Here is a 44,923-nt window from a genome sequence, read left to right on the forward strand (position 1 = left end):
GTGGCTGCGGTCATGGCGGCGGCACAGCGTCTTGGTGTCACCAAGATCGGTATGGTCGGGAATGAGCAGTTCTTGAAATGATAAATACGCATTTCATGACGTTTTCGGCGTATCAATGCTGAGTTATTAAGGTATGATAGAAAATTGGCAGGGTTACCCCTGCCATTTTTCATATTCGCGGGTTGGGCTTTGCGTATTTCTAAGCTGCAATCCCAAAGTTTATTAAATTTATTGATTGAGAGATCAACATATGAAGCAACTTCGCTTGTCTCGTATTGCTGTATTGTTTGCAGCTATTGGCTTTGCAGCCGCTCCGGAATTAACAAATATTGCAGCAAATCAAGCTTATGCCCAAGAGTCCATGCGCCCTGAGATTGGCCGCATCGTACAAGCTGCTGGTGAGTTGTACAAAGCGAAGAAATTCAGAGAGGCGCTGTCAAAGATTCATGAAGCCGACAGTGTTGGCGGCAAGACAGTCAATGAAAACTTCACCATTGAGCGCATGCGCTTGTCCATCGCTTCTGCCGCTGGCGACAATGATACTGTGATCCGTTCAGCTGAAACCATTGTTTCTGCGAATAAACTGGGTGGTAAAGAGCAGTTGCAAATGATACAGGTCCTGGCGAATGCCTATTTCAAGGCAGGTAACTACGGCAAAGCTGCACAATGGTATAACCGCTACTATGCTGACGGTGGTACAGATCCTTCGCTGCGCCCTTACCTCACACAAGCCATGTTGCAGAGTGGTGACAGTGCAAAGGCAATGAAGGAAATCAATGCAGAATTGGCCGCCGATGAAAAAGCTGGTCGTACACCAAGCCTGACCAATCTCGAATATCAGTCCAATGACGCTCTGAAGCGCAAGGATCTGGCTACTTACTCCAGTGCTCTGGAAAAGATGGTGGCTTACCACGGTAAGAAAGAATACTGGGTTAATCTGTTGAATAACATCGAAAGAAAACCAGGTTATTCTGATCGTTTGAAACTGGACTTGATGCGCTTGAAGCTGGCCTTGGGTCAAATCACCAAGAGTGCTGATTACATGGACATGTCTTTGTTTGCGATTCAGGCTGGCTATCCGGCTGAAGCAACCAAGATCATTGACGCTGGCTACAAGGCTGGCGCATTAGGCGAGGGTAAAGATGCTGACCGTCACAAGCGCTTGCGCGACATGGCAAATAAAACCCAAGCTGAAACTACCAAAGGTCTGGCTGCAAGTGAGGCGGAAGCCAAGGCTGCCAAGGATGGTAACGGTCTGGTCAATATCGGCTATGGTTATGTGACTGCTGGCAACTTCGACAAAGGCATCACCATGATAGAAGAGGGCATCGCCAAAGGTGGCCTCAAGCAAGAAGATGATGCCAAATTGCACCTTGGTATTGCTCAACTGCAGGCAGGCAAGAAAGCCAATGCGATCAAGACCTTGAAAACAGTGCGCGGCACAGATGGCTCAGCTGATCTGGCACGTTACTGGGTCATTTACGCAAATCAGTCTGGCAAGTAAAGAAGTAATTTGATGTAAACAACAAAGGCGCCATACTACACATATGGTGCCTTTGTTTTGTCTGTCTTGCCTGATTTAACTTGCGACTTGATTGCGCCCGTTATCTTTGGCGCGATACAAGGCGAGGTCTGCGCAGCTGATGAGCTCATTGCTATCCTGGCCTGTCACTAAAGTGGCGACTCCAAATGAGCCCGTAATATGGGGGAGAGGTTTTTGGCGGTCAACAAATACCTTGGTTTTGCCCAGCCTGCTGCACAGCCTTTGCGCTACCCCCATAGCAGATTTATGATTGGCCCCAGGCAGTATGACCATCATCTCTTCACCGCCATAGCGCGCTGCAAAGTCGCTGGGACGCAAACCTGCATTTAATACTTTTGCGGCAGTCTGCAAGGCGTCGTCTCCCAGCAAATGACCATGTTCGTCATTAAAGCGCTTGAAGTGGTCCAGATCTACCATAATGATGCTCAGGGCTGCGCCGGTAGCATGGGCATGCTGAACCATGCCAGGTAGTTGTGCGTTCAGCCAGGCGCGGTTATGCAAGCCTGTCAGACCATCTACCATTGATAGCTGGCGATAAAATTCACCTACTTTTTGGCGGCTACGGATTTTTGCATTAGCAGCGCGTATGCGGAAGGATAAAAGCTGCAAGAGGTTGCGGGCTACGCCATTTGATTCGTCGATCAGACGCCACAAGGTTTCTGCTTCTATCAACAATAATTCGCTTTCGCTGATGGCGGAGATGGTCGCAGAATGAATTTCTTCATCAAGAACCGAGATTTCTCCCACGCACTCACCGGGCAGATACTGCGTGATGGTATTTTCCAGCTGATTGCTTTCTTCGGTCAGGCGGCTGACACCCAGAGCACCTTTCAAGACGATGTACAGTTTCGCACCCGAACTATTGGCATCCAGAACAATCTGTCCTGTGTATGCCTTGACTACCAGGCAATCCTTGATGATATCGGCAATGAGTTTTCTATTGTCCTCAGTAATATCGCGGAAAAGATGGATATCTTCGATACGATAATCCGTTTCCCTGAAAAGCATGAGTCGTTCCAAAATCGTTTTATCCAGATACATGAGGCAAAATTAAGAATGTCAAAGTACGATCTGATCCATGGCATCGAAACGCATTTCAGTTTCACGGAAAATGCTCAGGTAGTCAGCTTCACCAAGCCCTAGCGTATCCCAAGCCGCTTGCGACAGCAAGGGCAGCATATTGTTTTCATCATGTGCGAGGTCAAGTGCGTGCACAATTGCATTTGCTACATGTACGACTGAGGCAAGGACGTTCAGATTTTCTTGCTCAGGATGATGATGTCCGCGTATGGCGTCACAGACAGCTTCAGAAAAATTCCAGTGCGTTGCCAGCGCCACACCAGCGTCTACATGGTCAATGTGCAGGATGCTGCGTTCAGCCTCAATTAAAAGACAGTCGGCATTCTTTTGATGGCGCAAAACCTGATCATAATTTGCTGGATAAGCAGTAACCAGCACCAGCTTGCCTATGTCATGCAATAAACCCGCAGTGAATGCAAAATCATGCTTCATGTGCAGTGCACGTGAAATCAGCTCGGCACAGATTGCCGTTGCGACGCTGTGACGCCAGAATGCCTTGAAATCAAATGCAGGACAACTCGCTGTTGGGAATTTGTTCGACAAGGCCGTCATGCGTATGAGGTTTTTCACATTCTTGACGCCCAACATGGCAGTTGCCTGCTGCAAGGTGACTACCTTGGAATTATTGCCGTAGTAGGAGGAGTTGGCGAGCCTTAACAGTTTCGCGGTGACGGAATGATCCAGGGCGATTTTTTCAGTCACCATATCCAGACTGCTTTCCTCATCGTCAAGATTCTGCAGCATTTCCATGGCGACTTCTGGCAAGGTAGGCAGGTCCTTGATTCTTTTAACCATGTCTTCCAACTGCACTTTGAATTCGTTGGTATCAGTCATTTTGCTTCACCCTGACGGTAATGAATGACATAGGATTTCAAGGTGCTCGCAGGTTCAGCATCAGCTACGTGGCGGAAAATTTTCTCCATCCGGCTTAATTTTGTTGCAAGATCCTCAATTTGTTCTTGTTCAGTGCCAGTTTCACCTTCAACCGACAACTGATGTATGTCATGTTGGGCAATCGCTAGTAGCATGCGCTCAGTCAAGGTGGTACCGGCTGGCAGTAATACATGGCCAACCTTATCAAGCAAATCATCGGCCAACACTGTTCCCGGAGTGACCTTGGAAAGTGGCAAGTAGTGGTAATGTCTGTTCATGGTGCTGGCCTCGCAGAATCAGCGTGCTGGTCAATAATCAGAACTCATTTCATCAATAGGGTGAGATGTGCCTTATCTATAGCCTCAGTGTAATTAAAAATTACCTAAAGGAAAGTTGATTTTTATTAAGACGCACAAATCAGATATGCTTGGTGATGAATATGACAAAATATCAATTGATATTGAATATACTACACCTGTCGCAGAGTCTAGTTTGATTCTGTAATTTACTTCAATTAACTATGTGATATCGTCATATTAGAACGTATATCAATACTCATCTTTATTCTCAAACAGGATCCATCATTAAACAAATCATCCAACGTCGCCCACGTCTTTTGCTCACTTTGGGCTTCGGCAGCCTGGCGGCGATTTTGCTACCTGGGTCGGTTTCCTGGATTACCCGTGCGCTTTGTGGCTGGAATGTCGCTGTGTGGACATATCTTTTCCTGATGGCCTGGCTAATGATGTGCGCAGATAAACATGCGGTACGCAAGATGGCTCAGCAAGAAGATGAAAGTGCAGTGGCGGTACTGGTGTTGCTGTCCCTGGCAGCAGCCATCAGTTTGCTGGCCATCATCCATGAGTTGTCTGGCATGGCAGGTGCCAGTAGTGAAGCCAGAGTCATCAAATACTTGTTTGCCATCAGCACGGTGCTGGGCTCATGGTTGCTGCTGGGCGTAATTTTTTGTTTTCACTACGCCTTGCTGTTTTATAGTGCACCGCAAGACAAGCCAGCCTTGCACTTTCCTGAAGATGAGGACATGCCTGATTTCTGGGACTTTTTGTATTTTTCTTTCACCATTGCCGTTGCAGCACAAACTTCAGATGTGATGGTGATGAACCAGCAGACACGCAAGACTGTGCTTGCGCAATCCGTGCTTAGTTTTTTCTTTAACGTGGCAGTCGTCGGTTTTTCCGTCAATATTGCTGCTGGCCTGGTGGGGAACTAGGCAAAGTAAGGAGCAGCCGTCGTAGTCGCAACTGCCCTCACTCTTAATATACCCTAGCGCCAGTGGTGATCATGGTGGCGTTCACGTCTTTCTTCGCGCCATTCACGCCATTCACGTCCGTAATGCCTGTCGTGGTGCCAGCCATGACGGTCACGCCATGGACGACCATAGTTTTGCTCTACATAAACGTGTTCTACATAAGGTCTGGGAGAGCTTAAAACGATGGGGACGCCACCAAGATTGACATTCAGGTTGACACCGTAGGGCAGGCGACTACCGCTTTGCCAGACGCCGCCATTCGTCCAGTACCAGTTACCTTGCGCTGGCGCGTAGTACACCTGATGCGACGGGTAATAGACGTAATTGTAGCTGCGCACTACCTGATGTACTGGTGGCACCGGGTGCCAGCGATGATCCCTGACATATGCATCATGGGCAAACACTGTATTTGCGCTTGCAGCACAAATCAGCAGGGTCGATAACAGGCCTTTGATGAGTTGACTGGTTTTCATGGCATATCTTCCTTCGTTTGGATGTTCATATAACGCTGCCAAGAACAATGAGGCTGACAGGAATTTGTATATAGCCATGTAAAACTGCAAGCAGATGTTACAGCCATGGAGTGCATCCATACCAGGCGCTTATGGCGCGCAGTGAAATTTTCATACTACAGCGCAAGCTTTTCATGATAAAAAGCCTGCACACTTATCCCATATTGAACACTATGCTGCTTACCTACATCTGGACAGGTTTTTTTCTGATCGGCTTTATTGCGGCCCTGGCGCAATGGCTGATACTGGGTGATGTGGAAGTATTCAAGCGCATCATGGATGGGACTTTTGAATCTGCACGCATAGGCGTCATGGATATTGCCTTGCCACTGGCCGGTGTCATGACTCTCTGGCTGGGTATCATGAATATAGGTGAAAAAGCCGGGGCAATTGATTTTATCGCTAAAATAATCGCGCCCTTTTTTGCCAGGATATTTCCTGGTGTGCCGAAAAATCATCCTGCCAATGGCCACATGGTCATGAATTTTTCAGCGAATCTACTGGGACTGGATAATGCAGCCACTCCCTTTGGTCTGAAGGCCATGGAGAGCCTGCAAAGCCTGAACCCCAGCAAGGACGAAGCCAGTGATGCGCAAATCATGTTCCTGGTGCTGCATACTTCGGGCCTTACACTGATCCCTCTGGCTATCATGGCACAGCGTGCAGTGCTGGGGGCGAAAGATCCCTCTGACATTTTTATACCCTGCATGATTGCTACTTACGTGGCTACCGTGGTTGGCCTGATTGCTGTTGCCATCCGGCAGCGCATTAATTTATTTGACCGCGTGGTGATTGCCTGGCTGGGTGGTCTGACGAGTTTTATCGTTGCCCTGGTCTGGTATATGAGTCAGCACATGAGTCGTACCGATATTGAAGTATTTTCCAAAGTCAGTGCCAATCTCTTGCTGTTCAGCATTATCATCAGCTTTATGCTGGGGGCGATGCGCAAGAAAGTGAATGTGTATGAAGCCTTCATTGAAGGTGCCAAAGGCGGCATTCAGACTTCGCTGACGATTATTCCTTACCTGGTTGGCATGCTCGTCGCAATTGGTGTTTTGCGCAATTCTGGCGTGTTGGGTTTTGTTGTTTCTGGTTTTACCTGGTTGTTTACGCAAATGGGTTTGAATACTGACTTTACTTCAGCCTTGCCGACAGCCTTGATGAAGCCGCTTAGCGGCTCAGGCTCACGGGCAATGATGGTGGATGCCATGAAGACGTATGGCGTGGATTCTTTTGTTGGCCGCCTCGCCTGCATCTTCCAGGGTTCGGCTGATACTACCTTTTATATCGTCGCCCTGTATTTCGGTTCGGTGGGCATACGCAAAACCCGGTATGCGATTTCCATGGGCTTGCTGGCTGACTTTGCCGGCGTGGTCGCAGCGATTTTTGTCGCTTACCTGTTCTTTCATTAAAATTTCGCCACATGCAACTGAGCTTGCATGTGGCAGACCACGCTGTTTTATTGGGGCACAAAATCCAGTCGCAGCACAGGATAAACCTGATAGCGCTTGTCCCATGACGAATGGCGCTGTGCAAAGAACTCCAGGCGGGCAGTGGCGCTCTTGGCAAATTCAGGATCTTCTGCAATTCGCTTGTCGAACGCTGCTTTCAATTGCGTATCGCTCGCGAGTTGTTCGCGAGCTACATCTTCGGCCACATAGGCTTCCATATATTCTTTGCGTTCAAACGCACCATTGAACCAGCCCCAGTTGACCAGCGCATCCGGTGCTTGCGGCTCAAACAGGCCTGCAACGAGACGTGCTTTTGCCTGCGCAATGGGAATGAATAAAGCACCTTTGCGCACGCTTTGTGTCTGGTTTCTCCATAAACCTTGCAGCTTCATGGTTTGCCGTCCTTCAAATGACTGTGGCTGCAAGCTGGCCTTGCTGGTAGCGAACTGATCAGCAGAAATGACATTCAAATCGGTATTGATCGTGCGGAATTCTATACCGTGCTGTTGCAGTTTTTCTGCGACAGCTTTGCTATAAGCGACAGGGACGATGTAGCCCCCCTTGGGTAAGGTGATTTGTGCATCTGGCACAATCTCATCGCGCAGTTTTACTTTCCAGATTTGTGGCTTGCTTTCATCATAGCGCGTCATCAAGGCCCCAGAAATATCGGACATGGTGCGCGTATAGGCATAACCACGGAAATCTATGTCCCTGGCCTTTTCCGTGGTCTTGTAAGTGACAGACAAACTCTGGCCTGCCAATTGCACGGCACGCTGGTCTGCTGCCCTGGTAGCTGTCAACCATTGCGCTCCATTAGCTGCAACTTGCTCCAGCACTGAAACTACAGTGTTGCGGGTGATGCGTACACGGGTAGCGTAGTCTTTCCATGAATGGGTTTCTACCAGCATGCCAAAGCGATTGCGCAATACTGGGTAACCACTGGAAAAACGTGGCGGAGGAACACTGTCGATAAAGCCAGACATGGGGTCATCTTCACGCACGAATGACATATAAAATGACTGGGGCAGAGAGCCCTGCCTGGTCAGGTCTGCGATAACATTGTCACGCAAGGCTTTGCCAGCCTCACGTAATGCCATATCGCCGGAATTAACTGGCTCTACCTGTATTGAAATATCATGTTCAAATTTGGCACCGTCGGTCACATGCAAATCAATCACTGCCAGCGGATCCCAGGTATTAATCAGCTTTAGCATGGCCTGCATTTCAGGCGCATCTGCTTTCACATAATCCCGGTTCAGATTGAAGTTTTGCGCCGTAGTACGCCAGCCCATTTCTTCCGGGCCACGCTGATTTGGCCGGTTCCATGCACCAAAGCGTTCATGTCCGTCTATATTGAAGACCGGGACAAATAATAAGACTTGCTTGTCCAGCAGATGCTCTGCCGTCTTGTTGCCTGTCTTGTTGTCCAAAATCTTGCGCAGCGCCAGAAAACCGGCATCCTTACCGTCTATCTCACCAGCATGTATGCCACCCTGTATCAGCGTTACCGGTAAAGCTTTCTTTGCCACCTGGGCGGGTGTGAATGCACCACTGCGCGTGATCAGCAGAGCCAGCATGGGGCGATTTTCTGGTGTCCTGCCAAATTCCAGACAGCGCACTTCTTTGGGGTAGGTTTTCTGGAAAACCTGACACAGCTTTTCCACTTCTTCATAACGCCCGGTTTTTTTGAAGCCGCTTTGTTCGGCGATCGTTGTCAAAGGCGTCGCCGCCTGAGCCACTGCCAGAGGCAGGCCAGAGCCTGCAATCAAGCCGCTGATAATGCTCAGTTTAAAAATTGAATATGCTGGTTTCATATGGAGATCAATATTTATATGTTGAAATTGAAAACCTAAGCTGTGGCAACTTTATGTTGCCACCATCTTGCCTTGTCCTTGAGCTGGTCTTCATCTACAGTCTGCAGTTTGCGATCAGCCATCAGACAGCGTCCGTTAACCCAGACATGGCTGACCTGTTCGCGTCCGGCGGCATAGACAATTTGTGAGGCAGGATCAAACAGCGGCAGGGTTTCAATGGCAGACAGGTCAATCGCAATCACGTCAGCGAGTTTGCCTGCTACCAGGCTACCAATTTGTTGGTCTATGCCCAATGCTTTGGCACCGGCCAGTGTCGCCATTTCCAGCGCATTGCCAGCGTTTAATGCAGTCGGGTTACTGGATACTGCTTTCGCCAGCAATGCTGCCATGCGAAGATCACCGAGTAAATCCAGCTTGTTATTGCTGGCAGCTCCATCCGTGCCTATACCCACATTGACACCGGCAGTTTGCATTGCATGGACAGGTGCAAAGCCGGAAGCCAGTTTCAAATTGCTGGCCGGATTATGAGCGATATGTACGCCTTGCTGTGCCAGCAGTTTGATTTCATCTTCATTCGCATGCACCATGTGGGCGGCAATCAGGCGTGGTGACAGCAGTCCCAGATTATGCAGGCGCTGCAAAGGGCGTATGCCATGATCCCTGATACTGTCATTGACCTCATCCATGGTTTCATGGATGTGGCAGTGTATGCCCATGTCATGCTTGTCCGCCAGCGCGACTATTTTTTTGAAAGTTGCGTCTGACACTGTATAAGGCGCATGCGGGGCGAGGCGGAAAGACACCCCGCTTTGCCCCTTGAATGCCTGATGCGATGCCAGTGCTTTTTCCAGATAGCCGTCGGCGTCCGCCGCATAGCCAGTAGGGAATTCCAGCACACTGCAACCGACCACAGTGCGCATGCCGGTATGCAGGCCTGCGCGCGCTACATCGTCATTGTAGAAATACATGTCATTGATGGTGGTTGTGCCACCGCGCAGCATTTCTCCCATGGCATACACGCTGCCATCGAAGACGAATTCTTCTGATACATGTTTTTTCTCGGCTGGCCAGATATGATTGTGCAACCAGTCCATCAGGCTCAGATCATCTGCCAGTCCACGCAAAAGTGTCATGGCAGAATGCCCGTGCAGATTGACCATGCCGGGCATGACCGCATGCTCCGGCAGTTCTACATGCTGCGCATCAGGGTGCTGCAGGCGAGCGTCGGTACTGCTGAGTATGTCCAGGATTTTTTCGCCTTGCATGACCAATGCATGTCCATGAAGGACAGTGGCACGTGGCTCTATAGGGATCAGGTATTTTGGGTGTAAGCAGGTTTTCATTTTATTTGGCTCCACAATTGATCATGCATTATAACCAGTGTCATTAAATCTTGATTTTGATGAGCCTGATCACATAAGTGCGAAGTAAGTGCAAATGAGTGAGCCATGTGACAGACCTTAATTGAAAATGCCATAATAGGGTCTGGCATCAGAAATCAGGAGCAGATATGGATTACCTATTCCCCCCAATACAGCAAGCAGCCGTACCCATAGCTGGTGGTACTGCCTATTTCCCCGTACACAGGATTTACTGCGTAGGGCGTAATTATGTAGAGCATGCAAAAGAAATGGGTTGGACAGGCCGTGAGCCACCATTTTTCTTCATGAAGCCAGCTGATGCTGTCCTACCCGTAAAGCAGGGTACGGTTGGTGAAATGCCCTATCCACCGATGACAGTCAATTTGCATCATGAAGTCGAGCTGGTGGTAGCAATAGGCAAGGGTGGCAAGAGTATCCGCACCGAAGATGCACTTAGCCACATCTGGGGATATGCGGTCGGGCTGGACATGACGCGCCGTGATTTGCAGGCTGAGGCCAAAGATCAGGGCAGACCCTGGTGTACTTCCAAAGGCTTTGATTTTTCGGCACCGATAGGACAGATCCACAGGGCAGATACGGTGCAAGGCATAGAGCAAGCCAGCATACACCTGGATGTGAACGGACAGGCCCGGCAAAATAGCGATACTGGTAAATTGATCTGGAACCTGGCTGAAATCATCGCCTGTTTATCTGAACTCTACACCCTGCAACCTGGTGACCTGATTTTTACTGGAACGCCAGAAGGCGTAGCCGCGGTGCAGCGTGGTGATTTGCTGGAAGCCTCGATCACGGGTTTGAGTGATTTGAAAATCAAATTGGTGTAAGCACAGTCATGAAACTATACGGTTATTTTCGTAGTTCGGCCTCCTACCGCGTCAGGATCGCTCTGAATCTCAAAGGGCTCGATTATGAGCAGGTTGCCATTCATCTGGTCAAAAACGGTGGAGAGCAATTAGCACCTGCTTACAAGGCACTGAATCCAGATGGACTTGTACCTGCCTTGCAGGATGAGCTGGATGGTGAAACTGCCACGCTGACACAGTCAATGGCAATCATTGAATACCTTGATGAAGTTTATCCAGACATTGCCATGCTGCCGTCCAAACCTCTGGACCGTGCTTACGTAAGGTCTTTGGCTCTGTCCATTGCCTGTGAAATTCATCCGGTCAATAATTTGCGAGTGCTCAAATACCTGTCAGGTACCCTGCAAGTCAGTGATGAGCAAAAAAATGCCTGGTACCGGCATTGGTGTGAAACGGGTCTGGCTGTGCTGGAGCAAAAACTGGCTGCCGATAAGCGTACCGGCCGTTTTTGTTTTGGTGACGTGCCGGGATTTGCAGACTGCTTCCTGATACCGCAGATTGCTAATGCCCAGCGCTTTAACTGCGATTTGAGCAGCATGCCTACAATCATGCGTATACACCAGGCTTGCAATGAACACCCTGCATTTATCAAGGCAGCTCCAGCAAATCAGCCAGATGCAGAATAACAGAGTCAGCTCATTTCCACGGGCAGCTCCATAGCTTGAATTTACTTTTTAAAATAAAAAGGGCCAGAAAACTGGCCCTAGTCATTTCCGCCGCTTAAGCTGTTTTGATGAGCAATCTTAATAAGCAAAATTGATAAAACTCTAATTGGGTATTTCTGGATTATCGTGGCTGTTTGCCAGCGTATCGTTGAGTACTGAAATCAGCAGTGAGCGTGTCAATTTCGATTTGGTCGTGTAACCATCGATGGCAAAGGCTTCACTGACTTGTTGTTCCGGGGCATAACCTGGCTGCCCTGTCCTCAATACAATCCGCAGATTGGGCAATGACATTTCATTGCGTATGATATTGACCAATTTTAAACCTGCATCGACAGTTTCCATCACCACGTCCAGCAATACCAAAGCGATATCAGGATTAGCGCTGATAATGCCATATGCTTCTTTGGCAGAATAGGCATGTATGAATTCTAATGGTTTGCCATGAATTTTTACGCCACTTAATGCCAGTAATGTCGTGTCATGCACATTGCTGTCATCGTCTGCGATCAGGATTTTCCAGGGATGAAGTTCCAGTTTGGGTTGTAAAGACTCTTCGTCTTCTTCAATAAAATCAATGACATCATCATCCTGGTTCGCACCCAGTACGCCATCAGAGACTAAATCACTACCCAGATATGAATACATGCCAAGAGCCGGCGATCTTTCATTCTTTGCCAAAATGTCACAATTCATTTGTGCCAGAAAAAGATCATTTTGTAACAAGCCGGGTGTTCTACTGTGTTGATTCTTCATCAGTTTGCTCCCTGTTGCTTGAATAAGTTCCAATTCAATCTTATGTGAAGCAGACTGCATAATCAAGACCAAAGAAATGGAAAATGTTAAATAATGATTATTACAACACTAGCCTGTAACATAAATTGATATTCGTCGCCAACTGTGCTGATTTTCAGTGCTACTATTTAATTCATAAAATTAAATTCGCTGATATCAGAGTCAAATATAGCGCAACATCAGGCAAATTCAGCTTGATTGTATAGATTTAATTCATTATTCAAATCGTCAAAAAGCAGCACACCTGAATCGAGAATGGCTATGGGGTTCGAAGTGTTTTTGCAAAGGCTGTCTGGATAGTCTACTTATGCCTTCCATTTATCTCCCCGTAGCCATCTTAACGTCACTGGTCACTTCATTTCTGACCATGCTGATACTGTTTTATGTCCAGCATTTACATGTGCATGCCAGGGCAACCAGATGTTGGGCTCTGGCCTATGCATGCCTGGTCGTGCAGCAGTTGTGCTATTTCCTGGGCAATGCGCAGATGCCGGTTTTCAATCTGGTTGCTGATGTATTTTTGTCTGGCTATATCTGTTACTTGTGGGCGGGAACGCGCATTTTCCACGGCGTCACGGTTTTCGTCATGCCTGTCATGCTGAGCTTTGCAGTTGCCGTTCTGTGGTTACTGATGGCCTTCCTGACAGCAGTTATTCCTCTTTGGCGCATGCTGCCGGTTTACCTGGCCTCTGGCCTGGTCATGCTGGCAGCCGCCATGACTTTTTGGCGCGCACGCAGCGAAAAACATATATTTGGTTTTATTCTGCTGGGCGTACTGATTTTCATCAAAGGCCTGTACCTGATTGTCTCATCAATTTTGCATCAGCACCCTGAGTATGCAGCGCTTGGACTGGAAGCAGCCGCCTTGCTGGATCTGGCTATCGGCATGCTTTTTTTGGTGGCTGCCTTATTGCGTCAGCAAGACGATGTCGAACGCATCAATGACAATTTGAAGCAAGAGATGGAGGAGCGCAAAAACATAGAGCGTCTTTCCAAAGACCGAGAGACCCTGTTTGAAAAAGTTTTCCAGATGGTGCCTGATGTGCTGGCTATCTGCCGCGAAAAAGATGGTCGTTACCTGGACGTGAATCGTCATTGGGAAACAATCACTGGGTACTCCAGAGATGAAACTTTAGGACGCTATTCACTAGAATTAAATCTATGGATGGATGTCAGCCGCCGAGCTGAGATGCTGGCCGCTTTAAGGCGTGACGGCGAAATCAACAATTTTGAAGGCATGTACCGACATAAACTGGGGCATCCTTATCATGTGCTGATCTCGGGTACGCGTTTTGATGTTGGCGGTGAACCTTATATTGCCTACGCCTTGCAAGATATTTCAGCCCTGCGCAAGGTGGAACAATTGCAGGAGCAGGCAGAGCGCGAATTGCAGGAGCGAGAGAAATTGCTATCGACTGTATTTCAACTGGTGCCCGATACTCTGACGATCACCCGGATGGCGACAGGTGAATATGTCGATGTCAACCGCAACTGGGAACCCATGTCTGGTTACACCCGCGAAGAAGTTCTTGGGCATACGTCGAATGAAATACATCTGTGGGACCAACCGGGGCAAAGAGATGAACTGATCAATCAAATACGCTTGCATGGCGAAGTCAGGAATATGCAGATCGCATTTCGCCACAAGCAGGGTTTCATCAGCAATTGCCGTGTGTCAGGCTCGAAATTTGAGGCCGGGAATGAGACTTATCTGCTACTCTCATCGCGCAATATCGATCAGGAGCTGAGCGCAGAGGCTGCACGCCTCCAGGTCGAATCTCTGCTGCGCGAGAATGAGCAAAAATATTCTACGCTCTTTCAGTTATCGCCGATTCCCCTGGGTTTGGTGGATGTGCAAACCGATTGTATAGTCGAAGTCAATGATGTCTGGCTCAAGGAGTTAGGCTACCAAAGGCAGGACATCGTGGGCCGCACTACTTTGGAAATGGGCTTTATCCAGCAAGCTGAAGTACGGTCAAAATTTAATGAAGACCTGGGACGCGACAAGAAAGTAGATCAGCTCGAAGTCCACATCAAGGATCAGGCAAGGCAGGAGATGATTTTCCTGTTGTCGGCCAGGTTGATCAAGATGCATGGCAAGTCCATGTGTATTTTCTCTTTGCTTAACGTGACCAGGCAGGTGCAGATAGAGCAGGAAATTCGTGAAATGACGACGCAGCTTGAAGAACGTGTGAGATTGCGTACGCTTAATTTGCAGCAGGCCAATGCCGAGCTTGCTGCTGCAATGGAGTCATTGCGACACACTCAGGATGAATTGGTGCGTTCAGAAAAAATGGCTGCCCTGGGTTCGCTGGTGGCAGGCGTGGCACATGAGCTGAATACCCCCATAGGCAATAGCGTGACCGTTGCCAGTACATTGCAGGACAAGACCAGAGACCTGGTGCGCGATATCAGTGAAGGGCGGCTAAGGCGTTCAGTACTTGATCAATATCTGGACAATGCGACGACGGGAACCGCCTTGCTCATGCGTACACTGGGCATGGCGCGTGAACTGATACGCAGCTTCAAGCAAGTTGCTGTCGATCAGTCCAGCAGCCAAAGGCGGCAATTTGATTTGCAGGTGGCACTGGATGAACTCATCGTCACTTTGGCGCCCATGTATAAGAACACGCCTTACCACCTGGCGACCATGCTGGAATCAGGTATTGTCATGGACAGTTACCCTGGACCTCTTGGGCAAATTATCACCAATTTCATGACCAATGCGCTGACGCATGCATTTGAACATCGTGACACCGGCAATATGCACCTAACTACCCAACTGCTGCCCGGTCAACAGGTGAAAATCATTTTTGCCGACAATGGCATAGGCATGACAGAGCAAATACAAAAACGCGTATTTGATCCCTTTTTTACGACCAAATTGGGGCAGGGCGGATCAGGCCTGGGTATGAATATCGCCTATAACCTGGTGACCGGTGTGTTGGGTGGTGAAATACAACTGGAGAGCAAGCCAAATGAAGGGACGCGTTTCATTTTGATCATCCCTCTGGTTGCCCCGCAATTGAGTGCTGAGAACGCAAAAAAGGTGCTGTGACCAGATTGCCGCCTGGTTTGGCCATTACTTCAGTTTCCAATAGCATGCACCAAATTGTCAGCTTGAATGTCTTTTCTATAAGTTAAGCCTGATAAAAGATGATTTTATGGCAATATTGGTTCTTTATTTGACGAACTGATATGGTAACGTCTGCCAATTATTTTTCCGGTATCTGCAATATTCGCCATTATTGTGCGTCTACACAGGTATGGAGACGACACATAACCCACCTGAGCTGATGGCTGATCAGAACAATGACATCACTGAAACGGTCAGGCGCGAACGCGGGCGGCTGGGTAGTTTCATACGCAAGCGCGTCGCAGATGCCAGCGAGGCTGAGGACATCTTGCAAGATGTGTTCTATGAACTGGTCGAAGCCTATCGTCTGCCTGAACCTATAGAGCAGGTTGGCGCATGGCTGTTCAGAGTGGCGCGTAACCGTATCATTGACCGCTTCCGCAAGAAAAAGGAAGTTGCCCTGCCTGATCTGGAGGAGGGCAGTGAAGACGAAGCATGGCTGGATCAAGTTTTGCCGTCCGGCGATGAGGGGCCAGAAGCCGCCTATGCACGCAATGTCATGCTGGCAGAGTTATATGAAGCACTGGATGAATTGCCGGAAGAGCAGCGCGATGCCTTCATAGGCCATGAAATCGAAGGCCTGAGTTTTAAAGAAATGTCCGCCGCTACTGGTTTGGGCATAAACACTTTGCTGGCGCGCAAGCGCTACGCTGTCTTGCACCTGCGCATGCGCTTGCAAGACGTATTGGAAGAATTTAATTAAGACAGGAGTTTGATATGTTAATGAGATTTAGAGTATTGAAAATCATGGTTGTGGTGGTGGCTGGTATCAGCGCCCTGAGCTGGGTAGTCATGATGCTGTGGAACTGGCTCATGCCAGCTTTGTTTGCAGGTGCACGCAGCATAGATTTTTTACAGGCACTGGGTTTGCTGGTGCTCAGTAAAATCCTGTTTGGCGGCATGCGTGGACATGGTGGCTGGCATAAACATGGCGAACACCACTGGCATCGTCGCTGGGAAAAACTGACACCTGAAGAAAGGGAGAAATTCCAGCATGGCATGTTTGGCCGCAGAAGGCACAGGGATGAAGCCTATGCTCAGGCTTGCAGGAATAAGCAAGACCACAAGCAAGACCACAAGCAAGACAATAAGCAAGACCACAACGAATACCATAGACCAGAAAATGCACACGACAACAAGCCGGAGCAAGTCTGAAATGCGGGCGGTGAATGAAGCTGCCTGCAAACAGGAGCCCGGCGTAATCATCCCCATTGTCAATTTCAGCAAATGTGAAGGCAAGGCTGATTGCGTGCCAGTTTGTCCGGAAAACGTTTTTGAAATTCGCCGCATTGCCAGCGAAGACTATAAACAGCTGGGTTTTCTGGCACAACTCAAGCAAAAGGTGCATGGCATGAAGGTAGCTTATACACCAAATGCCGATGCCTGCCGCGCCTGCGGTTTATGCGTGACGGCTTGCCCTGAAAAGGCAATCACTTTGCGGCGTTCAACCTAGTGGTAGGTACATACTTAAGTGAGGCCCACACAGATGTTTTAAAATAGTCATTTGAGCAGGCATGGTAAAAGCCTGCATCCCATAACTCCGCATTATTAGGGAGCAGTATTGATGACTATCGTAATTCGTGAAGCAGGGCCTGATGATCTTGACGGAGTCTTGCAACTGCGCATGCGTCTGTTTGACAAACTGGTTGATTTCAATAATGGCAAAGGTGTTGATGAGGATCTGCTGCAGTCAACGCGCACCTACTTCAGCGATGCTTTGCAAAGCGGGGCTTGCAAAACCTGGGTAGCCGAGGCAGATGGGCATCTCGTCGCCTGCGGCTCACTCGCCATCTTCATCCGCCCACCTTATCCGGGTAACGCGGCAGGCAAGGATGCTTATCTGCTCAATATGTACACCATGGCTGAGTATCGCAAGCAAGGCCTGGCCAGAAAGATTTTGCAGCAGGCCATGCAGTACGCCCGTGAACAGGGCTTTGCAACAATCTGGCTGCACGCCACTGAAGATGGCCAGGCTTTATATGCTTCTGAAGGTTTTGAACCATCGGCCAAATATATGGAATGGGAAGTCGGGGCGGGAGTATAAACTTGAGCCAGCTTCCGTCGGGGAAAAATGCACAGGCATCCCAGCATCAGTCACATTACCAGGCGCGCATGCACAGGGTGCTGGAACATATAGACCGCCATCTCGATCAGCCACTTGATCTCGAGGTGCTGGCCGGGGTTGCGTATTTTTCACCCTATCACTTTCATCGATTGTTTGCCGCCTGGATGGGGGAGCGTCTGGGTGATTACGTGCGTCGCCGACGCCTGGAAGTCGCGGCATTTCGCCTGTTTGCACAAGCTGGTACACCAGTGCTGGAGATTGCCTTGTCGGTAGGCTTTGGTTCAGCCGAAGCATTTACTCGTGCCTTTAAAGATCGTTTTGCTTATACGCCAGCCGCGTGGCGTCAATATCAAATTGACTTGCAGCGCGCAAATAGCAAGAATAATCAAGCGGTAAGCAATAATGATCAGGTCCAGTCTTATGCGTCCTTTCATAATGGAGTCTCTTCCAGTTTAAAACAGGTGGCCAGCATGGACGTCAAATTAATACACAGAGAACCAGTTAACATCGCTTACCTGCGCCACATAGGGCCTTACGGTGCAGAGGTAGGCCGGTTCTGGGCAGAGGTTGTGTCACCGTGGATGGCAACACATAATCTGTTCACACGGGCGCACTATGGCATCAGCCATGATGACCCCAGCATTACTGATCCGGCACTTTGCCGTTATGACGCAGCAGTTGAGCTGCCAGAAAATGCCCCCGTACCCGGAAATGCCTTGCTGACCAGCATACCCGGTGGAGAATATGCCTCACTGCACTTTGAAGGCAGAAGCACTGAAATCGGTGAAACCTGGGCTGCCATCCTGCGTGACTGGTTACCCGCCAGTGGCTATCAGATCGACGCCAGACCCTGCTTTGAATATTATTCACCCGATGCCTGTTTTGACCCGGAAACCGGTATCTTTGACTGTGATATCTGCATTCCGGTTATTCCCCTTTGACATGCCTCTCTGAGGCAGCCTTATGACCTGAGTCAGGTCGCGACAATTCTTTGTATGCTCAACGGCACATTGTTGCCGCTGCATTTCTGCATCCATTTTTTGGAGTTCACGTATATGATGTCACTTCTTCCCTACAGCATAACATCCTTGATTTTACTTGCTGCAAGCAGCCTCTCTGTCATGGCCACCGGGGCCGGGCACAAACCCTATCCTGTAGGCCTGAAGCTGGTGCAATATGAAGATGTCAGCCGCCTGGCCTGGACTGGCAACAAAGCACGCCCACTGGCAACTGCAATCTGGTATCCGGCCCAGGCAGGTACGGTAGAAAAAAACTGGGACGTTGCCATCTTCAAGGCAGGCAGCAATTCGATCGATGCACCCATGCTGAATGCGCCTAAAAAATTACCGTTGATCCTGCTCTCGCATGGTACTGGCGGCTCGGCAGCTTCCATCGCCTGGTTTGCCGAGAGCCTGGCCGCGCATGGTTATATAGTCGCCGCCGTCAATCACCACGGCAACACCGGCTATGAAGACAATACCCGGCTGGAAGGCTTTGTCGTCTGGTGGGACAGGCCGCATGATGTGTCGGTGCTCATAGACAAGTTGCTGGCAGACCCCGCTATTGGCCCAGGTATTGATACCCAGCGCATTGCCGTGGCAGGTTTTTCGATTGGTGGTTATACCGCATTGGCTAGCGTCGGAGGCCGGATCAGTTATGCGCAATGGGAAGAGTTTTGCGGCAAATTTGCAAGTAACCCAAATTGCACACTGCCACCAGAAGCCAAATTCAGCCAGGAGGATTTACAGACACTGCTTAAAGAAAACCAACGCGTCAAGGCTGAGATTGCCGTTTCTGGTGCATCCTATAGCGACAGCAGGATCAAGGCTGCCTATGCCGTGGCACCTGTCATGGGCAGGGTCGTGACAAAAGATAGTATGGCAGCCATTAAAGTACCTGTAAGGATTGTGGTTGGGGCTGCTGATGACCAGGCTATTCCCGAATTTAACGCCCAGGTCTATGCAGCAAATATTGCTGGCAGCAGTCTGCTGACGCTACCTGCGGTAACTCACTATGCTTTTTTGTCTGAGTGCACTATGCTCGGTAAAATGGCTGCACGCCAGGTTTGTGTAGATCCCGCAGGGTTAGACCGTGCAGCCGTGCATCAGCAAGTGGCTGCAGATGCCTGGAAATTTTTTGAGGATAAGTTGCGTTAATTTCTTGAACCTGGGCTCATCGCAGATACTTGGCCAAGCTGGTTTCAAAAGGCCAGGCATCGTACAATCTGTTGAAATGAATTTCACCATATGACCCCTGCATTCCATTTCAGCTTTGCGGCACACTGGTATAGTGCACCTCTGGCTTATTGGGTACACATACCCGTAGCAAACCAGCCAGATAGCTGGCAGCCAGCCGCGCCGCCTTGCATACCGCACCGTGGCTATCTCATCCTGCACGTCGAGTTTGAGCAATTTGATCTGGTCTTCAGTTCACCTGCGCAACTGGATCATTTCATTTCCGTGCTGTCGACCAAACCCCTGCCTACGTCCAGGCAACTATCTGCATTGCGCAATGCACCAGTCGGGCCCAATGGGCACTGGTTGAGCCGCCTGCCCGCTACTTTAAAGACGCCTCGCAAACGAGCCAGGCTCGTGCAACTCATGCAAGAGGTGCGTGCCCTGGTCGTGCCTGCGGACAAGCAAGACCAGTTTAATTGGGCAGGGCATAGCATTGTTCATGCGTAGTCTATAGCTCATCACTCAGCTATTTATGCGTGCGCAATTGTTTGATCGGCATCGCCAGGTTTAAAACGATTTGATATGTGCAGGGCCATGCCCTTGGCCAATTCTTCTTCGCCATAGAATACGTCGCCTATTTCTTCTTTGCGCAGCATGATTGATTCATCTTCACTATGCGTGCGCAACAGAACTTCTATGCCCGGGTTCAGGGTGCGGGCAGTTTTTGCCATCTGCCGCACATGCAGCGTATCCGGTGTAGCCACCACCAGCATCGCGGCATTGGTGATGTGCGCTTGTATCAGCACTGCTGGGTCAGCGGCATTGCCAGAGACGGCAGCAATACCTTTCTTGCGCAAGTCTTCAACTATTTCACGATTTTGTTCTGCCACCACGTACGGGATGCCGCGTTCATCCATGGCCAAGGCAATACGACGACCAACCCTGCCATAACCCACCAAAACCACCTGGCCTTCGAGATATTTACGCTCGGTAGTCATGGGTAGTTCTGCGTAAGGGTCTTGCCTTTGATCGAGTTCCCGTGCCAGATCAGAGTGCGACAAAGCCCATTTCCTGAGTGGGCCTATCAGTGTGAACAGGAAAGAATTTAATCCTATCGAAATCAGCACACCCGCCAGTATCAAACTCATGCCCTCTTGCGGCAGCAAGCCCAGCGATAAACCCAAGCCAGCCAGAATGATGGAGAATTCACCAATCTGCCCCAGGCTTGCACCTATCGCCAGCGCCGTATTGAGCGGGTAGCGCAACAAGATCACCAGCGCTGACGAAGTAAAGAAATTACCCAGTATGACGATCGCCACTACGCAAAGTACACGCAATGGTTGAGCCATTAAAATCGCAGGGTCAAATACCATGCCCACAGACACAAAAAACAAAACTGAAAACGCATCTCGCAAAGGCAATGATTCTTCCGCTGCGCGATGACTAAACTCTGATTCACGCATCACCGTACCAGCAAAGAAGGCACCCAGTGCAAATGACACGCTAAATACAACAGAGGCACCATAAGCAATACCAATCGCAGATGCCACCACCGACAGCGTGAATAATTCACGCGAACCCGTACGCGCCACCTGCCACAACAACCACGGCAAAGCACGACGACCAACTACTAGCATCAATGCAATAAATGCGGATACCTGCAGCAGTGTTTTACCTATCGTGATCCATAGCGGCGCAGCATTCTCGACCACCGCAGTCGTACTCCCCAACACACCCGCCAGTGGTGGCAGCAAAACCAGTACCAGCACAGTCACCAAATCCTGCACCACCAGCCAGCCAACTGCAATGCGGCCATTCATGGTGTTAAGCAGATTACGTGCTTCCAGTGACTTCAACAGCACCACCGTGCTGGCGCAGGCCAGCGACAAACCAAAAATCAATGAACCACCCACACTCCAGGTCCACCATGACGCAATCGCCATGCCCACAGCCGTGGTGATGCCCATCTGCAATACCGCACCAGGAATAGCAATTCGTCGCACTGCCAGCAGATCCGCAGGCGAGAAATGCAAGCCTACCCCAAACATCAGCAACATCACACCTATCTCTGACAGCTGCGACGCAATATGCACATCCGCCACAAAGCCAGGCGTGGTAGGGCCAATCACGATACCCGCGAGCAAATAGCCGACCAGGGCAGGCACCTTGATCTTCTCAGCAATAAAACCAAGAACAAGTGCCCCCGCAAAAGCGGCAGCGACAGTGGTGATTAAAGAAATGCTGTGGTCCATTCGGCTCCTTGAATTAAATCACCCGCTTCATAGCATGTGATAGTAGTTGAAGTGATTTGAGTATTCGGACGCCACCATTTGTGTGTGGCTTGCGGCGGGTATTGCTGTATTTCAGGTAGCCTGGTATCAAACACTTCAAGCTATTTGAAGTAGAGCATACTTGGCTTTGTTGGTGCAGTGGGAAATACTAGAGCTAATATTGCTGATGGTCAAGAATATGTGTCAGCAGCTAGGGCCTGAAAAATAGCCAGCAGCGGGCTTGAACCAGATCATGCATTAACTTATTTGCTGCTTGCATTCACAGGGTCATCCTCGGCACGTATACTCAAATTGACCATTCGCGATAGTCAGAACATAAGTAAATTTTCCGGTCAGGTGCTAGTGGGATTGTAGCTGAGTCATAAAGGCTTCGTACTATGTTTGGGTGGCTAAGGAATCAGCGATGCCCTTCAAACCCCAGCAATACGTTGACCACATTGACGCCGATGTCATCCACCATATAGCCACCTTCCATCACAAACAAAGTGGGCTTGCCGATGCTAGCAATGGCTTCACCCATGCGCAGGTAGTCGTGGTTTTCCAGCTTGAACTGGCTGATCGGGTCGTCTTTGAAAGTATCGACACCGAGCGAGACCACGATTGCATCTGGCGCATAGGCAGCGAGCTTGCTGCAGGCATCAGCCAGCGCAATACTATAGGTGCTCCAGGCGGTGCCGTGCGGTAGCGGATAGTTGTGATTAAAGCCCATGCCAGCGCCCCGGCCCTGTTCGTCACGATGCCCCAGAAAATAAGGGTAAGAATTTTTCGGATCACCATGCAGCGAAATAAACAGTACGTCGTCACGGTCATAAAAGATACTTTGAGTACCATTGCCGTGGTGGTAATCCACATCAAGCACAGCGACCCGTTTAGCGCCTTTGGCGATAAATCCCTGTGCAGCGATGGCGGCATTATTCAGATAACAATAGCCACCCATATATTCCGTTGCAGCGTGGTGTCCAGGAGGACGACACAAGGCAAAAGCGCTGGACGCACCAACGGCGATCGCCTCCATTCCCGTCAAGGCGAGATTGGCGCTGGTGCGCACCGCTTCCCATGTGCCCGCAGTGATAGGCACGCCAGCATCCATCGCATAAAAACCCAGTTTGCCGTCTATGTGATCAGGCTCGATATCGCTGCGCAAATCGCGCACTGGCCAGATCAGCGGCAAAGCATCGTGCGAGCGCCCAGCGGCTACCCATCTGGACCACGCATTTTCAAGAAAGCTGACATAGCGCTCGCTGTGCACTGTGCTATATGAGGACGATGCATAGTCGTGCGGCGCCATGATCTCACCCAGACCAACACTACGCACGCGTGCCAGCACAGTGTCGGCACGGTCAGGCATTTCCACACAAGGCTTTAAAACCCCATCTTTCAGTTCGGTGCCATGGTGCAATCGGTGTTTATCGCTATAAATAGTGAGCATTTTGGTTTGCCTGAGCGTTGAAAGTAGTAATTATTATCGCGCTCAGCAGATGGAATTGCTGTGCTTTATTAGCATGTGGAATGACGCATAATTAGAATAACAGACTAAAAGTGAATAGTATAAAGAAATAATAGACTCAATTTATCCCTGTTTAAGCAAATTAGCTTTGTCGGCCACGTGAGCGGGAAGTATGATTTAAGTAGTAGAAATTGAGGAGTCATTAGAAATGAACGGGAAAAAACAGTATCTGGACCTGGACGATACAGACCGAACCATCCTGAGTCTTTTGCAGCAAGACGGTACCTTGTCCAATCCCAAACTGGCTGAACATGTTTCACTAAGCGTGACACCCTGCTGGCGCAGGCTGAAGCGGCTGGAACAGGAAGGTTTTATCACCAGCTACCAGGCCAATCTGGATCGCCGCAAACTGGGCCTCGATGTCCTGGCTTTTGTCCAAGTGAGCTTTGTGATCGTCACTGATTTATCGATCAAGCATTTCGAAGAAGTAATCCTGACACACCCACAAGTCTTGTCCTGCCATAAGGTCACGGGCGAGGCGGATTATCTGCTACAAGTAGTGGCAGAGAACCTGGATGCTTACAGCGATTTTGTAGAAAATGTCCTGCGCGTCATCCCTGGGATCAGCATGATCCACTCAAGCCTGGCAATGCGCGAAATAAAATCTTCGAGTCGGCTTCCAATAAATGGGACAGATTAAATATGAGTTGGGGCTGTTCAAATACTTTAGGTTTCTTACATGAGTTTTTGGTGATTCATCTAATGCCAATACGCTCTCATTGCAGGTCGTATTGCTAAAGGAAATCTGCATCGACTTTTTTGGGCACGCCTCATGTACGATGATTACCTTAAAAATGTATGGATGAAAGAGTTGATCCTGCTCCTAGAATTTGATCTGACAATCGCCGTCTTCAAATCGGCTAGGGAAATATTAAAAACAACAGACATGAATGTTGAAATGCAAATAAAGTTATTTTAAATAAGGAAGAAAGAATGAATAAAATATATGGCTCTCTCGCAGGAGCCTTTTTTATTTCCACTGCATTTCTTACGGGATGCGGAAAATCAGAAGCACAAAAAAATTGGACCTTCAGAAGGTTGAATCTGCAGTTAAGGAAAAGGAAGAAAAAGCGGCTATTGATAACTTGTCTTCGGTGCTGAAGGGTAAGTTAAAAGACCCAGACTCAGCACAAATCAAATTAAAGATGTGAAAATAGTCAAAGCAACTTACGATGAGGAAAAAATCAAAGAAGCATACCAAATCTTTGGGCAAGTGAATTCTAAAAATTCAGTTGGCGGATATGTTGGCTTTCATGGATTCGCAGTTGCAAACAACATTCACGGACAGCCCACCGTTTACATGCAAGAGGAAAGTTTTCTTGGACTGACTTGGCAGAAAATTGCTAAAGAAACCGGGTGCATCGGATAAGTGCAAAAAATATTTTGATTGAAGCTTCATTGAGTTGTTAAAAATATATTTTATTGGGCTTATTTAAGCTGTTTGTTGTATAAAGGATTTAGCCTTCTAGCTTGGTGCAGAGAACGTTATAAAATTTACTTGAAATTAAGTGTCTTCTGATATTCTCCCATTTAGTATTCTCAATACATCTAACATTTCATATGCATTAGAACAAATTTCCGAATGGAGAACGACTCATGCCCAATGTTGACACTGCATATCCCAAAATCGCTACAAGTAGTTGGTGGGCATTGCGTAATTTATTTAAAAAAACTGTTCCTTCTGCCGTGACTTCAAGTTATTTAGCGTCGGCATTGTCCATGTCGGAGGCATCGGCTAAATCCAATCTCATCAGCCCCTTCAGGAAAATCGGTATTATTAATGATGATGGGAAACCTACCGATTTGGCATATGAATGGAGGGATGATCATAAGTATGCGCAAGTTTGCACAACGCTCATTGAAAAAAATTATCCCCCAGAATTGAGAGATCTGTATTCAGATAGTAGTGCAGATATGGGCAAACTCATAAAGTGGTTTATGCACTCAGCACGATGTGGCGAACCTGCAGCTAAAATGTATGCCAGATTCTATATGCTACTTTTAGTTGCTGATCCAAATGAGACTGCAGTAGACGCCCAAAAGAAAGATTCAAAATCTGCGAACGCAGCATCGCAAAAAAAAACGGCGAAAACAAAAGCGTCTTTGCCAGCAAAAATAGAAGCGCCTGTGCAACAAAGTCAGATAGCAATTCCTGCTCCCTCTACAGCAACGGTCTTAAATAAATCTCCAGAATTACACATTAATATTCAGTTGCATATTTCGCCAGAATCAACTGCAGAACAAATTGATAAAATCTTCGAAAGTATGGCAAGACATTTAAAGGACTTTAATAAATAAACCTATGTTTTCCACAGATAAAATCAAGGGTTTTGTTACGTCTTTTCAATCTGATTGTGAACAGACACTTTTACCTCCAGAAGCTGGTTTGGAAGCAATTGGGCAACCTGTAATTGCGTTTGCTTTGGTGAGGAACTCTAGAGGATATATAGAACGAATTACTCACCAAATTAATGGAAGTTACTCAAATGGCTGGTACGACTCAAGTGCGGTGATGATTCGACGTCTCATCGAAACTTTGATTGTTGAAGCTTTTGAAAAATATAATATCGCCCATAAGATTAAAAATCCGACAGGCGATTTTTATTATTTATCTGACTTAATATCGATAACTTTAGCAGAAACTACTTGGAATTTAAGTAGAAACACGAAACAAGCACTTCCTAAACTCAAAGATATCGGAGACAAATCTGCTCATAGTCGTAGATTTAATGCTGTACGGAATGATATCGACAACATCAAAGCAGAGATTCGAGTAGTTGTACAAGAGTTTGTAAGCTTGGCAGATTTGCAAAGTAATAAATAGTCAATGAAGGCTTCCGAAATAAATTGCACTTCCCCATGAATATCATCCAATAGCTGATATTTTGGGCTTTCCTTATCCTTTGATGTATTCATTGACATCAACCTGATAGGAGAGTCCCATGAGAAAATTTCCCCGTATGACCGAATGGCTGGTGGCAGCAGTGCTGCTGTCACTGGCAATCGGCGCATTCTACCCAAACCAATTTCCCGTAAGCCTTTATAAACTGAATCTGATTGCCATCGCTGCGGTGGTCGGCTAGGGGCGCGATAATCTGGCCACGCTTCCCTATGCCATTCGTCGAGGTCTTTACCGGTGGCCTCCAGGTAGGCAAGCTTGTCACTACGGGTGGAGGTGTAATGAGTACACATACAGTCTCCGGTAAGCCATTGAAGAATGTATATTAATACTTTTTATTTAGTGTTAAAGCGCTAAAAGCCATTTGTAGGCTGAGGCATATGTTGAAGCATTACGAAATTCCAACGGCATATGAGGGTACAGTCGCCATGAAAATAATTGCAATACTAAAAAAAAACAATACCAATCTTAAAAACACTGGCTAAGGAGTATTGGTTTACGGCGACACTAACATTTCTAATTTGGTTGTATTTTTTTTATCGAAATACGCCGAAAAATACTGCTGAAATAATAGGCATATTCTCTATGGTTGGATTTTGGGCTGCTCAAGTGAATCGGATAAACAGGCAAATTAAGCTTGATTCCAATCTGACTGGAATTGAGAATAAAACGGAAAAATTGTTAGAAAAATTAGATGAGAAAACCTTGAATTTGGTAAACCACATCACAGGTGGGGACGGCTTTTGCTATGCCACTCCAGAAATATTGATCGGCGAAGTAATGACCTGGACATTTACATGTGTTGGTGACCACCCAATTCATGATGTAACTGTTCGATTTATTGATCTGGAAAACTTCGACGGCACACCATTTGAATACCATATCCTTGGCACGCTATTTCCCGAATTTGGCGCTGTCTATGGCAAGACGATAGGCAAATGGGAGTCTAAACTGCCATTAGGTGACTTTTTGGTGTTTTTCAATGCGCGGAATGGGCGATGGATTCAGGAGATAAAGTGGATCGTTGAAAACGACAAGGTAATCTCAGCTAGTCGCATAATCAGGGGAGGCTCTGACTTTGAAGTTGAGGATCCTATTTACTTCGAAGTTGACCCAGAGTATCCCTGGGAAGCACTTAACAAAGGGTCTTGGGAGAGTCCTTCGTTAGCGAAGCCTTGGAAAGAGCCTGCATGACAGGTATAGATGTAAATTACTAATTTGGTTTGTGCAAATTCACGTGCAAAGTAGTTCAAACTTTCGCGCCGTCTTACAAGACGATGACGCGCTCTGCATTTATTTGCAGGTCACTTTAGTTGATCATTTCAGCCACTGTCTCGCAACAAATGAGCCCAAAAACAAAAAAAGCCCTTGGAAACATCCAAGGGCTTTCATATTCATGGCGGAGAAGGGGGGATTCGAACCCCCGGTAGGGATAAACCTACGCACGCTTTCCAGGCGTGTGACTTAAACCACTCATCCACCTCTCCTGCATTCGCTAAAACTTGCCGTAACAGCGAAGTCCGCTATTCTAGCAAAGCAAACTTCATTATGGAAGCTTTTTTCTTGTTTTTTGTAAATCTTGCTATGCGCTAAGTCAATGTTAAGTCAGGCACCCAGCCATGGCAGGCTGTTTTGGCACCAGCCGCCTACGGTTTTTCTGTGGCCTTGTTCGTCCTTGTCGCCCTCGAAGCCTTGCAGGATGTCGAAGCAATTGGTGTAGCCGTTCTCTGTTGCCAGCTTGGCGCCGTGGCGTGAGCGTACGCCGGAGCGGCAGAGGAAGAGGATGACGCTGTCCTTGTCGGGCACGCTGGCTTGCAGTTGTGCGAGAAAGTCGGGGTTGGGTGTGCCGCCCGGATAGAGGCTCCATTGCACGGCCAGGTGTTGGGCTTCGCTGATGTTGACTCTGCCTACCCAGTCGCGCTCTGCATTGGTGCGTACATCGACGAGTAATATTTTGCTGTCATTTTGCAGCAGCGCAAAGGCTTCTTTTGGCGTGACTGCACCTGCGTATGGCAAGGCTTGTTCCTGGCCGCGCTGGCGTGCTGTTTGCAGGGTTAGTTCTGTGGACATGGTGGTTCCCTTATTGAAAATAGCGATTGCAAAAAAAGGTACTTCTATGTGCCCGCTAGTTTATAGTAAATCGGCACTGGGTTTGCCGTACAGATAACCCTGATAGGAAAGGCAGCCTTGCTGCTGCAGGAAGTCGCGCTGGGCTGCTGTCTCCACGCCTTCTGCAATAACGGCCAGGCCCAGGCTCTGGCCGAGGGCGATAATGGTCCTGGTGATGACTGCATCATTGTTGTTGCTGAGGATGTCGCGCACAAAGGACTGGTCTATCTTGAGCTGGTCCAGCGGCAGGCGCTTGAGATAGGAGAGGGATGAGTAACCGGTGCCAAAGTCATCGAGTGAGAAGCCTACACCTCTGGCTTTGAGTTGGTTCATCTTGTCTATGGTTTCTTCTACATTATCGACGAGCAGGCTTTCTGTCAGCTCAAGCTTGAGTTTGCTGGCGTCGATCTGGTAGTGGCTGATGTTGTCGAGCACTAGTGCGACAAAGTCGTTTTGCCGGAATTGGCGTGCACTGACATTGACGGCCAGAGTGCGGTTTTTTGTGTCATCGTTGTTTTGCCATTCAGCCAGTTTGGCGCACGCAGTTTTTAATATCCATGCGCCAAGGCCGAGGATGAGGCCTGATTCTTCCGCCAGTGGAATAAAGTCAGATGGTGGCACCAGACCTTTTTGCGGATGCAGCCAGCGCACCAGGGCTTCTGCACCTGTGACTTGCCCGGTGCTGCTGACTTGTGGCTGATAATATAAAACGAATTGTTCTTGTTGCAGACCCTGGCGCATGTCTGCTTCTAATATTGCGCGGGTGTTGACGATATCCAGCATGTCTTTGTCAAAGAAGCGGAAGTTATTGCCGCCACTGGATTTTGCTTCATACATGGCGACTTCAACTTGTTTGAGCAGTTCTTCGGCAGTGGTGCTTTGTCTGTCAAACAGAGTGATGCCTATGCTGGCGCTGCTGTGATATTCACTGTGCTCTAAATCATAAGGGGCGCGCAGGTCGGCCAGGATTTTGGTAACGATCATTTGTACTTCTACGGCGGTTTCCCTGACGTTGTCGCTCAGTTCTTCGAGCAGCAAGACAAATTCATCACCGCCATAGCGTGCCAGGGTATCGCCCTTGCGTATACTGTGGGCCAGACGTTTTGCGGCAACTTGCAAGAGCATGTCGCCCTTGCCGTGGCCACTGCTGTCATTGATGGTCTTGAAATTATCAAGGTCAAGGAATAGCACTGCGCCATACAGATTGCTGCGGCTTTTTGCGAGCAGGCTGTGTTGTAGCCGGTCTATCAGCAGGCGGCGGTTGGCCAGACCGGTTAAAGGATCATGGTAGGCCAGGTGTTCAAGTTTTGCTTCGGTGGCTTTTCTTTGGGTGATGTCTAGCATGGTGGCGACATAGTTAACCACTTTGCCGCTGGCGTTTTTGACTGCAGTGATGGTGAGCCATTCTGGATAGACTTCGCCATTTTTCCGGCGGTTCCAGATTTCGCCTTGCCAATAGGCATTGGCGTCAAGCTGCTTGCCCATTTCTTCATAATAGCTGGCCCCATGCAGTCCAGACTTGAGCAGGCTGGTCTGTTTGCCGAGCGCTTCTTCACGGCTATAGCCTGTGATGCGCGTAAAGGCCTGGTTGATGCGCACGATAGTGCGGCGCTCGTCAGTGATGACCATACCTTCTTGCGCTTCAAAGGCAATGGCAGCGATGCGCAAGTCTTCTTCTATGTGTTTGCGTTCGGTGATGTCTTGCACCGTGCCCATGTGCCTGGCACTCTGTGCGTCATACTGTGAATGTAGCCAGCGCACTTCACCTTCGAGAATAATACGGTGCTCTATGCTTGCATCTTTGCCTGCTTGTACCTGGCTCCAAAAAATCTTGACTGCCTGGATGTCGTCAGGATGGGTGCGTTGCATGAGGCTGGCGCAATCGATATTGCTGCCATTGGCATAACCAAGTATGCGGCGCGCCTCGTCTGAATAGCGCCACTCTTCTGCATTATTGCCTATGCTCCAGTTTCCTGTTTTTGAAATGATCTGGGCATGGCGCAAGTCTGTTTCGCGCTGCGCCAATTCTGCAGTTCTTTTGCTGACGATTTTTTTCAGGTTCTTTCTTTGCTCACGTGCATCAAGCAAGAGTTTTACCAGGCAGGCCAGCATGAAACTGAACAAAAGCCCTACACTGTTGTAAAGCAGTAGTGGTTTGTTCTGGATGACAGAGTTTTTTGGTGATAGCTCTAGTGTCCATTCTGCATTTGGCAATTTGATTGCATAGTGGAGGTAATTTGTTGTTGTAAATCCATCTGACTTTTCTATAACTTGCCTGAGCCGTGTACCCGGATGAACGCGCGACAATTCATAGTCATAACCCCGTTCGTTTAGTTTTGACAACCCGGTGTCGGCAAGCAGGGTTTTCAGATCAATGGCAGCAGAGATCAAGCCCCAGAATTGAGATGGTTTGTTTGCGTCTATGGGGTCTTCAAGATAGACGGGCAGACGGGCTATGATGCCAGTGCTGCCATTTGTAAGGGGGAGTGGCCCCGCAAGTGTCAGATGGTGGCTGTCCTTGGCGAGTTGCGCCTCAGCTTTGCGTATGGGATCGGCCAGCAGGTCTATTCCCAGACCGTCATTGCGCCATTCTATTGGTGCGACTTCACTGGTGATGCCGTCTGGAGCAAGATACAAAGCGGCAATTTGCGGATGATACTGCAGAATATTGTCTGCAAAACGTCCAAAGTGCCGTACCCGGCCATTGCTGTCAGCAACCATGGCAGCCAGTGCATAGCTTGCTGATAGCGCGCTATACATATTGTTTTGCAGGTTGACCGCTTGTGAGCGTGCCAGATCGTAAGCCAGTTGGCGTTCTTCCTGCTTTGCACCTTCGTCCAGTTTGACGATGATGGCGGCGCTTGCCAATATTGTCAGCGCGAAGGTGAGCAGGGCAAACAGCATGGGTTTGCGCAGATAAGGGTGAGGCGACATAATGAGATTTGGGTATGGGAGCGAACGCCCGTGCACTGGTCCATAACTGTTTAAGATGCAGGCGGGGGCATCGCCACCTGAAATACCATCACAGTCTAAATGAGAGTGAATCGCATATAGAGAAATACCAAAGGATGTTGATTTTGGTCAATATTGCCAATTGAGTATTTAGCTTAATTGCTTCAATTGCATGTACTCAATAGGCGCGATGCAATCGACACTTTGCGCGCACCAAAATAATGCAAATTGATTCTGAAAATTAAAAAACGCACCAAAATAGTAATTTAAAATTGTTTTGCGTTATTTTGGTGCGCGCATGGAGTTTATATAATGCCAAGGTACTGTGTTTTTGGCAGAGAAAACGCCACAAAAACAAGCATTTAACAAAATTCGAATTTATATGTGACTGATCTGGACGATGGCATGGTTTCTGCTATTATCCCCGGTGAGTTGAGCCGCCAGCTTAATGTCGATGTTAATAAGGTCATTAATAAGATCAATAATGCAAGGTTTGTTTGTTGGTCAATATTGCACAAAACTGGCAGGTGCAACACTCAGCAATTTCCGAATTTATTTTTAGCTCTCAGAGGAGTTTCACATGGCAATGACAGCCGCAGAAGTCTTGAAAATGGCGAAAGATAACGAAGTCAAATTCGTTGATTTTCGCTTTGCTGATACCCGAGGCAAAGAACAGCACGTAACTGTTCCAATTTCCCAGTTCGACATCGATAAATTCGAATCTGGCCACGCATTCGACGGCTCGTCCATCGCTGGCTGGAAAGGCATTGAAGCATCCGACATGTTGTTGATGCCTGATCCATCTACTGCCAACATTGATCCATTTTTTGAAGAAACCACATTGTTCATGCAATGTGACGTGATCGAGCCATCTGATGGCAAAGGTTACGACCGTGACCCACGTTCCATCGCGAAACGTGCTGAAGCTTATTTGAAATCCTCAGGCATTGGTGATACAGCTTACTTTGGCCCAGAACCAGAATTTTTCATTTTTGACAGCGTGCGCTGGAAAGTGGATATGTCTGGCTGCTTCGTCAAGATTGATTCTGACGAAGCTTCCTGGACTACAGGCGAAAAACTGGAAGGTGGCAATACCGGTCACCGTCCAACGGTTAAAGGCGGTTACTTCCCGGTTCCTCCGGTCGACAGCTTCCAGGACATGCGTTCTGAAATGTGCCTGATCCTGGAATCCCTGGGTATCCCGGTTGAAGTGCATCACCATGAAGTGGCTGGCGCTGGTCAAAATGAGATCGGCACCAAGTTCTCTACTCTGGTCGAACGCGCTGACTGGACACAAAACCTGAAATACGTAGTCTGGAATGTTGCCCATACTTATGGCAAGACAGCGACTTTCATGCCTAAACCTATCGTTGGCGACAACGGTTCTGGCATGCACGTGCATCAATCCATCTGGAAAGATGGCAAAAACCTGTTTGCTGGCGACGGCTATGCTGGTTTGTCTGATTTCGCCCTGTACTACATCGGCGGTATCATCAAGCATGCTAAAGCATTGAATGCGATTACTAACCCAGGTACCAACTCATACAAGCGTCTGGTTCCAGGCTATGAAGCTCCAGTAAAACTGGCTTACTCTGCACGTAACCGTTCTGCTTCCATCCGTATTCCTTACGTTGCCAATCCAAAAGGCCGCCGTATTGAAACACGTTTCCCTGATCCACTGGCTAACCCATACCTGTGCTTTTCTGCACTGATGATGGCGGGTCTGGACGGCGTACAGAACAAGATCCATCCTGGTGAAGCTGCCAGCAAAGATCTGTACCATTTGCCACCAGAAGAAGATGCATTGATCCCTACAGTGTGCGCTTCTTTGGAAGAAGCACTGGACGCGCTGAACAAAGACCGCGAGTTCCTGACACGTGGCGGTGTATTCAGCGACAGCATGATCGATGCCTACATTGATTTGAAAATGCAAGAAGTACAACGCTTCCGCATGACAACTCATCCAGTTGAATTCGACATGTATTATTCTCTGTAATTACTCTCTGTAATCAGGGTAAAACACGAAAAAGCGGGGGCAACCCCGCTTTTTTTGTTACAAATGCTAATTTGTTCGTAATTGTGTTGCACGGCTGCATGACATACACTTACAGTCTATCAATGAATATTGCTTATTTATGAACCGACTCTTGTCAGGATTACTTCTCTTTATTGGCGTGCAAGCCTATGCGCATGCACAGGCTGAGGTGTATCTGTGCGTCGACGATAATGGCAAAAAAGAATACAAGAACACTGGTGCCGTCAAAGGTTGCAAGAAAGTCGATTTGCAAGGCATTACAGTTATTCCCACTCCGACAGCACCCGCTGCTGGCAAAAAGCCCCAGGGCAAGCCAGCCAGTAGCCCCAGCGATTTCCCCAAAGTAGATGACAGCACGCAAAAAGCCAGGGATTCTGACCGCAAACAGATTTTGCAGGATGAATTGAAGACAGAAGAACAAAAACTGGCGAACATCAAGAAGGAATACAATAATGGTGAGCCGGAGCGCCGTGGTGATGAAAGAAATTTCGCCAAATATCAGGAACGCACCAATTTGATGAAAGAAGACATCAGCCGCACCGAAAAAAACATAGAAGCACTGAAACGTGAAATTGCTAATGCAAAATAAGTTGCCAGTGTGAACGGCAAATATGCTGTTCGGGCATGATGCTTGCGTAAAGGTCGCTCTGTGCGGCCTTTTTTTATGGACAAGTTGTGAAAACTCCACTTACCTCATTTGCTGGCCTGGACTTGCTGACTTCAGCCGTGATTGTGCTGGATGCCGAAGGATGCATTTTATTTGCCAATGCTGCTGCTGAAAACCTGCTCGACTCATCCTTCAAATCACTGACGCATTTGAAGCTGACCGACCTGTTCCTGAACGGCCAGGAATTGACTGCAGTCTTCCATCAGGCAGTTGCCCATCAGTTCGCTGACAAGCGCCAGGACTTGACGCTGGAGCGGGCGGGGCGGGATGCTTTGCATGTGCACAGCATAGTCACTGCACTCGATAATCCCGAGACGCCGGTACTGATAGAGCTGCGTGAAAACGTGCAGCAACTCAAGCTCGACAGGGAAGAGCGCATGCTCGACCAGAGCAAGGCCAACAAAGAATTGATCCGCAATCTGGCGCACGAAATCAAGAATCCTCTCGGTGGCATACGCGGGGCAGCGCAACTGCTGGAGCTGGAATTGCCCGAGCGCCACCTGCGTGAATTGCGTGAATATACCCAGGTCATCATCAAGGAAGCGGACAGGTTGCAGACCCTGGTGGATCGCCTGTTGGCACCGCATCGTTTGCCACATATCGTTGGTGACGTGAATATCCATGAAGTGTGTGAGCGGGTGCGCAGCCTGATAGTCGCAGAATTCCCGCAGGGGCTGACGATAGGGCGCGACTATGACTTATCGATACCTGAATTTCGTGGTGACAAAGAACAACTGATACAAACCGTCCTGAACATCGCCCACAATGCGGCGCAAGCCCTGAATGACAGAATCAAACAGGGTGACGCCGTGCTGACTTTCAAGTCGCGCGTGGTGCGCCAGATCACCTTGGCCAAGGTTCGTTACAGGCTGGCATTAGACTTGCATATCATAGATAACGGTCCGGGCATCCCACCTGAGATTCGCAATCGTATTTTCTACCCCCTGGTATCAGGCAAGGAAGGCGGTAGCGGTTTGGGGTTGACGCTGGCACAGACTTTCGTTGAACAACATATGGGTGTCATCGAATGTGAGAGCCGGCCAGGATGTACGGATTTCCGGATACTGATACCACTACCTTAAATAAGGGTGTGGCAAAGTGGCGGCACCAAAAGTGCTCCTTCTATCGACATGCTTAACACAGACTGCAAAACGACAATATGAAACCAATCTGGATAGTGGACGACGACGATTCAATTCGCTGGGTGCTGGAAAAGGCGCTGGCGAGAGAGAATCTGGCAACCCGCAGCTTCACCAATGCAAGAGATGCGATGAATGCCTTGCAAAGCGATACGCCGCAAGTGCTGGTGTCTGATATACGGATGCACGGCGCATCCGGCCTTGAACTCTTGCAAACCGTCAAAGCCAAATATCCCGGTTTGCCTGTGATTATCATGACGGCGTTTTCTGATCTTGAATCGGCAGTGGCGGCTTTTCAGGGTGGGGCTTTTGAATACCTGGCCAAGCCTTTTGATCTGGACAAGGCAGTTGAGCTGATACGTCGCGCCATGGATGAAAGCCTGCGTGAATCCAGTGTAGAGCAAAACATTTCAGAGACACCTGAGATACTTGGTCAGGCACCTGCCATGCAAGACGTATTTCGCGCCATAGGCAGGTTGTCGCAATCGAATGTGACGGTACTGATTACAGGTGAGTCAGGTAGTGGTAAGGAATTGGTGGCGCGTGCCTTGCATAAGCACAGCCCACGTTCTTCACAGCCTTTTATCGCTTTGAATACTGCAGCGATCCCTAAGGATTTGCTGGAGTCAGAATTATTTGGTCACGAGCGCGGTGCCTTTACTGGCGCACAAACCACGCGCCGTGGTCGCTTTGAGCAGGCCGAGGGTGGCACGCTGTTCCTGGATGAAATTGGCGACATGCCTTTTGATTTGCAAACACGCTTGTTGCGGGTTTTGTCAGACGGCCATTTTTATCGCGTTGGTGGACACCAGCCCATGAAGGCGAATGTGCGGGTGATAGCAGCGACTCACCAAAACTTGGAAACCCGCGTCAAAGATGGCCTGTTCCGCGAAGACTTGTATCACCGCCTGAACGTCATCCGTCTGCGTCTGCCCAGCTTGCGCGAGCGCCGTGAAGATATCCCGCTACTGACTAAATACTTCCTGAATCAGAGTGCCAAGCAACTGGGGGTGGATGTCAAGCGCATGTCCGAGCCAGCATTGCAATTTTTGTCCAGCCTGGATTTTCCAGGTAATGTTCGGCAACTGGAAAATCTGTGCAACTGGATCACCGTCATGGCACCGGGCCAGACGGTGGAAGTGCCTGATCTGCCACAAGATCTGGTGCCGATTGCAACAGGTGCGGCAAGTGCAGTTCAGACGCCAGTTAGCAGTAGTGTTAATGAAGCATATGGCAGGAGTAGTGAGCATCTGCCAGGCCAGCCGGCACAGGTCAATGGCAGCGCGTACCCGGAAAAGCCGGTGTACCGGAGCGGTGAAAGCTGGGTTTCTTTGCTGGAGGCCGAAGCAACAGCCATGCTGGCAGAAGGGCAGTCAGAAGTCATTGACAAGCTGGGTCGTTGCTTTGAATCTGTCGTCATCAAGGCTGCATTGCGTCATACCCATGGCCGCAAGAATGATGCGGCAATACGCCTGGGCATAGGCAGGAATACCATCACCCGCAAGATTCAGGAGTTGGGGATAGATGGGGTGAAGGACGAGTAGTTTTAGATTTAAATGAATAAAGAATAATGGCTGCAATTTGCAGCCATTATTGTTAGAAATTGCGCCAGAGTGCGAAGCTCAGCAGGCAGAAGAAAGCCGCCACAATATCATCCCACATGACACCAAAGCCACCTTTGAAGCGGCGGTCAAAATAGCCTATCGGTGGCGGTTTGACCATGTCAAAAAAACGGAAGCCGATAAAAGCCCAGAGCTGGGTTTGCCAATCCGCAGGTACGATGAATAGCAATACCAGCCAGAAGGCAATGATCTCGTCCCAGACCATGCTGCCATGATCGGCAATACCCATGTTTTTGCCGGTGACATGGCAGGCCCAGACACCGACACCAAAACCAATGACGATGATGATGAGCCAGTTAATCGTGGTAAATACGTCGGGCCAATGGCTAGAGAATACATAAAAACTCAACCATGCAAACAGGGTGCCCGATGTACCGGGCATAATGGGTGACAAGCCGCTGCCAAACCCTTGGGCCAGAATATGGGCTGGATGCCGCATCATGAAACGCCAGCCAGGATTGGTGATGATGGCTGTCTGGCCGTGTTCTAAAGTGCTCATGGATTAACGAAGTGATCGAAGGATTTATATTGCAGATGCACTGGCTTGCCATCGTCATCAACCAGGCGCAAACCGGCGTCTGCTTCTATCTGGCCTATGCGTGTAACAGCAGTGTGCGATTTTGCCGCAACTGCGATGACTTGTTCTCTGTTGCTGGCGGGAGCCGTAAAGCACAGTTCATAATCATCGCCACCATTCAGGGTAAATTGTCTGCGCAATTCTTGTGGCTGCATTTTCAGTACTGGGCCAGCAGGCAACTGGTCGATAAACAGGCTGGCACCAACTTGTGATTTTTCCAGGATATGACCCAGATCACCAGCGAGACCATCAGAAATATCCAGCGCCGCATGGGCAATGCCACGCAAAGCCATGCCCAGCGCAATACGTGGGCTGGGTTGGTGCATGCGTGCTGCAGCCAATTGGTGATCAGATTCACTGAGTGCGATTTCTTTCCAGTAGCCCGCTAGGGCCAGACGAGCATCGCCCAAGGTGCCGGATACCCAGATGTCGTCACCAACTTTGGCGGCATCGCGACGCAGGGCGGTGCCGGGTGGCAGTTCACCAAAAATTGTGATGCAGATGTTCAGTGGGCCTTTGGTGGTGTCACCGCCTATCAGGTGGCAATGATGCTCATCTGCTAATGCCAATAAGCCGCGTGAAAATTCTGCCAGCCAATCCTGGTTTGCTTCAGGAAGTGACAGTGCCAGGGTAAAACCCAGTGGCTCAGCGCCCATGGCAGCCAGGTCAGACAAGTTCACGGCCAGGCATTTATGGCCCAGCTTGTACGGGTCAGCATTCGGGAAAAAGTGACGGCCAGACACCAGCATGTCGCTGGAAATGGCCATTTGCATGCCAGGGCTGGGGTTGAGCAGGGCGCAATCATCCCCTATGCCGAGGGCGACACGGCTGTCTTGAATACTGTGCTGCGCAAAGTAGCGCTTGATGAGATCGAATTCGGAAAGCATGCGCGCATTGTACCTAAGCTGACTCAGGATTCAAGATAATCCCCTGAGCCTTTCTTCCAAGGCGCTTAAGCAAATCAACGCGGGCGCATTGCTTGTGCTTCTGTTAATTCTGCAATCAATGCATTTCTCGATTTGGCATCTTGCGGGGCAACTGCAAAGCCATGCAATCTTTTGTTCTCATCAAAGTAGCGGCTAGTTGTGACACCGTCCGCATGATCTGATTCCCAGGTGCCTGATTTGCTGGCAGCAAGCGCGGGGGGGATCAGTGCAACTGGGTAACTTGGTGTCTTGACCAGCACGGCCGCCGGTTTCATATCTATCGTAGTCAACTGACCCGTCAGACTCAGCGCAATCGCCCGCGCTGCAGTCATGATTGGGGCAACGTAGGGCATCAGGCTTTGGCTGCCGTCTGCTTGCTTGTACTGTGCACAATCACCAAGTGCGAAGATGTCGGGCGCACTGGTCTGACCATACTCATTGATAATGATGCCGCGATCTGTCTGCAATTGTGCTGCCTGTGCCAGGCGTATATCGGCACGCAAGCCGACCGCCGACAAGACGACATCAGTGTTAAAACTCTCTCCATTGGACAGCGTCACCTGTAGAGCATTATTCAGCATATCAATCTGGCTGGCTGTGGTGCCCAGTTTGAGTTGTACACCTTTTGCATTCAGTGCGGCATGCAAGCCTTGCGAAATAGATGTCGGCGCCAGGGCTGCCAGCGGCAGGGCGTTTGGATCTATCAAGGTGACTTCATGCCCTGCACTGGCCAGGTCATCACTGAATTCACAACCTATCAAACCTGCACCGAGTATGGTGACCCTGGCTTTATCACCAGCTTGCGCCAGTTTCTCGCGAAAGACGGTATAGTCAGCCAGGTTATTGACAGACAAAACCTGGTCTGCCGCATTGCCGGCGATAGGCAGTCGTATGGCTTGCGCACCAAGCGCCAGCACCAACTGGGCATAATCAAAACTACCCACTTTGGTTTGTATGGCCTGCGCCTCTGTATTAATGCCGCTTACCAGAGTTTTGGTCAGGATAGTGGCAGTCAGTTCGGCTGCCATCTGATCTACCGTTTTGCTTTGCAATTGTTGCGGCTGCTTGCCCATTGCAAAAGCATTTGACAGCATGGGCTTGGAATAAAAGCCGCCATCATCGCCAGTGACGATCATCAAGGGTGTGGTCTTATCAAGCTTGCGGAATTCTCTGGCGACTGTATAACCAGCCAGGCCGGAACCGATGATGGCGATGGGTTTCATGGCTACCTCAGATTTCTATCATGTCAAAATCGGCTTTGGCGACGCCGCAATCGGGGCATTCCCAGTCGGCTGGAATATCATCCCAGCGCGTGCCAGCGGCGATGCCTTCTTCTGGCAAACCTTTGGATTCTTCATAGATAAAGCCGCATACGATGCATTGATAAGTTTTCATGGTGTCCTCTGTATTTTTTAATTGAATGTTTTTCGGGGCTCAGGCCTGATTGGCTTCCAGCACGGCACGGTAGTGATTGGCGTGGCGTTCCTCTACTTTGGCCAGCGCAGCAAAGCGTTTGGCGGCGATTTCTAAAGTCCGCTTAAAGTTTTCAGCGTGTTCCTTAGATTCTGCGATTTGCTCATCGTATTCAGCGACAGCAGCATGGTTGCCTTCTTCCACAGCGAGGTGGCGGAATTTTGGGTACATTTCTGTGTATTCATAAGTCTCACCTTCGATGGCAATTTCCAGTGCACGTTGCGGTGTCAGTTGGGTTTTTGGGTATAACAAATCCAGATGGCCGAAGGCATGCATGACTTCTTGATCAGCGGTTGCTTCAAATGCTTCTGCAATGTCGATTGCACCCGCTTCACGAGCCAGTTTGGCGAAATAACGGTATTTGATATGGGCCATGGATTCGCCGGCAAAAGCGGATTCAAGGTTCTGGATAGTGACGGACGGGTTTGCCTGGGTGCTCATGATGCTCTCCTTGGTTATCTGTGGGTGTTGTTTGCATTTGCTATCAACGTGAGATAGATCATAGATTTTAATAATAAATTTGAAAAGATAATTGATTTTATTAATTCAATAGTTAAAGACTATGAATTTTTGCTTAACAGAATAAATTGCATTTGGTTATGCTTGAAAAGCATAAGAGTCGTACAAATACGTATAAAGTTAGAGGGTTCCCTCTGCTAGAATCTCTACCAGTAAGATTTCCGTAAGCAAAAAAATAGAAAGAAGGTCAAGCACATGGATTCGTCAGATCAAAAAGAGCAAATACGTCAACAATTGCGTCAGGCAGCGCTGGAATATCATGAATTTCCAACCCCTGGCAAAATCAGTGTCACTGCTACCAAGCAACTGACGAATCAACGTGATCTGGCTTTAGCGTATTCCCCTGGTGTTGCTGCACCTTGTGAAGAAATCGTCGCTGATCCGACAGCTGCATTCAAATACACTGCCCGCGGCAACCTGGTAGGTGTCATCACCAACGGTACTGCAGTGCTGGGCCTGGGTAATATCGGCCCACTGGCATCCAAGCCAGTGATGGAAGGCAAGGGCGTACTGTTCAAGAAATTTGCCGGTATTGATGTATTTGATATCGAAATTAGTGAATCTGACCCTGACAAACTGGTAGATATCATCGCCTCACTTGAGCCTACATTTGGCGGCATCAATCTGGAAGATATCAAAGCGCCAGAATGCTTCTATATAGAGCGCAAACTGCGCGAGCGCATGAAGATACCGGTCTTCCATGATGACCAGCATGGCACAGCGATTATCGTTGGTGCAGCAATCCTGAATGGTTTGAAAGTGGTTGGTAAAACGATTAAAAATACCAAGCTGGTTGTCTCTGGTGCCGGTGCAGCTGCTTTGGCTTGCTTGGACTTGATCGTCGATCTCGGCTTCCCGCTGGAAAATATATTCGTCACAGATCTGGCTGGCGTGGTTTATAAAGGCCGCGTTGAGTTGATGGATCCGGACAAAGAACGCTTCGCTCAGGAGACCTCTGCCCGTAGCCTGCGTGATGTCATGCCTGACGCAGATATTTTCCTGGGTTTGTCAGCTGCTGGTGTGTTGAAGCAGGATATGGTCAGGCTGATGGCACCAAATCCTCTGATCCTGGCTTTGGCCAACCCTACGCCAGAAATCCTGCCTGATGAAGTCAAGGCTGTGCGTGATGATGCCATCATGGCGACAGGACGTTCTGACTTCCCGAATCAAGTTAATAATGTCTTGTGCTTCCCTTACATTTTCCGTGGTGCGCTGGATTGTGGTGCAACTACCATTACACGTGAAATGGAAATCGCGGTTGTTCATGCGATTGCAGAACTTGCGCAAGCGGAGCAATCAGACGTAGTTGCATCTGCATATGGCATCAGTAATTTGTCCTTTGGCCCTGAATACCTGATACCCAAACCTTTTGATCCTCGCCTGATGATCAAGATAGCGCCAGCAGTAGCGCGTGCAGCAGAAATATGTGGCGTGGCTGCGCGTCCTATCCAGGACATGCAGGCTTATGTTGAGAAGTTGCAGCAGTTCGTCTACCACAGTGGTACTTTCATGAAGCCACTGTTCCAGATCGCCAAAAAAGCACCCGCTGACCGCAAGCGCATTGTCTATGCCGAAGGTGAAGAAGAAAAAGTCTTGCGGGCAGTGCAGGTCATTGTTGATGAGAAACTGGCGACGCCTATCCTGGTGGGCCGTCCGCACATTCTTGATCAACGCATAGAAAAATTTGGCTTGCGTCTGAAAGCTGGTGAAGACTTCGAGGTCATCAATCCGGAGCAAGACGACCGCTATCGCGATTACTGGCAGACCTATCACCAGATGACTGCCCGTAAAGGTGTGACTGAGCAGTATGCCAAACTGGAAATGCGCCGCCGCCATTCATTGATTGGTGCCATGATGATCCATAAGGGCGATGCAGATGGCATGATCTGCGGCACCTTTGGTACCACAGGCCTGCATCTGAATTACATCAATCAGGTATTGGGCAAGCGCGAAGGTGTGAATGTTTATGCTGCCATGAATGGCCTGGTCTTACCTGATCGCCAGGTCGTGCTGGTCGATACGCATGTCAATGAAAATCCGACGGCAGAACAAATTGCCGAGATCACGATTCTGGCAGCAGAAGAGATGCGCCGCTTTGGTCTGATGCCTAAAGCAGCCTTGCTGTCGCATTCAAATTTTGGTTCCAGCAATAGTGAATCAGCGCAAAAAATGCGCGCTGCTCTGGCAATTATCCAGCGCGATGCACCTGATCTGGAAGTTGACGGCGAAATGCATGGCGATACTGCGCTTGATACCAGCTATCGCAAGAAAATGATGCCGGATTCGACCTTGAAGAGCGATGCGAATTTGCTCGTCATGCCAAATATCGATGCAGCAAATATCGCCTATAACCTGCTGAAGACAACTGCAGGCAATAATGTCGCGATTGGTCCTATCTTGCTGGGCTGTGCCAAACCCGTGCATATTTTGACGCCATCTGCAACAGTACGCCGTATCGTCAATATGACAGCCTTGTGTGTGGTAGATGCGGTAGCACAACGCTAATCATCTTTAAGATGTAAAAAAGCCAGCCTTGATGTATGGGGCTGGCTTTTTGTTTTTCAGTGCTCTTATTTTGGCCTGCTTATTTAGCTTGCTTATTTGGCTTGTTTAACCGGCACCCGGCCAGTTGGCACAACATTCGACGCATGCAGGCAATGGCCATGTTGATCATCAAAAAACATATGCGGCTTGAAGGCTGCTAATACTGCAGACTTGTTGACGCCGCCCATGAAGAAGGTTTCATCAATAGCGATGTTCCAGGCGCGCAATGTGCGTATCACCCTTTCATGTGCGGGTGAGGCGCGCGCTGTCACCAGAGCAGTGCGTAGCGGGAAGGCACGGCCATCAGGCGCCTTGAAATTATTCTGCAGATACGACAAGGCCAGCAGCAATCTGGCGAAGGGCCCTTCTGGCAAAGGCTTCAGGGCATTTTCTCTTTCATGCAGTTCAAAGGCTTCCACACCCTGTTCCTGATAGATGCGCTCAGATTCATCTGAGAAAATGACGGCGTCACCGTCAAAGGCAATGCGAATTTGCTCAGGGTCTGCAGCATTTTCTGGCAGGCGATATAACATGGCCGACGCTACGCCTGAATTGATGGCCGCTTGCACATCATCTTCATGCAGGGATAAAAACAGGCTGACATTAAAAGCCAGCAAGTAGGGTGCCAGTGGTGATCCGCCCGATAGGGCGGCGCGTGTGATGTCCAGGCCATAGTGAGCGATGGAATTAAATATGCGCAAAGAAGTTTCGGACGAATTGCGCGACATGATGACAACTTCAACCAGCCTGTGGCCAGGTGTCAGCTCATTGAGTTTCAGTAAGGCCTTGACCAGGGCAAAAGCTGCTCCTGGTTTCAATATGCTGCTTTCTTCCTTGATCTGGTGCTGGCGATAGGCGTCCAGGCCTTGCTCCTGAAAAATCGATTCTTCTGCTTCCAGGTCAAACAGGGCGCGGGAAGAGATTCCTATGACTAAAAGATTATCTAGCGAAAATGGCATATGGGATTATTTGTCTTGTTATTTGCTGATGAATTTGGTGATGAGAAGCTAAGCGGTCTTCTGTTCACATAGCCTGACGAAACGTCAGATTGATTCTTTGTGCCCCCAGTAGTGGATGCGCTGCTTCCTTGATTGGTGCTACACCATGGTAACGCAATCTGGCTGCGCCACCCCAGATTACGACATCACCATGTGCCAGATGATAGCGCTGGACAGCATCACTGCGTTGCATACCACCAAAAAGAAATGTCGCTGGTATGCCCAGTGAGAAGGATACGATGGGTGCGCCAAATTTCTTTTCATCTTTATCCTGATGAAGGCTAAGGCGTGACCCCGGCTGATATTGATTGATCAGGCAGCTATCTGGCTTGAAGCCGGGAAAGCCAGCTTCTTGCGCCGCTTGCACGGCTAGTGAATAAAAATTGTCTGGCATGGCAGGCCAGTGCTCACCATTTTCAGGATCATATGCGCTGTAGCGATAGCCATCACTGTCTGATACCCAGCCCACCTCGCCGCAACAAGTCATGGCGACCGACATACGGTGACCATTGGGAGTGCGCATTTGCCGGAAAGGGTGCCTGCTCAATATTTGCTGTATACCATCCAGCAATGCAATTTCGTGACTCACTGAAAAGTGCCTCAGTATCACCGCACCTTCGCAGATACTTTCTGTCCAGGGTTGCATATCGCTGGCGTCATCAAAGAGTGAATAGTTCATAGGCCTGCTTCTGTTTGCTCATGTCCTCATGTCATATACATACATAAGCGTAATTCATTTTTTGAAAGTTTGGCGCATAAAGAAAATTTCTCTTGCAAAGCAGGTGGGGGATTTGCTATAGTTCGCCTCCCGCTGAAGAGCGGGTGCAGAAAGTGAAATAATTTCTGGTTTGAGCGAAAGAAATGACGCGGAAAGCCAAGGTCTGAAAATATCCTGAAGTAGTAGAGATTGATTCTAAAAGATTTAATCTAAACGAAATAAAAACAGGGTGTTGACAGATAAAAAGAAGTGCTTCATAATCTCGTTTCTCTGCTGCTGACGCACACAACGCTGCGACGCAAGACTGGATGAATAAGTAGTCCG

General features: G+C 48.9%; 43 protein-coding genes, 1 tRNA gene and 1 pseudogene. 25 read left to right on the forward strand and 20 right to left on the reverse strand.

Translation table 11 applies throughout. From position 1 onward, the window contains the following. Positions 1-81, forward strand: a pseudogene (locus AC3WQT_RS28500) (biopolymer transporter ExbD); the annotation flags it as partial. 169 nt (positions 82-250) lie between these two features. Then, complete coding sequence (locus AC3WQT_RS28505; protein WP_492709350.1) at positions 251-1,504, forward strand: tetratricopeptide repeat protein; 1,254 nt, start codon at positions 251-253, stop codon at positions 1,502-1,504. Between the two features lie 75 nt (positions 1,505-1,579). On the opposite strand, the gene AC3WQT_RS28510 is transcribed toward AC3WQT_RS28505, so the two are convergent. Genes AC3WQT_RS28510 through AC3WQT_RS28520 form a run of 3 tightly spaced genes read right to left on the reverse strand, consistent with a single transcriptional unit; the run spans position 1,580 to position 3,774 of the window. After that, a complete protein-coding gene (locus tag AC3WQT_RS28510) occupies positions 1,580-2,551 on the reverse strand; it encodes a diguanylate cyclase (RefSeq protein WP_492709352.1) in 972 nt (323 codons plus the stop codon). Positions 2,552-2,602: 51 nt separating this feature from the next. Next, positions 2,603-3,457: an HDOD domain-containing protein gene (locus AC3WQT_RS28515; RefSeq protein WP_492709353.1), complete on the reverse strand. Its 855-nt coding sequence runs from the start codon at positions 3,455-3,457 to the stop codon at positions 2,603-2,605. Continuing rightward, positions 3,454-3,774 (reverse strand): hypothetical protein, encoded by a 321-nt coding sequence (locus AC3WQT_RS28520; RefSeq protein ID WP_492709355.1) that lies wholly within the window; start codon positions 3,772-3,774, stop codon positions 3,454-3,456. The genes AC3WQT_RS28515 and AC3WQT_RS28520 overlap by 4 nt, the downstream gene beginning before the upstream one ends. Before the next feature lie 374 nt (positions 3,775-4,148). Here AC3WQT_RS28520 and AC3WQT_RS28525 point away from each other — a divergent pair, with 374 nt between their 5' ends. Further along, complete coding sequence (locus AC3WQT_RS28525; protein WP_492709418.1) at positions 4,149-4,727, forward strand: DUF1345 domain-containing protein; 579 nt, start codon at positions 4,149-4,151, stop codon at positions 4,725-4,727. A 53-nt stretch (positions 4,728-4,780) separates the two neighbouring features. Here the strand turns inward: AC3WQT_RS28525 and AC3WQT_RS28530 are convergent, their stop codons facing one another. Continuing rightward, on the reverse strand, positions 4,781-5,239 hold the full coding sequence (locus tag AC3WQT_RS28530) for a hypothetical protein (RefSeq protein WP_492709357.1): 459 nt from the start codon (positions 5,237-5,239) through the stop codon (positions 4,781-4,783). A gap of 212 nt (positions 5,240-5,451) precedes the next feature. Between AC3WQT_RS28530 and AC3WQT_RS28535 the strand changes: the two genes are divergently transcribed. Then, on the forward strand, positions 5,452-6,690 hold the full coding sequence (locus AC3WQT_RS28535) for a nucleoside recognition domain-containing protein (RefSeq protein WP_492709420.1): 1,239 nt from the start codon (positions 5,452-5,454) through the stop codon (positions 6,688-6,690). A 47-nt stretch (positions 6,691-6,737) separates the two neighbouring features. Here the strand turns inward: AC3WQT_RS28535 and AC3WQT_RS28540 are convergent, their stop codons facing one another. Continuing rightward, positions 6,738-8,543 carry a M14 family metallopeptidase gene (locus AC3WQT_RS28540; protein ID WP_492709359.1) on the reverse strand — a complete coding sequence of 602 codons (1,806 nt, stop codon included), beginning with the start codon at positions 8,541-8,543 and terminating at the stop codon, positions 6,738-6,740. A 35-nt stretch (positions 8,544-8,578) separates the two neighbouring features. Next, positions 8,579-9,886, reverse strand: a complete 1,308-nt coding sequence (locus tag AC3WQT_RS28545; protein ID WP_492709361.1) for a TRZ/ATZ family hydrolase — start codon at positions 9,884-9,886, stop codon at positions 8,579-8,581. 167 nt (positions 9,887-10,053) lie between these two features. Here AC3WQT_RS28545 and AC3WQT_RS28550 point away from each other — a divergent pair, with 167 nt between their 5' ends. Both AC3WQT_RS28550 and maiA read left to right on the forward strand, forming a co-directional pair. Then, a complete protein-coding gene (locus AC3WQT_RS28550) occupies positions 10,054-10,749 on the forward strand; it encodes a fumarylacetoacetate hydrolase family protein (RefSeq protein WP_492709363.1) in 696 nt (231 codons plus the stop codon). 8 nt (positions 10,750-10,757) lie between these two features. Further along, positions 10,758-11,414 carry a maleylacetoacetate isomerase gene (gene maiA, locus AC3WQT_RS28555; protein ID WP_492709365.1) on the forward strand — a complete coding sequence of 219 codons (657 nt, stop codon included), beginning with the start codon at positions 10,758-10,760 and terminating at the stop codon, positions 11,412-11,414. A 141-nt stretch (positions 11,415-11,555) separates the two neighbouring features. Here maiA and AC3WQT_RS28560 read toward each other — a convergent pair whose 3' ends face one another. Continuing rightward, a complete protein-coding gene (locus AC3WQT_RS28560; protein WP_492709367.1) occupies positions 11,556-12,206 on the reverse strand; it encodes a response regulator in 651 nt (216 codons plus the stop codon). A gap of 346 nt (positions 12,207-12,552) precedes the next feature. Between AC3WQT_RS28560 and AC3WQT_RS28565 the strand changes: the two genes are divergently transcribed. The 8 genes from AC3WQT_RS28565 (at position 12,553) to AC3WQT_RS28600 (ending at position 20,130) form a co-directional block, all read left to right on the forward strand. Next, positions 12,553-15,303, forward strand: coding sequence for a PAS domain S-box protein (locus AC3WQT_RS28565; RefSeq protein ID WP_492709368.1), 2,751 nt, complete (start codon positions 12,553-12,555; stop codon positions 15,301-15,303). Between the two features lie 238 nt (positions 15,304-15,541). Next, on the forward strand, positions 15,542-16,084 hold the full coding sequence (locus AC3WQT_RS28570; RefSeq protein ID WP_492709369.1) for an RNA polymerase sigma factor: 543 nt from the start codon (positions 15,542-15,544) through the stop codon (positions 16,082-16,084). Between the two features lie 14 nt (positions 16,085-16,098). Then, on the forward strand, positions 16,099-16,536 hold the full coding sequence (locus tag AC3WQT_RS28575; protein ID WP_492709370.1) for a hypothetical protein: 438 nt from the start codon (positions 16,099-16,101) through the stop codon (positions 16,534-16,536). Position 16,537: 1 nt separating this feature from the next. Continuing rightward, positions 16,538-16,834 carry a 4Fe-4S dicluster domain-containing protein gene (locus AC3WQT_RS28580; protein WP_492709422.1) on the forward strand — a complete coding sequence of 99 codons (297 nt, stop codon included), beginning with the start codon at positions 16,538-16,540 and terminating at the stop codon, positions 16,832-16,834. A gap of 111 nt (positions 16,835-16,945) precedes the next feature. Continuing rightward, positions 16,946-17,425 (forward strand): GNAT family N-acetyltransferase, encoded by a 480-nt coding sequence (locus tag AC3WQT_RS28585; protein WP_492709372.1) that lies wholly within the window; start codon positions 16,946-16,948, stop codon positions 17,423-17,425. A 2-nt stretch (positions 17,426-17,427) separates the two neighbouring features. Further along, positions 17,428-18,387, forward strand: coding sequence for an AraC family transcriptional regulator (locus tag AC3WQT_RS28590; RefSeq protein ID WP_492709374.1), 960 nt, complete (start codon positions 17,428-17,430; stop codon positions 18,385-18,387). Between the two features lie 114 nt (positions 18,388-18,501). Further along, on the forward strand, positions 18,502-19,602 hold the full coding sequence (locus AC3WQT_RS28595; protein WP_492709376.1) for an alpha/beta hydrolase family protein: 1,101 nt from the start codon (positions 18,502-18,504) through the stop codon (positions 19,600-19,602). A gap of 90 nt (positions 19,603-19,692) precedes the next feature. Beyond that, entirely contained in the window at positions 19,693-20,130 is a 438-nt protein-coding gene (locus AC3WQT_RS28600) for a hypothetical protein (RefSeq protein ID WP_492709378.1), read from the forward strand. 23 nt (positions 20,131-20,153) lie between these two features. On the opposite strand, the gene AC3WQT_RS28605 is transcribed toward AC3WQT_RS28600, so the two are convergent. Both AC3WQT_RS28605 and AC3WQT_RS28610 read right to left on the reverse strand, forming a co-directional pair. Next, a complete protein-coding gene (locus tag AC3WQT_RS28605) occupies positions 20,154-21,875 on the reverse strand; it encodes a cation:proton antiporter (protein WP_492709379.1) in 1,722 nt (573 codons plus the stop codon). 436 nt (positions 21,876-22,311) lie between these two features. After that, positions 22,312-23,343 (reverse strand): histone deacetylase family protein, encoded by a 1,032-nt coding sequence (locus AC3WQT_RS28610; protein ID WP_492709381.1) that lies wholly within the window; start codon positions 23,341-23,343, stop codon positions 22,312-22,314. Positions 23,344-23,569: 226 nt separating this feature from the next. Here AC3WQT_RS28610 and AC3WQT_RS28615 point away from each other — a divergent pair, with 226 nt between their 5' ends. The 6 genes from AC3WQT_RS28615 (at position 23,570) to AC3WQT_RS28640 (ending at position 27,514) form a co-directional block, all read left to right on the forward strand. Then, positions 23,570-24,061, forward strand: coding sequence for an Lrp/AsnC family transcriptional regulator (locus AC3WQT_RS28615; RefSeq protein ID WP_492709383.1), 492 nt, complete (start codon positions 23,570-23,572; stop codon positions 24,059-24,061). Positions 24,062-24,568: 507 nt separating this feature from the next. Next, positions 24,569-24,790, forward strand: coding sequence for a hypothetical protein (locus AC3WQT_RS28620; protein ID WP_492709385.1), 222 nt, complete (start codon positions 24,569-24,571; stop codon positions 24,788-24,790). A 227-nt stretch (positions 24,791-25,017) separates the two neighbouring features. Beyond that, a complete protein-coding gene (locus tag AC3WQT_RS28625) occupies positions 25,018-25,719 on the forward strand; it encodes a DUF5343 domain-containing protein (RefSeq protein WP_492709387.1) in 702 nt (233 codons plus the stop codon). 4 nt (positions 25,720-25,723) lie between these two features. Further along, complete coding sequence (locus AC3WQT_RS28630) at positions 25,724-26,245, forward strand: hypothetical protein (protein ID WP_492709389.1); 522 nt, start codon at positions 25,724-25,726, stop codon at positions 26,243-26,245. Between the two features lie 118 nt (positions 26,246-26,363). Further along, entirely contained in the window at positions 26,364-26,504 is a 141-nt protein-coding gene (locus AC3WQT_RS28635; RefSeq protein WP_492709391.1) for a putative holin, read from the forward strand. Between the two features lie 401 nt (positions 26,505-26,905). After that, entirely contained in the window at positions 26,906-27,514 is a 609-nt protein-coding gene (locus AC3WQT_RS28640; protein WP_492709393.1) for a hypothetical protein, read from the forward strand. Between the two features lie 203 nt (positions 27,515-27,717). Here AC3WQT_RS28640 and AC3WQT_RS28645 read toward each other — a convergent pair. The 3 genes from AC3WQT_RS28645 to AC3WQT_RS28655 form a co-directional block, all read right to left on the reverse strand. Further along, positions 27,718-27,807, reverse strand: a tRNA-Ser gene (locus AC3WQT_RS28645). 118 nt (positions 27,808-27,925) lie between these two features. Further along, positions 27,926-28,390 (reverse strand): rhodanese-like domain-containing protein, encoded by a 465-nt coding sequence (locus AC3WQT_RS28650; protein ID WP_492709395.1) that lies wholly within the window; start codon positions 28,388-28,390, stop codon positions 27,926-27,928. Between the two features lie 60 nt (positions 28,391-28,450). Next, positions 28,451-31,363 (reverse strand): EAL domain-containing protein, encoded by a 2,913-nt coding sequence (locus tag AC3WQT_RS28655; protein WP_492709397.1) that lies wholly within the window; start codon positions 31,361-31,363, stop codon positions 28,451-28,453. 598 nt (positions 31,364-31,961) lie between these two features. Here AC3WQT_RS28655 and glnA point away from each other — a divergent pair. The 4 genes from glnA to ntrC all read left to right on the forward strand — a co-directional run bounded on the left by glnA (position 31,962) and on the right by ntrC (position 36,766). Beyond that, positions 31,962-33,377, forward strand: coding sequence for a type I glutamate--ammonia ligase (glnA, locus tag AC3WQT_RS28660; RefSeq protein WP_422952306.1), 1,416 nt, complete (start codon positions 31,962-31,964; stop codon positions 33,375-33,377). A 151-nt stretch (positions 33,378-33,528) separates the two neighbouring features. Next, positions 33,529-34,005: a DUF4124 domain-containing protein gene (locus tag AC3WQT_RS28665; protein ID WP_492709399.1), complete on the forward strand. Its 477-nt coding sequence runs from the start codon at positions 33,529-33,531 to the stop codon at positions 34,003-34,005. Positions 34,006-34,091: 86 nt separating this feature from the next. After that, entirely contained in the window at positions 34,092-35,165 is a 1,074-nt protein-coding gene (gene glnL / locus AC3WQT_RS28670; protein WP_492709400.1) for a nitrogen regulation protein NR(II), read from the forward strand. A 77-nt stretch (positions 35,166-35,242) separates the two neighbouring features. Beyond that, the gene (gene ntrC / locus AC3WQT_RS28675) at positions 35,243-36,766 is read left to right on the forward strand and encodes a nitrogen regulation protein NR(I) (RefSeq protein ID WP_492709402.1); all 1,524 of its coding nucleotides are present in this window, start codon (positions 35,243-35,245) and stop codon (positions 36,764-36,766) included. Positions 36,767-36,818: 52 nt separating this feature from the next. On the opposite strand, the gene AC3WQT_RS28680 is transcribed toward ntrC, so the two are convergent. The 5 genes from AC3WQT_RS28680 to AC3WQT_RS28700 form a co-directional block, all read right to left on the reverse strand. After that, complete coding sequence (locus tag AC3WQT_RS28680; protein WP_492709404.1) at positions 36,819-37,343, reverse strand: phosphatidylglycerophosphatase A family protein; 525 nt, start codon at positions 37,341-37,343, stop codon at positions 36,819-36,821. After that, positions 37,340-38,308: a thiamine-phosphate kinase gene (gene thiL, locus AC3WQT_RS28685; RefSeq protein ID WP_492709406.1), complete on the reverse strand. Its 969-nt coding sequence runs from the start codon at positions 38,306-38,308 to the stop codon at positions 37,340-37,342. Before thiL ends, AC3WQT_RS28680 begins: the two co-directional genes overlap by 4 nt. 74 nt (positions 38,309-38,382) lie before the next feature. Beyond that, on the reverse strand, positions 38,383-39,570 hold the full coding sequence (locus tag AC3WQT_RS28690) for an FAD-dependent oxidoreductase (RefSeq protein WP_492709408.1): 1,188 nt from the start codon (positions 39,568-39,570) through the stop codon (positions 38,383-38,385). A gap of 7 nt (positions 39,571-39,577) precedes the next feature. Then, the gene (locus tag AC3WQT_RS28695) at positions 39,578-39,742 is read right to left on the reverse strand and encodes a rubredoxin (RefSeq protein ID WP_110258335.1); all 165 of its coding nucleotides are present in this window, start codon (positions 39,740-39,742) and stop codon (positions 39,578-39,580) included. A 39-nt stretch (positions 39,743-39,781) separates the two neighbouring features. Next, entirely contained in the window at positions 39,782-40,261 is a 480-nt protein-coding gene (locus tag AC3WQT_RS28700) for a rubrerythrin family protein (protein WP_162040843.1), read from the reverse strand. Positions 40,262-40,534: 273 nt separating this feature from the next. Between AC3WQT_RS28700 and AC3WQT_RS28705 the strand changes: the two genes are divergently transcribed. Continuing rightward, positions 40,535-42,844, forward strand: a complete 2,310-nt coding sequence (locus tag AC3WQT_RS28705; RefSeq protein WP_492709410.1) for an NADP-dependent malic enzyme — start codon at positions 40,535-40,537, stop codon at positions 42,842-42,844. Between the two features lie 92 nt (positions 42,845-42,936). Here the strand turns inward: AC3WQT_RS28705 and AC3WQT_RS28710 are convergent, their stop codons facing one another. The 3 genes from AC3WQT_RS28710 to AC3WQT_RS28720 form a co-directional block, all read right to left on the reverse strand. Further along, on the reverse strand, positions 42,937-43,842 hold the full coding sequence (locus tag AC3WQT_RS28710) for a 5'-nucleotidase (protein ID WP_492709412.1): 906 nt from the start codon (positions 43,840-43,842) through the stop codon (positions 42,937-42,939). A 64-nt stretch (positions 43,843-43,906) separates the two neighbouring features. Continuing rightward, positions 43,907-44,560 (reverse strand): DNA oxidative demethylase AlkB, encoded by a 654-nt coding sequence (gene alkB, locus AC3WQT_RS28715; protein WP_492709414.1) that lies wholly within the window; start codon positions 44,558-44,560, stop codon positions 43,907-43,909. Positions 44,561-44,675: 115 nt separating this feature from the next. After that, a partial coding sequence (locus AC3WQT_RS28720) for a hypothetical protein (RefSeq protein ID WP_492709416.1) occupies positions 44,676-44,923 on the reverse strand: 248 nt, incomplete at its 5' end.

It is taken from the genome of Undibacterium sp. FW305-107 (genome assembly GCF_058788535.1).

What these genes read in the sequence shown, in the direction of transcription:
- AC3WQT_RS28505 (WP_492709350.1), top strand. Translation starts at nt 251, where the DNA reads ATGAAGCAACTTCGCTTGTCTCGTATTGCTGTATTGTTTGCAGCTATT.
- AC3WQT_RS28510 (WP_492709352.1), bottom strand. Translation starts at nt 2,551, where the DNA reads ATGCTTTTCAGGGAAACGGATTATCGTATCGAAGATATCCATCTTTTC.
- AC3WQT_RS28515 (WP_492709353.1), bottom strand. Translation starts at nt 3,457, where the DNA reads ATGACTGATACCAACGAATTCAAAGTGCAGTTGGAAGACATGGTTAAA.
- AC3WQT_RS28520 (WP_492709355.1), bottom strand. Translation starts at nt 3,774, where the DNA reads ATGAACAGACATTACCACTACTTGCCACTTTCCAAGGTCACTCCGGGA.
- AC3WQT_RS28530 (WP_492709357.1), bottom strand. Translation starts at nt 5,239, where the DNA reads ATGAAAACCAGTCAACTCATCAAAGGCCTGTTATCGACCCTGCTGATT.
- AC3WQT_RS28535 (WP_492709420.1), top strand. Translation starts at nt 5,452, where the DNA reads ATGCTGCTTACCTACATCTGGACAGGTTTTTTTCTGATCGGCTTTATT.
- AC3WQT_RS28540 (WP_492709359.1), bottom strand. Translation starts at nt 8,543, where the DNA reads ATGAAACCAGCATATTCAATTTTTAAACTGAGCATTATCAGCGGCTTG.
- AC3WQT_RS28545 (WP_492709361.1), bottom strand. Translation starts at nt 9,886, where the DNA reads ATGAAAACCTGCTTACACCCAAAATACCTGATCCCTATAGAGCCACGT.
- AC3WQT_RS28550 (WP_492709363.1), top strand. Translation starts at nt 10,054, where the DNA reads ATGGATTACCTATTCCCCCCAATACAGCAAGCAGCCGTACCCATAGCT.
- maiA (WP_492709365.1), top strand. Translation starts at nt 10,758, where the DNA reads ATGAAACTATACGGTTATTTTCGTAGTTCGGCCTCCTACCGCGTCAGG.
- AC3WQT_RS28560 (WP_492709367.1), bottom strand. Translation starts at nt 12,206, where the DNA reads ATGAAGAATCAACACAGTAGAACACCCGGCTTGTTACAAAATGATCTT.
- AC3WQT_RS28565 (WP_492709368.1), top strand. Translation starts at nt 12,553, where the DNA reads ATGCCTTCCATTTATCTCCCCGTAGCCATCTTAACGTCACTGGTCACT.
- AC3WQT_RS28570 (WP_492709369.1), top strand. Translation starts at nt 15,542, where the DNA reads ATGGCTGATCAGAACAATGACATCACTGAAACGGTCAGGCGCGAACGC.
- AC3WQT_RS28575 (WP_492709370.1), top strand. Translation starts at nt 16,099, where the DNA reads ATGTTAATGAGATTTAGAGTATTGAAAATCATGGTTGTGGTGGTGGCT.
- AC3WQT_RS28580 (WP_492709422.1), top strand. Translation starts at nt 16,538, where the DNA reads ATGCGGGCGGTGAATGAAGCTGCCTGCAAACAGGAGCCCGGCGTAATC.
- AC3WQT_RS28585 (WP_492709372.1), top strand. Translation starts at nt 16,946, where the DNA reads ATGACTATCGTAATTCGTGAAGCAGGGCCTGATGATCTTGACGGAGTC.
- AC3WQT_RS28595 (WP_492709376.1), top strand. Translation starts at nt 18,502, where the DNA reads ATGATGTCACTTCTTCCCTACAGCATAACATCCTTGATTTTACTTGCT.
- AC3WQT_RS28600 (WP_492709378.1), top strand. Translation starts at nt 19,693, where the DNA reads ATGACCCCTGCATTCCATTTCAGCTTTGCGGCACACTGGTATAGTGCA.
- AC3WQT_RS28605 (WP_492709379.1), bottom strand. Translation starts at nt 21,875, where the DNA reads ATGGACCACAGCATTTCTTTAATCACCACTGTCGCTGCCGCTTTTGCG.
- AC3WQT_RS28610 (WP_492709381.1), bottom strand. Translation starts at nt 23,343, where the DNA reads ATGCTCACTATTTATAGCGATAAACACCGATTGCACCATGGCACCGAA.
- AC3WQT_RS28615 (WP_492709383.1), top strand. Translation starts at nt 23,570, where the DNA reads ATGAACGGGAAAAAACAGTATCTGGACCTGGACGATACAGACCGAACC.
- AC3WQT_RS28625 (WP_492709387.1), top strand. Translation starts at nt 25,018, where the DNA reads ATGCCCAATGTTGACACTGCATATCCCAAAATCGCTACAAGTAGTTGG.
- AC3WQT_RS28630 (WP_492709389.1), top strand. Translation starts at nt 25,724, where the DNA reads ATGTTTTCCACAGATAAAATCAAGGGTTTTGTTACGTCTTTTCAATCT.
- AC3WQT_RS28635 (WP_492709391.1), top strand. Translation starts at nt 26,364, where the DNA reads ATGAGAAAATTTCCCCGTATGACCGAATGGCTGGTGGCAGCAGTGCTG.
- AC3WQT_RS28640 (WP_492709393.1), top strand. Translation starts at nt 26,906, where the DNA reads ATGGTTGGATTTTGGGCTGCTCAAGTGAATCGGATAAACAGGCAAATT.
- AC3WQT_RS28650 (WP_492709395.1), bottom strand. Translation starts at nt 28,390, where the DNA reads ATGTCCACAGAACTAACCCTGCAAACAGCACGCCAGCGCGGCCAGGAA.
- AC3WQT_RS28655 (WP_492709397.1), bottom strand. Translation starts at nt 31,363, where the DNA reads ATGTCGCCTCACCCTTATCTGCGCAAACCCATGCTGTTTGCCCTGCTC.
- glnA (WP_422952306.1), top strand. Translation starts at nt 31,962, where the DNA reads ATGGCAATGACAGCCGCAGAAGTCTTGAAAATGGCGAAAGATAACGAA.
- ntrC (WP_492709402.1), top strand. Translation starts at nt 35,243, where the DNA reads ATGAAACCAATCTGGATAGTGGACGACGACGATTCAATTCGCTGGGTG.
- AC3WQT_RS28680 (WP_492709404.1), bottom strand. Translation starts at nt 37,343, where the DNA reads ATGAGCACTTTAGAACACGGCCAGACAGCCATCATCACCAATCCTGGC.
- thiL (WP_492709406.1), bottom strand. Translation starts at nt 38,308, where the DNA reads ATGCTTTCCGAATTCGATCTCATCAAGCGCTACTTTGCGCAGCACAGT.
- AC3WQT_RS28690 (WP_492709408.1), bottom strand. Translation starts at nt 39,570, where the DNA reads ATGAAACCCATCGCCATCATCGGTTCCGGCCTGGCTGGTTATACAGTC.
- AC3WQT_RS28695 (WP_110258335.1), bottom strand. Translation starts at nt 39,742, where the DNA reads ATGAAAACTTATCAATGCATCGTATGCGGCTTTATCTATGAAGAATCC.
- AC3WQT_RS28700 (WP_162040843.1), bottom strand. Translation starts at nt 40,261, where the DNA reads ATGAGCACCCAGGCAAACCCGTCCGTCACTATCCAGAACCTTGAATCC.
- AC3WQT_RS28705 (WP_492709410.1), top strand. Translation starts at nt 40,535, where the DNA reads ATGGATTCGTCAGATCAAAAAGAGCAAATACGTCAACAATTGCGTCAG.
- AC3WQT_RS28710 (WP_492709412.1), bottom strand. Translation starts at nt 43,842, where the DNA reads ATGCCATTTTCGCTAGATAATCTTTTAGTCATAGGAATCTCTTCCCGC.
- alkB (WP_492709414.1), bottom strand. Translation starts at nt 44,560, where the DNA reads ATGAACTATTCACTCTTTGATGACGCCAGCGATATGCAACCCTGGACA.